Origin of the sequence: Acinetobacter sp. CWB-G5 (genome assembly GCF_019209785.1) — a bacterium.
GTDB lineage: Bacteria > Pseudomonadota > Gammaproteobacteria > Pseudomonadales > Moraxellaceae > Acinetobacter > Acinetobacter johnsonii.
In genome coordinates, this window is sequence record NZ_JAHUTF010000006.1 from 115,343 (window position 1) to 164,406 (window position 49,064).

Below are 49,064 nucleotides of genomic sequence, written 5' to 3' on the forward strand. Positions count from 1 at the left end.
ACGTGTAATTAAGTTTGATTTCATGATGAATGCCGTCTAAATCTGCTTATTGATTTACAACAAAGGATTATTTTATCCCTTATTTCTCCACAACAGAAGTTTATAAAATAAATTCCTGAATTAAATTAAATTGTTATGTTACATTTTTCAAAAAAATATTGCACAAAATTTGACACTTTTAAAATTGCTATATATTATGCGCACATCTTAAATTAGTTGCCTATTTTTTAATCTATGTAGTTTTTCTACATAATCTTCTTAATCCCATGTCATTTTGAATGACGTCATGAATGCCCAACCTCTTATTGAATTTAGACAACTTGAACTCGTTTTAAGGCATGTTTTTGCCTTTGCGTTCTAGGGCATAAATTACTTGTAGCGGAGACAACATGCACAGTAGTTCAACTTCTGGATCGAGGCTTTGCCTTAATTCATTAACTTTCTCTCTCCCGTTGAAAGCCCTTGCTTTAAGTACTTTGTTAATTCCATTTCATAGTATTAATGCAAGTAAGACCTACCAATATGATAACGTCGTCAATCATAATAAATTGACTGTCGTTTCAGTGGAAAACCCAACGACCGTTTTTAAAGATGGTCAGCATTTGCATGGTTTTGGTTATGACCTTGCACGTAACTATGCAGACAGCTTAAATGTAAAGCTAGACTTCAAAACCGTCCCCGATAATGCTACAGCACTGAAATGGGTAGCACAGGGCAAAGCAAATTTTGCAATGACGACGGCAAGTGTTCAAACGATTGAACAAAAAAGTCTCGCAACCTTTTCTGCAACTTGTGGTGATTTAAACGTTTTACGTAAAAATGGCCTCAATACTGAACTGAACTGGGTGTTTAAACATGCGAATGATCCATTGACGCAAACGGCGAGTGGATTTGTCTGCCGTGGTAAACAATCTGGTTCAATTGGTCAATTGGCCTCTTTTTACAACCGCAATGTCGTGAAACCTGAAAACTGGAATACGATTCAACGTGATTTGCGTCAGCGTATGCCAATCTATAAGGCCAGTTTTAAAAGTACAGCGCAAAAGTACGATTTAGATTGGCACTTATTAGCAGCGATTGGTTATCAAGAGTCTTATCTTAAACCGAACTCCGTTTCTCCCACTGGTGTACGTGGTTTGATGATGTTGACCAATAGCACAGCCAAAGCCATGGGTGTGAGTAACCGTACCGATCCAACGCAAAGCATCCAAGGTGGTGCCAAGTACTACGACCAAATGCTGAGTCGCTATGGGGATATCCCATTCCCTGACCGGAACTGGTATGCACTGGTTGCCTACAATATGGGACCGGGTGCGGTGAATCAGATTCAAAAACGGATTCAGGCACAAGGTAAAGACCCAAATAACTGGCTCAATTTGTATGCTTACTTACAACAGAACCAAGCAAAGAATGGCCGTTACCGTCAAGCACTACAGTATGTGACACGTATCCGTGCTTATCTTGAGCACATTAAAACCACGCCGCAGCTGGTCAATATCTAAAAGATCATCTCTATCAGCATAAAAAAAGCTTACCTATAAAGGTAAGCTTTTTTTATTTCAGAACACTTAAGCCGTTTGCTCAAGCACTTTCTTAAATAAATCTTTTTGCTCTTGGCTTGGCTTCGCTGTTTGCAATGCCATCAACTGTGACATATCACCTTGAACTTTTATTTTACCCGTCATGAACGCTTGCATTGCTGCAGCCATATCAAACTCAAGGAACACTTTACGTAGTGTTTCAGCATCCATGTTCAAGGTTGTTTTCGCGTTTGAAGACAAGCCTTTTTTAATTGCGCCGCCATCTAAAGATAATTCGGTATTACCCGCATTGTCAGCAACAACTAAGTTAATTGCAAGATTCGCAAGTGCTGGCGGCAGGTTCAAATTCCCCGCTTGAGCAGTTAATGTTTCTACAGTTGAAAACCAATCATCAGTTAAAAAAGCAGGCATGATGTTTCCTCAATTCTTTGTTCGTTGTGTGCTGCCTATCCAGACGGCATCATTGTGAAGCTAAATATGCTCGGAGATTGTTATAGCATGTATATCCTACATGTGCCTAAAGTTTTTTGTACGTACCGTTCATATTTTATATTTCTTATACAAAGTTTATCAAAATCATCCACATAAAAAAAACACCAATCATTGATTGGTGTTTTGCATTGGCCTAACTGACAAAATTAGTCTACTGCAAAGCCAAGATTAACCATGTTAATGCGTTTGTTCTCCGATTCATCTTCCGTTGAACAACTTTCACCTTTAAAGTCGAATTCACGTTCGCTATCTAACGCTTCAAAATCGAATAACTCACGATCCGCCAACTGCGATGGCGAGACATTTTGTAAAGCACCAAAAATACTGTGTAAACGTTTCGGATGCGCTTTATCCCACTCCCGCAACATGTCATTTAACATGGCACGTTGCAGATTTTCCTGTGAACCACACAAGTTACACGGAATAATCGGGAACTGACGCATTTCAGCATATTTAATGATGTCTTTTTCTTCCACATAAGCCAGTGGGCGAATCAAGATATTCTTTTTATCTGACGATAACAATTTAGGAGGCATCGCCTTTAAGCTGCCGCCATGGAATAAATTTAAGAAGAAAGTCGCCAAGATATCATCACGATGATGCCCCAATGCTACTTTGGTCGCGCCAATTTCTTGCGCAAAGCCGTATAAAGAGCCACGGCGTAAGCGTGAACAAACTGCACAGTAGGTTTTGCCTTCAGGCGTTAAACGTTTGGTGATGCTGTAGGTGTCTTTTTCTAAGATATAGTAGGGAATATTATTCTCTTCTAAATAACGTGGTAACACGTCCTCAGGGAAACCGGGTTGCTTCTGGTCCAAATTCACAGCCACCACATCAAAATTGATCGGTGCAATGCGTTTAAACTGCAACATAATATCGAGCAAGGTATAACTGTCCTTACCACCGGAAATGCAGACCATCACTTTATCGCCTTCTTCGATCATTTTAAAATCGCGAATGGCATGACCCACCTGACGGCGTAACTTTTTCAACAGACGATAATACGCAGAGCTAGTGGGTAGTTCTGGTTTAAAATTAAATCCCTGATTGGACTCAACTGGCGAGAACATAGACGAGTTAAACCTAAAAAAAAATACCGCGCAATTTTATCCGATTCACAGCCATCTCGCACCTAAAGAATGTAAATTCTCATGAATTGTCATTGCTGTCATATTCATGTATTGAAATCGGTTTAACTTTGAACGATTGCGTTCATATTTTAGCTGAACTGCTTATGTTTTGGACTTTTCCACATTTTTCCACAAAAGCTGGGGATAACTTTGTGGATTCTAATCGACTTGACAGGGTGTTCCCCCCACTCTTTAAGGCTTCTATTTAAATTGATCATTTTTTGATCAATTTATTTAATATTAAATTTCAATAACTTAACCCAGTCAAGCAATCCTCATTAAAAATAAATTAATTATTTTTTTTGATTACTTGCTCAACAATTTGACTTGATTTTTACAAAGACATGGATTTTTTGAACTTAAAATAGTTTCAGACGGTTCTTTTTTTGCTAAACTCATTTCTAGTCACTGAAATCGATTTTTTTACGATTAATAATAGATAATGAAAAATAAGCTGCTTTTGAGTCGTTTTTACGTTTTGGGGTGTATGACGATTTCGTTCATGGCACTAGATTGTCACGCGGGTCAAACCATCTACCAATTGAGAGATTCCAACGGCACGACCTTGTTAACCAATAAACAAAGTCGTTATAGCAACTTAAAAGTCGAAAAGAAAACCTATTATCCAGACAGTAATATCCACAGTTATAGTAACTGGGGGGCTTCTGAATCTTCCGTATTGCCCAGTTATAGTCGTAACAAAAATGCTTTTGACCACATTATTCGCCAAGCGGCTCAAACCCATGGCGTTTCTGAAGGCTTAATTAAAGCGGTTATGCATACCGAATCCGGCTTTAATGTCAACGCACGCTCACCTGTTGGGGCTCAGGGGCTGATGCAACTCATGCCTGCGACAGCACGGCGCTTTAATGTCTCTAATGCATATGATCCACAGCAGAACATAAATGCAGGTGCCAAGTATTTGGCATGGCTGATGAAACGCTTTAACGGCAACACCAGTCTTGCGCTTGCAGGCTACAATGCTGGCGAAGGCAATGTACAAAAGTACGGCGGTATTCCGCCCTTCCGTGAAACTCAAGACTATGTTCGCCGCGTGAGTAGCCGTTATAGCAATCTATATGCGGGCGGGATTAACATTTCTGCAGGCTCGAATAACACACCAGCCAATGCTCAAGTCATTGCGCAATCTGCACATTACGATACGGACTCTTCCCAAAGCACACAACTCAGTGTGAGTCGTAGCGCACCTTCACGCCAAATTATCCTCGCAGCCGATGGCAGTTTTACTGATGCGCCGGGTTCCTATGCCACAGCCAATGCAACCGCCTCTGCCCGCATTCAAATTTCAGAATAATTTTTATAGCAGTTTTATTATTTTTTCTTGAATTTTGAAGAGTTTCACCTCATATTGAGATCAATGATTTTCGATTTATAAATCAGATTATTTTTTTATTATAAGAGGATTTTCTCAATGATGCGGATTGGTTTGTTCTTGCTAACCAACCTCGCGGTACTGGTTGTAGCTGGCATTATCTTGTCACTCTTCGGTGTCGGTAGTTACCATGGCGCGGGTGGCTTAAATCTAGGTAACCTACTGGTTATCTGTTTTGTCTTTGGTATGGTTGGCTCAATGATTTCTCTATTCATGTCAAAATGGATGGCGAAAAAAACAACTGGTACAGAGTTAATTGACCCAAATGCCCCGCGCAACCAAGCTGAAGCATGGTTGTTACAAGAAGTCGCTCAATTGGCGCAACGTTCTGGTATTAAAATGCCAGAAGTCGGTATTTTCCCGTCTTACCAATCTAATGCTTTTGCTACAGGTTGGAACAAGAACGATGCATTAGTTGCAGTTTCTACCGGCTTACTTGAGCGTATGAATAAAGACGAGCTTCGTGCAGTTTTGGCTCACGAAATTGGTCACGTCGCCAATGGTGACATGGTGACTTTGGCGCTCGTTCAAGGTGTAGTGAACGCCTTTGTGATGTTCTTTGCACGTGTCGCAGGTGATTTTATTGACCGTAATGTCTTTGGCCGTGAAGACGGTGAAGCACCAGGTTTAGCTTATTTTGCCATTACCATCGTGCTTGATATTGTCTTTGGTATTTTAGCTTCTGCAATCGTGATGTGGTTCTCCCGCTACCGCGAATATCGTGCAGATGAAGCAGGCGCGCGTCTTGCAGGCAAACAAGCAATGATTTCAGCCTTGTTACGCTTACAAGCGGAGTCACAACTTCCAGATGCGATGCCTAAAGAAATGAAAGCATTTGCAATCGCGGCAGGTCAAGAGCAAGGCTTCAGTTTAGCCGCTTTGTTCCAAACTCACCCGACGATTGAACAACGTGTTGCTGCTTTACAACAGCTCGATTGTCCATAAACAATTCGTTCACAAGATTTTAAAAAGCCTTCACTTGGAGGCTTTTTTGTGACTCTGCATAACAGAACATTTTTATTCAATCGTCACTTGGATACAGCGTAATAAACTGCCATTTGGGTCAATGATGCAAAACTGGCGGATCTCATCAAAATCCTGAATATCGGTCATACGGGCAGTTTCCCACAAAGACCAATTCACTTTAGACCAGTATTCATAATAGGGTTGAATCTCCGCTACGCGAATACAGGCACTATGCCATGAACTATTTGGGTCTAAATGCGGATGATGGAAAAACTCCAGTGTCATCTCGCCCAAACGCATAATCATCCACTCGGGGGACTGATAAACCAGATTAAAGCCCAAGCTTTGATAAAATGAAGCAGTGCACGCCAAATCAATCGCTGGCAAATTTGCCGTAATCTGACCTTCAAATTTCATGAGTGGCTATCCTAAGTTTAGTCCCTGTAACCAATGCCACATCACACTACCACCCCACCACAATAAGCCCATAAAACACACCAAAAAGATCAGGCCAAACAAATCGGGGATGTGTAGCCAAAGCCATGCCACTACTGGGTTTCGCCAAAATGCGGACTGTTGCTGTTTCTTTTCCAATTTTTCATGGAGAAAAGGATGCGTCACATGATGCTCTGAATGAATTTGGTATTCTTCCCGAATATGGTCATGAACCACATCCAGTGCTTTACGACTCGGACGTATAAAAATATCAAACAATGTCCCTAACACTGGGATAAAACCGACCACAGCGTCAATCATAGCCAGCTTAAATACTGGACTCAATTTCTCTTGCGGCACGCCAATTTGCTTGGCTTTATAAATGGCATAACAAGTTAGGGCAAAACCTGCGATATCCCCAGCAATCGGAACAGTACTCAATGCGGCATCGGCACCGACTCCCTGCTTGGTGAACGGAATACGCACCACAGAATCCATCATATTGGCATATTTGGCCAAATCACGCTCTAAACGAATGACATCTTGCTGGCTCATTTTTTTTTGTTCTAAGGGTTCAGGCATGTTGTTACTGACCTCCATCATTTCAACCACATTAACATCATAAAACCACTGAATTATGCTGGTTTTCATGACTCTTTTCTGTGCTAACTTTGTGCTGAAACAATTGCTTATAAGCTTAAGACAATGTCAGGATTTGCGACGCAATCAGCAGATATACCACCACGCCTGACGCATCACAAATTGAGGTGACTAAAGGTGCAGATGCACTGGCGGGGTCGAGTTTCATGCGGTTTAAGATAAACGGCAGACTCATACCAATCAGACAACCCATCAACACAATGCCCATCATACTCAGTGCCAATACTACAGCGACCAAAATGTCCCCACGGAAATAGCCCAAGATAGAGACTGCCGTTGCCATGGTTCCACCCAAGCACAGCGCAACCAAACTTTCACGTCCTAGCAAATAAAACCAGTCTTTAAAATGTACATCACCGGTTGCCAGTGCACGTACCATTAAGGTTGCGGATTGAGACCCCGCATTTCCTCCACTTCCCACCAGTAAAGGAAGGAAAAATACCAAAACGATATGTGCCGCAATCAAGTCTTCAAAGTGTGCAATTCCTAGTCCCGAGAGTAAACTGCCAAAAACCAGAAACACCAACCAAAACACCCGCTTCTGATACAGTAAGAGGATTGGAGCCGTTTTAATACTCATCTGCGGACTGGCCGCAACCGCACTACTTTTTAGAATATCTTCTGTAGTTTCTTGTTGTACCACATCCATTGCATCGTCATAAGTCACAATCCCCAATAGACGCTGCTGCTCATCGACAATGGGCAAAGCCATAAAATCATAATGAGCCAGTTTCTGTGCAATACTTTCCTGATCCTCACTGACTAAACCCGTAATGACATGGCTGGTCATAACCTGTCCAATCAATTGCTCAGGCGGAGACTGAATAATTTGCCGCAGCGAAATCACACCGTGTAAATAACGCGAGGCATCGGTCACATAGATGAGATATAAAGTTTCACTTTCCGCTGCATGCTGTCGTATATGTTGAATCGCCTGTTGCATGGTCATTTCGGCATGTACCGTAATGACCTCGGTGCTCATAATTGCACCCGCAGACTCAGCTGGATAGTGCATTAAATCATTCAGCTGAGCTTGAACATGCGTATCTAACTGCGGAAAAATATGACCTTGAACGTCCTGCGCTAAGCTTTGAAATAAATCGGTGCGGTCATCCGAATGCATATGAGCCAGTAGCTTCAGCAACAAAGCCTGAGGCAATTGTGCTGCTAGCTGCTGCTGCTCGGTTAATGCTAAAAACTCAAAGACATAACTGGCTTGGGGTAATTGTTCCAATAGCCGAATTTGGTCATTTATAGGCAGGCCCATTAAAATATCAGCCAAATCCGCAGTGCTGTACTGTTTCAGACTTTGGATAAAAGCATGGTTATCGGGCTGATTTAATTGCTCTTGGAAATCTTGCTGTGAAAATGACGGATTTGGCATACACCACTCAAATATTGTTTTTCTTTATCTATGCGAGTATAGCAAAGGATCTTTAAATGTCAGGCCTTTCAGCCTGATTGGGTTAAAGGTTCGCTTTGCTTATTCATACTGCACAAGAATGTTTCGGATTCGATCTTAAACCTCGTCCTGAGGTGTTCGTCCATGAAACACACGGCGAACCAAGACATACATTAAAGGAATAAACAGCAATACCAACACCGTGCCAAAAATCACGCCACCGAGTACACTCACCCCAATTTCCTGACGACTTGCTGCCCCTGCACCAAAGGCAAAGACCAGAGGTGTGACACCCGCGCCAAAAGCCAAAGATGTCATTAAAATCGGGCGTAACCGTAAGCTTGCGCCTTCCAACGCTGCTTCAATTGCGGTTTGGCCTTTTTGCTGTGCCAATGAAGCAAATTCCACAATTAAAATCGCATTTTTACAGGACAGACCAATTGTGGTCAGCAAAGCTATTTGGAAGTAAATATCATTCGGAAAACCCGTCAGATAACTGAACAAAATATTGCCACCGATACCGAGTGGAATCGCACTCATGACTGCCGTTGGAATACTCCAACTTTCATAAAGTGCCGCAAGGCATAAAAAGATAAAGCCTATGGAGACCAAATACAGCAGCAATGCTTGGTTATTGGACTGGTTTTCCTCGAACGATAATCCGCTCCATGCCAGATCAATACCATCATGCCCTCGTACCATGTTTTGTACGTCTTGCATGGCTTGTCCCGAACTGACATTTTGTGCTGTATCCGCTTCCAATTCTAGTGCGGTATAGCCCATAAAGCGATTCACCACCTCAGGGCCTCCGCTCCAAGACACTTGGGCAAAATTTGTAAATGGAATCATTTGGTTCAGATCATTACGTACGGTCCACGCTTGAAGGTCATCAGGTTTTGAACGAAACTCGGCATCCCCTTGCATAATTACCCGCTTAATCCGACCACGGTCAATAAAGTCATTGATATAACTTCCGCCCCAAGCACTGGATAAAGTGCTATTAATGGCGGTCTGGCTGAGTCCATTGGCCAAAGCTTGCTTTTGGTTCACATCCACTTTGAGTTCGGCTTTATCTGGGCTAGAACGTTTATCTAAATTGCTAAAACTAGAATACTGCTTGGATGCTTCCTGCAAAGTTTTGAACTGTGCTTCTAAATAGGCACGACCTTCGCCATTGATATCACGTATCCAAAACTCCATGCCATCGGTTTGCCCTAAGCCACTGACTGAAGACGGCATATTTACATTAATTTGCGCATTTCGATGCGATCTAAAATGAGCAATCGCCCGTTCTCGAATCGCTTGTGCGGAGTTCTCTTTCCCCTTACGTTCATCCCAATGTTTCAGCGCAATAAAACCTTGACCTAAATTTTGTCCCGTCCCCGAGAAATTACGCCCATAGCGGATCATCACTAAATTGATATTGGCCTGTTCTTTATCTAAAAAGTATTGGCGAATTTCTTCTCCCACCACACGGCTTTGACTCAACGGTGCGCCATCGGCCAGTTTAAACTGCACACTTAAAATACCCTGATCTTCACTGGGAATAAAACTGGTCGGCAAAGCCCGATAAAACAGCGCAAAGACGGCAATTAACGCCACAAAAACCACCAACATGATTTTACTGTGCTGAATGGTCTGGCTACTCAGCTTTAAATAACGCTGTTTTAGCTGATCTAACTTCAGATTAAACCAAGTTGCCCATCGTGCCGATTTATCATTGGGTTTTAAAATTAAGGCACATAGTGCAGGCGTTAGAATTAATGCGACCAGCAGAGATAGCGCCATGGCAGCAACCAAGGTCATTGAAAACTGACGGTAGATCACTCCTGTCGAGCCACCGAAAAAGGCCATGGGAATAAACACTGCGGTTAACACCAAAGTAATCCCAATCAATGCCCCACTGATTTCCTGCATCGATGCAATCGAAGCTTGTTGAGCACTCATCTGCTGTTCATGCATCAGCCGTTCAACGTTTTCCACCACCACAATCGCATCATCCACCAAAAGCCCAATGGCTAAGACCAATGCAAATAAGGTTAAGGTGTTGATACTCATCCCGAGCACATACAGAATGGCCAGCGTGCCTAAAATTACAACAGGTACTGTGATAGTCGGAATCAGCGTTGCACGCCAATTTTGCAAAAAGACAAACATGACCACAATCACCAAAAGCACTGCTTCAAACAGTGTTTTGACCACTTCCTTAATCGACTCTTGCACAAAAGGCGTGTTATCACGTGGATAAACAATTTGATAGCCTTCAGGAAGTTTAGAGGACAAACGGCTGACTTCTTGTTTGATCAATGCCGAAGTTGCTAATGCATTAGCTCCTGAAGACAATGAAATACCCATCCCCGCTGAAGGAAAACCATTAATGGTATTAAATGACTGGTAATTTTCCGCGCCTAGTTCCACCCGTGCGACGTCTTTTAAATAAATAAAACTGCCATCGCGGGTCGATTTGACAATGATGTTTTCAAATTCTTCAACGGTTTTTAGACGTGTACCAGAGGTGACTTTTGCATTTAAATATTGGTCTGACAGGCTGGGTAACTCGCCAATTGCCCCTGCGGCCACTTGCGTGTTTTGCGCTTCAACCGCCGCACGAATATCACTCGGCATCAGTCCATATTGACGCAATTTGTGCGGATTCAGCCATAAGCGCATGGCATACTGTGCGCCAAAGACATCAACCTCACCAACCCCATCAATACGGGCTAAATCTTGCTCCAAATGCGTCATCATATAATCTGACAGTGCAATATTGCTGCTTTTGCCTGTTTGGTCATATAGGCCAATCACCATATGCGTATCGCCAAGCGACTTATAGACATTGACCCCTTGACGCTGTACATCTTCTGGTAAACGGTTAATCACCCCATTGATGGCATTTTGAACTTGAACCTGAGCGGTATCTGGGTCTGTTCCATTTTCAAAACTAATGCTGATTCGACTACGGCCATTCGAGTCACTGCTCGAACTAAAATACAGTAAATGATCAATCCCTTTAATTTGCTGCTCTAAAACCTGAGTAACGCTCTCCTCCACCGTCTCTGCCGACGCACCTGTATATGTTGCACTCACCGTAATTCGCGGAGGTGCAATATCGGGGTAGCGCTCTACAGGCAACTGAAAGGTGGCAAATAAACCAAATGCCATCACGATAATCGCCAGCACACCAGCAAAAATTGGACGATGAATAAAAAATTTAGACAGCATGGGTCTGCGGTACTCTTGGGTCTGAGGCTAGATCTAGAAACTGGTATCACTTCATGCTTGATCTTCTATGACGAATCATTAAAAAACAAGACTTAACAACATGAAATAGAACATTAGAGCTAAATATGAAGAAACTATGAAGAAAGCTTTTTGACCAATTGATGACATCCTGTAATTTTTCGCAATTTGTCATTGATCTGAGATATTAAAATTGAACACTGAGTCCGCAACACCACAATAAAATGTTGAGGAACACATGTTAAAAAGAACATTATTGAGTTTTATTTTTTTAGGCTTATTGGGCTGTCATCATGATGAGAAAGACAATGCAGCATCCCAGCCACCATCAAACAACGCCGAATACATTGAGCCTACATTACTTATTATTGGACATCGCGGCGCCAGCGCGCTACGCCCTGAACACACCTTAGCCGCTTATCAAAAAGCGATTGATGATGGTGCGGATTTTATTGAGCCTGATTTGGTGCCAACTCTAGACGGTTATTTAGTCGCTCGCCATGAAAATGAAATCGGAGGAACCACCAATGTCAGCAGCTTACTGCAGTTTGCAGAACGGAAGACCAGTAAAGTCGTTGATGGCGTGACTTACACAGGTTGGTTTACTGAAGACTTTACTTTAAACGAGCTGAAGCAACTGAAGGCACGAGAACGTATTCCAGAGATTCGTCCAGCAAATGTCCGATATAATGATCAATTTGATCTGCCCACTTTAGATGAAATTATTGAACTCGTAGATGCGCACTATAAAAAGACAGGAAAAATTGTGGGCCTGTATATCGAAACCAAACATCCCAGCTATTTCCAAGGTCTCAATTTGGCCATGGAGCAACGCTTATTAACCACGCTGGCCAAACACACCTATAGTCGTGACATTGCACCAGTCTATATCCAGTCGTTTGAAGTCAGCAACTTAAAACAGATGCGTCAACAGTTGGATCAATTAAAATCGATTCGACATGCCAAAATTATTCAACTCTATGGCGGCAAGTCCGAACAACCTGCCGATGCTGTGCTTGCCAAATCAACACTCCGCTATAGTGATATGGCAACACCTCAAGGGCTAAAAGATGTCGCAAGTTATGCGCATGGTGTTGGGCCAAGTAAAACCTATATCGTGCCGAATACTCAGCCAGCGACCCCGACCAGTTTTGTGAACGATGCACACGCAGTGGGCTTAAAAGTACATCCTTATACCCTACGCCCAGAAAATAATTTCTTACCAGACTATTTGGACTGTAGTGCGATAGCCGCTGAAAAGTGCGAAAAAGGCGCGCTGGCAGAGTTTGAAATTTTCTTTAAAGCTGGAGTGGATGGTGTCTTTACCGATGATCCTGCTTTGGGACGTCAAGCCGCCGATGCTTTTTTGAAAAAATAGAATAAGTCACACAAAGAAAACCAAACAACTGAGCATCTCGTTTACTTTCAACCAATATCTATCCTTTAACTATAGAGATTAAAAAGCAGGCTTTTTTTAATCTCTTTTCTCTTATTTTAGGTGTACATAGATTAAGCACCTTTTGAATACTATAATTAAGTGACTTTTAATATAGATCATGTATTGTGGCTGAAATTTTAAAATGGTTGATGGTATGAACCAATATTCCCCACTCAAAGGCAAGTCAGGTTTTAGACGTATTTTTAATGCAACACATTATTCTATTTCAGGTTTTAAGGCCGCATTTGCGCACGAAGCTGCTTTTCGCCAAATCCTGTTGATTAACCTGATTCTGATTCCAACAAGTTTTTTCTGTGATGTCAGTCGCTTAGAACAAGCCCTCATGGTAGCCGTCTGTTTACTTGCAATTATTGTTGAGTTATTCAACTCAGCGATTGAGGCGATTGTGGATCGTATTTCACTGGAGCGGCATGAGCTTTCAAAAAATGCCAAAGACATGGGCAGTGCTGCACAGTTTGTTTCTTTAAGTATTATTTTTATTGTTTGGCTACTGATTCTGATGCCTTAACATTTTTGTTCAATATTTCACGCGCAAGCTGTTCAACAAGCTTAAAATTAAGTCATAAAAAAACCCTGCTTTCGCAGGGTTTTCTTTTGAATCAGTTCAGTGCTTAGTGAGCAGCGAATTGGTTCATTGTGTTTTTAGCATCATCGTGCGCTTTAAGAGCGTTGTCACCAGAGAAGATTTCTTTGTGATCATCACCGATGTCAGAACCCGCCATTGCTTGGTGTTTAACACAAGCGATACCACCACGGATTTCTTTACGTTGTACGCCAGCAACATAAGCCAACATACCTTCAGAACCGAAGTAACCTTGTGCAAGCTCATGAGTAGAAAGCGCAGCAGTGTGGTAAGTCGGAAGTGTGATCAAGTGATGGAACACACCCGCTTCACGAGAAGCATCTGCTTGGAACGTACGTACTTTCTCATCAGCATCAGCAGCTAATTCAGTTGCATCGTACTCAGCGCTCATTAATTTAGCACGGTCGTAAGCAGAAACGTCTTTACCTTCAGCAACCCAACGGTCGTAAGCTTGTTGACGGAAGTTCAACGTCCAGTTGAAAGATGGAGAGTTGTTATAAACAAGCTTCGCATTTGGAACTGTTTCACGTACACGGTTAACCATGTGCGCGATTTCTTCAACGTTTGGAGTCGCAGTTTCGATCCAAAGAAGGTCAGCACCGTTTTGTAAGCTAGACACACAGTCAAGAACAACACGGTCAATTTGAGTGTCTGGACGGAATTGGTATAAACCTGAAGCCAAACGTTTTGGACGGTGAAGTTTGCCATCACGCTTGATTAGGATTTCGTCTTCTTGAGCATCAGCAATGTCAATTTCAACAGTGTCTAGGAAACCGATGTATTGAGAAGCGATGTCGCCTGGCTCTTTAACCACTGGGATTTTTTGAGTCAAGTCAGCGCCTTCAGAGTCAGTACGCGCAACAATGATACCATCGTCAAGACCCATTTCTAAGAATGCATAACGTAATGCATGGATTTTAGAGATGAAGTCTTCGTGCGGAACAGTTACTTTACCAGCTTGGTGACCACATTGTTTCGCGTCAGATACTTGGTTTTCGATTTGTAGTGCACAAGCACCCGCTTCGATCATTTTCTTAGCAAGTAAGTAAGTCGCTTCTTCGTTACCGAAACCAGCATCGATATCCGCAATAATTGGTACAACGTGAGTTTGGAAACCGTCGATTTGCGCGGTGATTTCAGCAGCTTTAGCTGTATCGCCTGCTTCGTTTGCTTTTTTAAGCGCACGGAATAAGTCGTTTAATTCTTTAGCATCAGCTTGGCGTAAGAACGTGTAGATTTCTTCGATCAACGCAGGTACTGAAGTTTTTTCATGCATAGATTGGTCAGGAAGTGGACCGAATTCTGAACGAAGCGCAGCAACCATCCAACCAGAAAGGTAGATGTAACGACGTTCAGTCGTACCGAAGTATTTTTTGTTCGCAATCATTTTTTGTTGTGCGATGAAACCGTGCCAGCAACCCAAAGACTGAGTGTATTTGCTAGAGTCAGCATCATAAGCAGCCATATCACGACGCATAATTGCAGCTGTGTATTTAGCGATATCTAAACCAGTTTTGAAACGGTTTTGGATTTGCATACGCGCAGCATCTTCAGGACTGATGTCTGCCCAAGTGCTACCGAATTTTGCTTTTAATTCGCGGATTGCATCAATCGCTGTTTGATATGTAGTCATGATATTTCCTGTAATAATATTAGGATTTTCTTCAACGAAAAGCTAAAATCAGACCCTCAAGCTTTTGCTTAGATTTAGAGCGCTTCGTTGCGATGAATACAGATTAGATTGACAGAAAAAATTAATCCAATATTCTGCATTAATTTTCAGTATTTATTTAAAAAATATACAGATAAAAGTCTAATTATATTTCGAAAAATTAAATCCAAGTATTTGTTATTATTAAATTTAAATAAAATAAGAAAACCGTAAAAAATACACACTTTGTCGAATATTTCTTCATTAGACTTAAGTCTCGGCCGTTGAAAAAAAGAGTTCAAACCGAAAATCAATACTTAATTTGACCCAAATGACAAAAGTTCAATATTCAGCAAAAAGAGTATTTATCACGCTTTTATTCAACCAACAATAAGCCATCTCAAGCCATTTTCTAGGCGATAATCTGAGCCTCAATTTACGCATATTGAGACATTGCTTAGGACTAATATGCTCTCCGTTTTTAAGCATAAAAACCCATTTTCTGAGAAAATGAAGGGGGTATTCTTTATACAACCCGATGCTTTTTTTTTCGTCAGTTTATTACACAAGCCCGATGGCTTATGGCATAATGCAAATAATTTCATGATTTTATTCTCGGTATTTATTTTATGAATCTGGAGCGGGTTGATCTAAACCTCTTAATTTACTTGGACGTACTTTTACGCGAAAAAAATGTAACCCGAGCAGCTGAACAATTGGGTGTCACCCAACCAGCAATGAGTAATATTCTACGTCGTCTTCGTAACTTATTTAATGATCCCCTGCTAATTCGTTCTTCTGAAGGTATGACACCGACCGAACGGGCTTTAGAATTACAACCCCGCATACGTGACGCTCTTTCTGATCTCTCCATGATTTTGGAACCTCGTACCGAGTTCCGTCCTTATACCTCAAATCGTGTTTTCCGTATTATGACTTCGGATTATGCCGAAGCAACCTTAGTTCCCCGCCTCGTTAAAGCATTACGTTCTGAAGCTCCCAATGTGGTTTTAGACTTCTTAACTCCAAGTGATGTGTCATATCGTGATATGGAACAAGGTAAAGTTGATCTAGCGATTAACCGATTTAACGAAATTCCACAAAGCTTCCACCAAGTTTTGGTCTGGCGTGACAGTTTTTCATGTTTGCTCAACGGTAAACACCCCGCTGCCAGCAACTTAAACCTAAAAAGTTACCTTGATGCACAGCATATTTGGGTTTCTAAAACAGGTATGGGCGTTGGTTTCGGTGTTAACCCTGAAAAACAAGCAGGCCTCGGTTGGATTGATCAAGCTTTAGAGCGTATTGGACAGAAACGTAAAATTTCGGTCTTCACTCGACATTATCAAATGCCTGCACTATTGGCTTCAAATGTAGACTTAGTCGCGACTTTACCTACCCGTATTGCACGCCTACAAGCCAAAAGTCAAAATCTCCTGATTAAAGATCCACCTTTTTATATTCCAGAATTTGAGTTGAAAATGGCATGGTGTCCACTGTTGCATCACCATCCTGCACATCGCTGGCTTAGACAGCTGATTTTGTATGTGGCACGTCAAATGATTGAGGAAGAAAATCGTGAGTTTTTAGGCAATAACTCGCAATTCTCACATTATTAAGCATTCAAGCTCTAAATAATTCATTTTCATACCAATAACTCAGGTATGATAGAAGACAGTAAGTGATTACTGTCTTTATTTTTTTGTGTTAAAAATATTCATAATAACGATGAATCACAGGTGGATTCCGTGAGCCTTTTTCAAAACATAGTTATCATTCTAGTCCTGATTGCTGGGGCGGGTTTCTTGTCTCTGACAGAAATTGCACTGGCAGGAGCACGTAAGGTCAAGCTGAAAATCTTGGCTGAGTCGGGCGATGATCGCGCACAGAAAGTTTTGAATTTACAAGAAAATTCTGCTGACTTCTTTGCCGCTTCACAAATTGGCTTAAACGCAGTGGCGATCTTGGGCGGTATTTTAGGTGAAGGGGCTTTTCGTCCTTACTTCATGAGCTTTGTTTCTCGTTTTTATACTGGCCCCTGGTCTGAAACTATTAGCTTTGCTCTATCTTTCACTTTAGTCACCTCGCTATTTATTTTGTTTGCCGACCTCATGCCAAAACGTTTGGCCATGATTGCCCCAGAGAAAATCTCTATTGCGGTGATTAACCCCATTCAGGTATTTATTAAGGTCTGCAAACCTTTGGCTTGGATTATTAATGCCCTTGCCAACTTGTTATTCCGCCTGTTTAAAGTGAATACCACACGTGATGACAACATTACCTTTGATGACATTTCTGCAGTGATGGATGCGGGTGCGCAAGCTGGGGTGCTACAAAAGCAAGAACATCATTTCATTGAAAACGTATTTGAGCTTGAAGAGCGGAACGTACCTTCAAGTATGACCACACGTGAAAATGTGGTGTATTTTACTTTAAATGAATCCGAAGCCAGTATTCGTCAAAAATTAGCGGAATATCCTTATTCAAAGTTCTTGGTGTGTAGTGAAAATATTGACGATGTGATTGGCTATGTCGATGCCAAAGACATTTTGGTCCGTATTCTGAATAATCAATCTTTACTACAACTCAATGAAAGCACTATTCGTAATGTTCTCACCATTCCAGACACATTAACCTTGTCTGAGTTATTAGACCGTTTCCGCTCCACCAAAGAAAAATTTGCAGTGGTGATTAACGAATATGCGTTGGTCGTGGGTGTCATCACCCTGTCAGACATTATGATTACGGTGATGGGCGACTGGGTCACCCCTATTGAAGCTGAACAACAGATCATTAAACGTGATAATAATTCATGGCTGATTGATGGCAGCACGCCGATTGAAGACATGAAGCATGCACTGGCAATTGATGAAATGCCGGATGAAGAAAATTATGAAACTTTGGCTGGTTTTATGATGTACCGTCTGCGCAAAATTCCTCGCCCTGCCGATACCGTAGAATACGCAGGCTTTAAATTTGAAGTGGTCGATGTCGATCATTTTAAGATTGACCAACTTTTAGTGACGCGTTTACTTGAAGAAACACTACAGCCTGAAACCAAAACAGTCGATGAATAGAAACATCGCCTTGAATCAAAACCTTGCAACTGCAAGGTTTTTTTATGGCTTCAGTTGTAAGTATATGGAGTTATACAAAATAAGTATCTTAACCATACTTTATAGATATATATTATTTATTAGAAAAATAGAACGAAAAATCACATATGTTTAAGAGCATTTAAAAATCATGCTGAATTGCATACTATCGCTGTCACTTGATGAATAAACAGACTTAACACGTTCAAAGGATTGATCCATGCTGACCATTTTAGGTTTAGGCATGATTATGTGCTTCATGTACTTAATCATGTCCAAACGACTGAGCGCTCTTGTTGCTTTAACTTTAATCCCTATCATTTTTGCATTACTTACTTATGTTTTAAGTCTCTTTGTTGACAACCTTGCTGGATTTGATATTGCTGAACTTGGCAATATGATGATGGAAGGCATTAAAAAGCTCGCTCCTACGGGCGTAATGCTCCTTTTCGCAATCCTTTATTTTGCAATTATGATCGACACGGGTTTATTCGACCCTTCAGTAAAATGGATTTTAAAGCAGGTTAAAGGCGATCCTTTAAAAGTGACCCTCGGCACCATTACACTGACTTTAATTGTTTCCTTGGATGGTGACGGTTCAACCACTTATATGATCTGTGTTGCCGCAATGCTACCGCTGTATAAGCGTATTGGTATGAGTCCTTTAATTATGGCTTGTCTGATGATGCTTGCGAGCGGCATCATGAACTTAACGCCATGGGGTGGACCAACCGCACGTGCTGCAACGGCATTGCATGTCGATCCAAACGATGTTTTTGTTCCGATGATTTTACCAATGCTGGTTGCAATTGGTTGGTTATACTTCCTCGGCTTTATGTATGGCCGTATGGAGCGTAAACGCATTGGTATTGTGGAATTAGATATTAGCCATGGTGACAGCATTCAGATTTCGCAAGAACCTGAAGCCAACCGTGCCCACTTAAGATGGTTTAATGCACTACTGACTTTGGTCTTGATGGTCTGCTTAGTGATGGGTATTTTACCTGCGGCTATTCTATTCATGGTAGCGCTGTGTATTGCCTTGGTGGTGAACTATCCTGATTTAGACATGCAAAAGCGTTTGGTTGGTAACCACTCTGCCAGTGCCTTAGCTGTAGTCGGGATTATCTTCGCGGCAGGTATTTTTACTGGTATTTTGTCCGGCACAGGTATGGTTGAAGCCATGTCTCAAGAATTGGTTGCCATTATTCCAGAAAGTATGGGGCCGTATTTAGCACCAATCACGGCTGTGATTAGTATGCCACTGACCTTCTTTATGTCGAACGATGCCTTCTACTTTGGTGTACTGCCTGTACTCTCTGAAGCCGCCGGACACTATGGTATCACTCCTGTGGAAATGGCTCGTGCATCGATTGTTGGTCAACCTGTACACTTACTGTCTCCATTGGTTCCATCAACCTACTTACTCTGTGGGTTGGCAGGAATTAACTTTGGTGAACACCAAGAATTTACCATCAAGTGGGCAGTGATTACTTGTTTAGTGATGCTGGTTACAGCGATGATCTTTGGTATTTTCCCACTTTACTCAACGCTGGGTTAATCAAATACCCACACTGAGCTATAACGAACCTTAAGCTCAACAACCGATAAATACCCGATGTGATACATCGGGTATTTTCATTTATAATGCCTTGATATAACAATACAATAGAGTCAAGTTTATGTCTTTTTCATTGCCCGCTGTTTTGGCATGTACTTTCTTTTATTCTGCGCTTTATCTGATTTATTATTATTTTGCCCAATACAGCCACACGCTGCTGATCGTAAGTGCGATTGTTTTGCTGATTTTAGCATGGAGAGTTACTCCTTATGCTTATGAACGTGGGCAACGAAGCTTTAACGAGACTCTGTCTTTTGGACAATATTTTTGGGATCCACTGATTACATGGTGGCGACTGTTTATTTGGCCCATCAGCTTATTACTGGCTTGGATTTTTCATAGTTAAATAGAAGCCCATAAAAAAGCACCCGAAGGTGCTTTGATACTGCGATCTTAACGACCATACAATTCAAGCAATTTATCTAAAGTCGCTTGATAGTGAATGCTAATATCTTCAGATAAAATTTTATATGCGCTGTCAAACTGAACCATTGGCCAGCCTTCTTTCCAAAATGGGAAGATGTTGTGCAAATCATGGGTCACTGTCGCATCTTCCCGTACAATGGCTTGTGCAACTTGTGACAAGACTTGTGCTGTTTCCGCACCATCAATCGCCATGTAATCAATCCCACGTACTTTTAAAATACGAATACGGTCTTTCTTATAGCGAATTTTTTTGGCTTGACCTTCATTTAGGCCCAATGCCAAAGCTACAGCTTCAACAAATTTACTTTCAAAAGATTGGTTCAAAGCCACAATCGCAAGTTTATGTGCTTCTTGACGACCTGCTTTACCGCCTTTACGAATCTCTTCTTTTGCCTCTGTATCAAGCTCATCGTCTTTCATAGACTGCAAGATGTCTAAAATTTCGATATCACTTAAAGATTCAGGAGAATGATCAGTCATGAACTGCCCTTAGACAAAAAAATTGAATCCGACATTTTCGCATAATTCAGAGTGAAAAAGCGAAATTGTTGTGCTTTTCTCTGTGAATATCCTGTTTCACGTATTTTTTTGAGCCATCCCCTTCCAAATCTACTATAGTAAAGGCTATTTTTCTCATACGCTCTTTTTTGACGATGCAATCCAAACAAGTTCAACTGTTACTGCAACAATTAGAGACCCGCTACCCTGCCGCATTTAAACGTAATTACTTGCTTTATAGTCAAATCAAAACACGCGGTATTTTAGATGACCAACGTGAAATTATTCCGTGGGTTTTGGCGGTGATGATTTTTATTCCAATCAGCTTAATTCTAAAAGATTTTTACTTAACTCACTTGGAGAATCTTGATCCGCTGCAAAGTCACAGTTATGCCATTATTAGTATTTTATTGGTGCTGATGTGGGTCTTACCCTTTGTCATTAAGCAAATTAAACATTCATCAAACTCCTTGTATCAACTGCAACGCCATGCGCCCATCAAACTCGCTGCAGTGATTCTTTTAAGTGGACTAAATCTGATGTTCCTTGAAAGCAGTTTGCTGATGTGGGTCTTGTTTTATTTTGGTGTGAACTTTGGTTTTGTGCGCTTCTATAAAGAAAATTTATTTCGAGACCACAGCCAGTCGGTTGAACATCATCAGTTACAACAACTTAGACGTGTCTGTTTTTGGGCCTATAAGCAAACGGTCAAATCTCGATTCCAGTTGCGCTTTAGCTCCCATCAATCTGAAGATTATCAGGCACGGAAAACCCAGCTGGGGCATGAAGCAGATTTATATGTGCAACTGCTGAAGTATGAGCATGCTTACTGTAAGCAGATTAAGCACATCGATCTCGACAGTTATATCGATGAAAAATTATAAAAAACCGAGCAATGATGCTCGGTTTTTCTAAGGTCATTTTATGCCGTTTGTTTTAATGCACTGACTGGCAATAATGTCGAGTCTAATATCACTTGATGCGAGCGAGTTTCGTCAACGATGTATTCTTTGTGCTTAATACTATCTACGAAAATCCAATCCGCTTGCACCTGCTCTGCGGTAAAACGGACTTTCAAATAACCGCGCTGATTTAAATTGCAATAACTCAGCTCATCAATCAAGGTTGTAAAAGCAAACTCAAACTCTTGGAGTTGTCGCATTGGAATAGACAAATACTTTTCCATACCTGGCGAGGAAACTGAACTTGTCGCTAACTCCACACCCACAAATTGCCCTGTTAAATCGTGTAAGTCCGATGCCCATGCATTATGTGTATCACCAGCCAAGACCACGACTTTTTTATTTAAATACTGCAGTGTGCCGTACAGCGTCTCCCTTTCAACCGCATAACCATCCCATGCATCTAAATTGTAAGGAACCACAGTTTTAATACGAGACAACTGCTCTACTGTTAAAGATGGATCATGATTTAAGTAACGAAGTTTTATTTCCACCAATTCTTTAATGAGTTGATTCACCTGCGCCAAAACATCTGGAGTCACCGCGCCGCTACTGATTGCACTGAGCACTTGTAACATCTCGGCTGGAACAAGCATTTTGCTCATCAACACCTGCTGACCCAAAACTTGCCATATGGCTTTAGAGCTCGCAAGTTGCTGTGTTAACCATGCGCGTTGATTCAACCCCAGTAACGTTCGATTTGGGTCTTGCATATCTGTAGTAAAGCGCACAGCATCCAAACCCGATGCGGTTAAATAATCTGCATAATCTAACTGTTTACTCCGCGCTAGAATACGCGTATCCAACATATTCAACTGCACTAAATTACCAAAGTTAAACTGGCGATAAATATTCAAATGATCTTTTTCAGAAAGCGGACGGATTGGCATCCACTCAAAATAGGCCGCCAGTGCCGCAAGTTTACGTTCAAGGAAATCGCCTTCAGTATCTGACTGATGATTTTCAGCACCCTTTTCCCATGTATCATTTGCGAGCTCATGGTCATCCCAAATCACAATAAAAGGATGACGTTGATGCGCGGCCTGCAAATCTGCATCTAGTCGGTATAAAGCATAACGTTTGCGATAGTCATCTAAGCGAATAATTTCTAAGCTATTATCATCCGCCAGTGCACGCCCCATCTCTACAGCCTCTTCCGTTGCATATCCGCCCATACCATATTCGTAAATGTAATCCCCCAAATGAATCACAACATCCACATCCTGTTTTGCAATTTCTTTATAAACATGGAAATAACCCGCTGGATAATTTGAACATGAGCATACGGCAAACTGTACCGACTGTACTTGCGTTGCCAAAGTTTTGGTTTGCCCTGTGATTGAATATGTCGACGCCGATTTAAAACGGTAGAAATAAACTTGCCCCGCAGCAAGTCCCGTCACATCCACTTTCACCGTAAAATCTTGTGCAGCTGTAGTCAGCACCTTTCCTGTTGCTGTAATGTGTTTAAAGTCTGCATCTTTTGCCACTTCCCACAGCACCTCTAAACGCGCACTGCTATCCGATGGTGTTACGCGTGTCCAAATGATAACTTGAGTTTGTAAAGGATCACCACTGGCAACCCCATGCAAAAACTGCACTTGCGTAGTGGGCTGTGTGTTTGAATCGGCGTCATCACCACAAGCGGTCAGTGAAATAGGTAAAGATAAAGCACCAAATCCTGCCAAAGTTTTTTGAATAAGTTCTCGGCGGTTCATTTTTTTTGTCATGTGGATTGCCTAAAGACGATATGGACTTGAAATTTATGCGAAAAAGATGACATCCATATCTCAAGTCGATGACATTTTTATGACGCCTGAACAAGTGCAGACAGATAATTTTGCTATTTTTTAAACATAAACCGCTGAATTGATTGAAAAGAAAGCAAATAATCACAAATAGACTTGCCAACTTTTATTTCGTCCTCTATTATTGCGCTCATGCCCGAGTGGTGAAATCGGTAGACACAGGGGATTTAAAATCCCCCGCCCACAAAGCGTGCCAGTTCGAGTCTGGCCTCGGGCACCATTCTTAAGCTAATTAAGATGGTGCAATAAAAAAATCCAGCGATATGCTGGTTTTTTTATGTCTATAATTTATGCATCGAAGCACATAACAATCACAATATGAAAAAGAATACCTTCATTATCATCCTGAGCCTAGTTTTTGCAAACGTCAGCCATGCAAACCCCACCTCACAGCAAACAGATAGCGATACCTTTTATGACTTGTTTGCAGGCACAATTATTGAAAAAGACCGTCAACTCTATTTACATGCGTGTAAATCAGTAGATGCTCATTTTAAATTAAGCTTTAATCATACTAAAGATGAGCAACATATTCGTGAGCTCATGAAAAAGCATCCAAAATTTTGGCTGAATCTCAGTGCAAATGCTGAAATGGTCGAAGGCGAATACGTGATGACAGTCGATGCGATTGGAGATGAACATTTGAACCAAAGTTGTCATCTCACCGATCTTTTAGATGAGTTATAACAGCAATCTCAGCTTCTAAAGCAAAACCAACAGAACTTGAAATGAGAGAGTGACTCACCACTCTCTGTTCACCACCAATTCTTCCATTTCAATATCCATAAACCCAGCATCTTGTACCACCATCATCATCGCTTCAGCAATAAAATCAGCAGCAGAGTCATCTAATGATGAATCCAGATCTTCAAAATGCGGCTTCATTTCATTAATTTCAGCCACTGTGGCATTGGCATATTGATAAATATCACCCTCAGATTTTGCTTTTACAATTTTTTTAGCAAAAGTCTCGACATGCTGCTTCACTTCAGCAACAAGAATATCGGGATAATATTCATCATCAAACATAGGGAGAAGTAAATCTGCAAACATACAGGCACTCAAAATGAGAAACTTAAAAAACGAGTCTGTATAACATAAACCAAACAAATCGCCAAATAAAAAAGCAGCATCTGAAGATGCTGACAGTCTAACAATCTGATATAGATCAAATTTTCAAATTAAATCATTAGCTCCGCATTCCGCCGCCCCATTAAGCCATATTCATCGCTTGCCAAACCTTGATCGCATCACTCATGGCTTTAACATCATGGGCGCGCACCATACACGCGCCTTGTTGAATACTCAACAAATGTCCCGCTACAGAACCCACGGCCCGTTGCCCTGCATCGGCCCCGCCTAAAGCTTCGCCAATAAAGCGTTTCCGTGACAATGCGGACAAGATAGGATACCCGAGCTGATTCAGCTGATGGAATTCTTTTAAAAGCTTAAGGTTCTGCTTTGCATTTTTAGCAAAGCCAAAACCCGGATCAATCATGATATTTTCAGCTTTGACACCAGCCTTGAGTGCATCCGCCACGCGCTGGGAAAGCTCAGTCATCACATCTAGAGTGACATTATCATATTGATCTAAACCATTCATGGTGGTCGGTTCACCACGCATATGCATGATGATCACTGGAATATTCAGTTCAGCTGCCGTCTCTAAAGCATTCGGACGTGTTAATGCTCGTACATCATTCCAGATATGCGCACCTGCTGCGACCGCTGCTTGAATCACTTCAGGTTGAGAGGTATCAATCGAAATGACTACATCAAGTTCAGCCAAAGCTTCCACCACTGGAACGACACGACGAATCTCTTCGTCAACCTCAACCAAAGATGCACCTGGACGCGTCGATTCACCACCAATATCGATGACTGTCGCTCCATCGGCAATCATTTGCTGAGCATGTGCAATCGCTTGTAGTTTGCCATTATGTTTACCGCCATCACTGAACGAGTCTGGCGTCACATTTAAAATACCCATCACATGCGGTACAGACAGATCCAGTGATAGCTCTCCACAACGTAGGATTTTCTTTGGCAAAGCCATCAATTGCATGTGATATTCTCCAGTTCAACTCGCGTTATCTTAACGCGTTCCCCACTTTTACGCGCTTATTTTTCTTCATCAGTAGTGAATAGTCGCGCAATAAAAAACCACCCGAAGGTGGTTTTTTATTTTAACTTTTAAAAATTAAGTTGCTGATGGTAATGGTGGCGGTGTGCTTGGACCATCTGTTGGAGTTACATCAATCACAGGATTTTCTGCAACATACACTTTTGGTGGTTGTGGCTCACGACCTTCCATAATGTCACGAATTTGCTCTCGATCAATCGTTTCCCATTCCATCAAAGCTTTCACCATCGCATGAGCAATATCTTTATTGTTTTCCAAGATATTGCGTGCTACATGGTATTGCTCATCGATGATACGGCGAACTTCAGCATCTACTTGCTGCTGCGTTGCTTCAGAAATCGTACGACTACCAATGCTGCCCATGAATGATTGCTGAGAATCATCTTCATACACCATTACACCAAGTTTGTCAGACATACCGTACTTAGTCACCATCGCACGTGCCATTTTAGTTGCGCGTTCAAAGTCGTTTGAAGCACCTGTCGACATTTGGTTGATAAAGATTTCTTCAGCAATACGACCACCAAACAAAATTGAAAGTTCATTCAACATTTTGTCTTTATAGTGGCTGGTTTGGTCATGTTCAGGCAACTGCCATGTTACGCCCAACGCCCAACCACGCGGCATAATGGTCACTTTGTGTACAGGGTCTGTACCCGGTAGAATTTCAGCCACAATCGCATGACCAGCTTCATGGTACGCGGTTGCACGACGCTCTTCTTCACGAATCACCATCGACTTACGTTCAGGGCCCATGTACAACTTGTCTTTTGCATCTTCAAAATCATGCATATCGACAGTGTTCTTGTTACGACGCGCAGCAAATAATGCAGCTTCGTTCACAAGATTCGCCAATTGTGCACCTGAGAAGCCCGGCGTACCACGTGCAAGCACCTGTACATCGACACCAGTCACTGAAGGTAATTTTTTCATGTGAACATTTAAAATTTGCTCACGACCTTTAATGTCTGGCAGACCAACCATTACTTGGCGGTCAAAACGACCTGGACGGAGTAAAGCTTTATCCAGTACATCGGCACGGTTTGTCGCAGCAATGACGATAATACCTTCATTACCTTCAAAGCCGTCCATTTCCACCAACATTTGGTTCAAGGTTTGCTCACGCTCATCGTGACCACCACCTGTACCTGAACCACGATGACGACCCACAGCATCAATCTCATCAATAAAGATGATACATGGTGCATGGCGTTTCGCTTGTTCAAACATGTCACGGACACGAGACGCGCCCACACCAACGAACATTTCAACAAAGTCAGAACCAGAAATACTAAAGAATGGTACTTTCGCTTCGCCTGCAATTGCTTTTGCAAGTAAAGTTTTACCTGTACCCGGTGGACCCACCATTAACACGCCTTTAGGAATCGTTGCACCTAAACGTTTAAATTTTGAAGGGTCTTTTAAGAAATCAACAATTTCTACAACTTCTTGCTTTGCTTCATCACAGCCAGCGACATCGGTAAAAGTCACTTTAATTTGGTCTTCTGCCAACATTTTTGCTTTTGACTTACCAAAACTCATTGGACCGTTTTTACCACCTGCTCCGCCACCCATGTTGCGCATAAAGAACATGAATAACAAAATGATTAAAAGTACAGGGAAGCTTGCGATCAAAAGTTGCATCAATAAACCTTGACGTGCAGGTGCAGTACCTTCAACGACAACGTTATTTTTAATCAGATTAGGCATAAGCTCTGGGTCTTGAACCGCAGGACGAATACTTTCAAACTCTGAACCGTTTGATTTTTGGCCATGAATTCGTTCGCCATCAATTGTCACTTGCTTAATTTGACCAGCATTCACCGCAGCAACAAACTCTGAATAATTCATCGCTGTCGGCTTTTCATTGCTACTGACATTACTGAAAATAAGGATCAGTACGCCCAGTATCACTAGCCACAATATGGCATTCTTGAAGAGATCGCTCAAAGCTTTATTCCCATATCAATCTAATTTGATCATGCCCTATCGGGTGACCTTAAAGTTTCTGCTGAAGATCAGCTTCGCAAAATAATAAAAAGGTACAAAATGCACAATTTTTAACGACTTGGCAAGTAAACTTTATTTGAAAGCCTTCTTACGGCCTTGCCCAACTAAGAATACTTCCTTAGATCGGGCACGTGATGCAGCAGGTTTTACTGTCTTTAACACATCAAAGTTGTCGACTACTTGCTTACGGAACTCGTCAAAGCCTGTACCTTGGAATACCTTTACAACAAATTGACCATTTGGACCGAGCACTTTCGTAGCAAAATCGATGGCCAATTCACAGAGGTAAATCTGGCGAGGTTGATCTACAGCCTTGTTACCTGAAGTATTGGGGGCCATATCTGAAATTACAACGTCTACTTTACGTCCATCTAAAATATTTAACAATTTATCGAATACTTCTTGCTCACGGAAGTCACCTTGCAAGAAGGTCACATCTGGGAGTGCATCCATTTCCAAAATGTCAGATGCAACCACCAATCCTCGATCACCGACCAGCTTTCCTGCAATTTGTGACCAACTTCCAGGTGCAGCCCCCAAGTCAACCACGGTCATGCCAGGACGAATGATGTTATATTTTTCTTGAATTTCAAGTAACTTATAAGCTGCACGTGCTCGATAACCTTCTTTTTGCGCTTTTTTCACAAAATGATCATCAAGGTGCTCTCTCATCCACGCACGGCTACTTTTGGATAACTTTTGGTTGGTAATGCGTGTTGCCATATCTCTCTAAAACATTAAAATTTCTTAAACTTAATTGTACGTTAAATTCTCTAGGCTTGCAGTATACATCTGTATCCAAATCTTGGGTTTTAGTTGTTTTTTTCTATTATCTAAATCGATTATTTCCACAGAATATAAAGCGTTTAATTTCGCAGTTTGTTATACTAAGCCGTTTTTAAAATTAGGTTATCTTTATGGCGACTTTATCCATTCAGGAACGCAAGCGTTTGCGTCAAATCGGTCATGCTTTAAACCCTGTGGTAATGCTTGGCGGTTCAGGTCTGACTGAAAATGTCGTTGAAGAAATTTTACGTGCTTTAAACGACCACGAATTGATTAAAGTCAAAGTCGCGGGTGAAGACCGTGAAGAGCGCGCTGCAATCATTGCAGAAATTGCCTCAACTACAGGTGCAGAAATTGTACAGACCATTGGTAAAATTGCGTTGCTTTACAAAAAAGCGGCGAAACAAAATGCCAAATTGTCTAATTTAGTTCGTTTCGCTCACGCAGCAAAATAATTGTAGTTTTTTATGGCAAGTTACGAACTCAGTGCATTTGATCGTCGCTTTCAAGCTATTTCGCTTGTTGGTGCGATTGAACAACAAAGCCCATATGCTCTCAATATCGGCTTTTGGTTACGCGATCCCAATTTGTACATGCACTGGCCTGAAGTCGTGAATGCAAATCCTCGTCAAGACTTTTTATGGGAAAACACCTGTTTTGAAGTCTTTATCGGGGTAAAAGGCGAAGATTATTATCGCGAGATCAATCTCTCCCCTTCGCAAGCTTGGCAGGCCTATCAGTTTGAGGAATATCGTTATCCTGAAGATATGCCGCCACAGGTCGCTTACGATATTGAACTCAATCAATTGAAGCGTACTCACTATGGTTTAAATGTCAGCATTGATCTGACTGAATTTATGCTGCAACACAAACTGAAATGGGCTGACCTATATCTGGGTTTATCCGCGGTGTTGAATACCTCACAAGGTCAACAGTTCTATGCCATGCAGCATAGTGGCCAACAAGCTGACTTTCACAATAAACGTGATTGGTTGCATCAGTTTTAATCCAGATAAACAAACCAGATCAATAAAAAAGTGAGGCTATGACCTCACTTTTTTATGCACTTAATCTTGAGCCTCGTACAGCTAGATTATTTGTTTGAAACTTTATTCCACGCATCTAAGGTGTGTTCTTTTGAACGTTTAAACGTTTCAGTCAACTGATCTTTATGTTTTACTGAAATTTCGCTGACATCACCTTTTAACTCTTTACCTAGTTTGGTCAAGTCATCTAAAACGGCCGTAAACTCAGTTTTAACAAACTCTTTTAGTTCAGTTAAGTCTTTTTGAGAGTTCGATAACTGCCCTTTAATGGTTTCTAAGCGCAGTAAAAGATCTTGTTTAAACTGGCGGAGTTGCTCTTGCACACTGGCATTCAACTGCTTCGCTTCAGCCTCAAGCTTTTCTTTACTTTCAACTACCGCTTCAGTGACCTGCTCTGTCGCTTCTTTCGCCACTTGCTCAAGCTTTTCAGTGCTTTCTGCAACGACTTCTTTCAACGCTGGCTTTGGTTTAGTCGCTTTGTCTTGTTCAGTCATGATCTTATTCCTGTTGTTATATACACAGCGACAGCTTAGCGTGATTCGATAAAATTTAGATTTTGATTTGTTAGACAATTATTTGTTGTTACATTTTTCTTTGCAAAACTTAGAAACAGCTCCTGCTACAAAATAAAAGCACTTTATCTTGTTAATTCCATCTTATTGGCATGGACTTTGTTAGTGAAGTTGCGTATAGTGCCATGTTAAGTTCAAGCGAGCAGACATAGGGAGGGTAGGTTTTTAGATAGCCTTCCTTTTTTTTCGTCTACTCGCTTTTTTACAGCCTAAATTTCAGGAGCTTTGGTTTGAGCACCCCAGCAATTTTAGCCCTTGCCGATGGTACGATCTTTAAAGGAACGTCTATTGGTGCATCGGGTAGTACGACTGGTGAAGTCGTTTTCAACACTGCCATGACTGGCTATCAAGAAATTTTGACTGACCCGAGTTATGCACAGCAACTTGTGACTTTAACTTACCCTCATATCGGTAACACAGGTTGTAATGATGAAGACGCTGAGTCAGGTCGAATTCACAAAGTATGGGCCAACGGATTAATTATTCGTGACCTACCTTTATTGCATAGCAACTTCCGATCAACGCAATCTTTAGGCGAATACTTAAAAGAACATAATGTTGTCGCAATTGCAGATATTGATACGCGTAAATTAACCCGTATTTTGCGTGACAAAGGTGCGCAAAATGGTTGCATCCTTGCTGGTGAAAATATTACTGAAGAGCAGGCTTTAGAAAAAGCACGCGCATTTGGTGGTTTAAATGGTTTAGACCTAGCTAAAGAATGCTGTGACCCAACTGGTTTCGAATGGACAGAAGGTTCTTGGGTATTAGGCAAAGGCTTCACACAACCTGAACTTAAATTCCATGTTGTTGCATACGACTACGGTGTCAAAACCAACATCTTACGTATGCTTGCAGACCGCGGTTGTAAACTCACTGTCGTGCCTGCACAAACTCCTGCTGCTGACGTGCTTGCATTGAATCCGGATGGCGTGTTCTTATCGAACGGCCCTGGCGATCCAGCTGCATGTGACTACGCAATTGAAGCTGTAAAAACAATTGTAGAAGACGCTCGCAACCTACCCGTCTTTGGTATTTGCTTGGGTCACCAAATTCTTGCACTTGCCTCAGGTGCAAAAACAGTGAAAATGCCGCATGGTCACCACGGTGCTAACCACCCTGTTCAAAACATGGAAACAGGCACAGTGATGATTACTTCTCAAAACCACGGCTTCGCAGTGGATGCAGAAACACTTCCTGCAAACTTGAAAGCTACGCACAAGTCTTTGTTCGATCAAACTCTTCAAGGGATTCATCGTACAGACAAACCAGCGTTCAGCTTCCAAGGTCACCCTGAAGCAAGCCCTGGTCCGCATGACTGCGCACCATTGTTCGATCATTTCATCGAACTTATCGAAGCATCTAAGAAGTAATTAAGGAAGCGATCATGGCTAAACGTACAGACATTAAAAGTATCTTAATTATTGGTGCAGGTCCGATTGTCATCGGACAGGCATGTGAGTTTGACTACTCAGGTGCGCAAGCGTGTAAAGCTCTTCGTGAAGAAGGCTACCGTGTTATTTTGGTGAACTCTAACCCAGCTACCATTATGACCGACCCTGCGATGGCAGACGCAACATATATCGAGCCAATCACTTGGCAGACTGTTGCTCAAATCATTGAAAAAGAGCGTCCAGATGCTGTCCTTCCAACAATGGGTGGTCAAACAGCATTGAACTGTGCGCTTGCACTGGATGCCAACGGTATTTTAGAAAAATACAATGTTGAATTGATTGGTGCAACCAAAGAAGCGATTGAAAAAGCTGAAGACCGTAAACTGTTTGATGAAGCAATGCGTAAAATTGGTCTTGAATGTCCAAAAGCTGCGATTGCTGAAAACATGGAAGAAGCTTTAGAGATTCAAGCGCGCTTCGGCTTCCCTGTGATTATCCGTCCGTCATTCACGATGGGTGGTTCAGGTGGCGGTATCGCTTATAACAAAGAAGAATTCCTTGAAATCTGTGAACGCGGTTTCGATCTTTCTCCAACCAAACAATTATTGATTGATGAATCTTTAATTGGTTGGAAAGAATACGAGATGGAAGTTGTTCGTGACAAAAACGACAACTGTATTATCGTTTGTGCGATCGAAAACTTTGACCCAATGGGCGTGCACACAGGTGACTCAATCACTGTTGCGCCTGCGCAAACATTAACAGACAAAGAATATCAATTGATGCGTAATGCATCTTTAGCAGTTCTTCGTGAAATTGGTGTAGAAACAGGTGGTTCTAACGTTCAGTTCGGTATTTGCCCAGATACTGGCCGTATGGTGATCATCGAGATGAACCCGCGTGTATCGCGCTCATCTGCCCTTGCATCAAAAGCAACAGGTTTCCCGATTGCAAAAATCGCCGCGAAATTGGCTGTCGGTTATACCCTTGATGAATTAAAAAATGACATCACGGGCGGAACGACTCCTGCTTCGTTCGAACCTGCAATTGACTACGTGGTAACAAAAATTCCACGTTTCAACTTCGAAAAATTCCCACAAGCAGATGCAACACTGACCACACAGATGAAATCTGTGGGTGAAGTAATGGCCATTGGTCGTAACTTCCAAGAGTCTGTAAACAAAGCACTTCGTGGTCTTGAAGTGAGTGCGTGTGGTTTTGATGAAAAAATCGCAGTAGGAACTGAAGGCGCGAAAGAAAAGATCTTGGTTGAACTTAAAGTTCCGGGTCCAGAGCGTATTTGGTATGTGGCTGACGCATTCCGTCATGGTTTCACCTTAGAAGACGTGTTCCAAGCGACGAAAATCGATAAATGGTTCTTGATCCAAATCGAAGACATCATCAAAACTGAAAATGAAATCAAAACTTTAGGTTTTGGTGATCTAAACGCAGACAACATCCGTTCATTCAAACGTAAAGGTTTATCTGACCTTCGCATCGCGAACTTGATGGGTATTTCACAAAAACAATTCCGTAAGCACCGTTGGAACTTGGGCGTAACGCCAGTTTACAAACGTGTGGATACCTGTGCAGCAGAGTTCGAATCTGACACTGCATACATGTATTCAACTTACGATGATGAGTGTGAATCAAACCCATCTGATAAAGATAAGATTATGGTGATCGGTGGTGGTCCGAACCGTATTGGTCAAGGTATCGAATTCGATTACTGCTGTGTGCACGCGGCACTTGCAATGCGTGAAGATGGCTACGAAACCATCATGGTGAACTGTAACCCTGAAACAGTTTCAACAGATTACGACACTTCAGATCGCTTGTACTTCGAACCAATCACTTTGGAAGATGTACTTGAAATCGTTCGTACTGAAAAGCCAAAAGGCATTATCGTTCAGTATGGTGGTCAGACTCCGCTTAAATTGGCTCGTGCTTTAGAAGAAGCAGGTGCGCCAATTATCGGTACATCACCAGATGCGATTGACCGCGCAGAAGACCGTGAACGTTTCCAACAAATGATTCAACGTCTTCAACTTCGCCAGCCAAACAACAGCATTGTAAAATCTGCTGAAGAAGGTATGGCTGAAGCATCGAAAGTAGGCTACCCACTGGTGGTGCGTCCTTCTTATGTACTCGGTGGTCGTGCGATGGAAATCGTATACAACGACGAAGAGCTTAAACGCTACTTACGTGATGCGGTACAAGCATCAAATGAAGCGCCAGTTCTTCTTGACCGTTTCTTAGATGATGCGATCGAAGTTGACGTAGACTGTGTATCTGACGGTAAAGACGTTGTGATTGGCGGTATTATGCAGCACATTGAACAAGCAGGGATTCACTCAGGTGACTCAGCATGTTCGATTCCACCATACTCACTCTCAGTTGAAATCCAAGACGAAATGCGTCGTCAAACCGTTGCTATGGCGAAAGAGCTTGGCGTTGTTGGTTTGATGAATGTACAGTTTGCTGTGAAAGGCGAAGACGTTTACATCCTAGAAGTGAACCCACGTGCGTCTCGTACTGTGCCATTCGTTTCTAAATGTATCGGTGAGTCTTTAGCGAAAGTTGCTGCGCGTTGTATGGCGGGTCAGTCTTTAGAATCTCAAGGATTCACTAAAGAAATCATCCCGACTCACTTCTCTGTAAAAGAAGCGGTGTTCCCGTTCAACAAGTTCCCGGGTGTTGACCCTATTCTTGGCCCTGAGATGAAATCTACAGGCGAAGTAATGGGTGTAGGTAAAACATTTGGTGAAGCATTCTACAAAGCTGTGTTAGGCTCGAATGAACGCGTACCGGGTCTTCCTACAGAAGGCGAAGTGAAGCATGCATTTATCTCTGTGCGTGATTCAGACAAGCCTCGTGCTGTTGGTATTGCGAAGCAACTGGTAGGCTTTGGCTTCAAAGTACTTGCGACTGGCGGTACTTATGAGTTCATTAAAGCTGCGGGTATTGAGTGTGAACGTGTAAATAAAGTCACTGAAGGCCGTCCTAATATCGTGGACCGCTTGAAAAATGGTGAAGTTCACCTCATTATCAATACAACTGAAGGCAAACAAGCTCAACAAGATTCGTTCTCGATTCGTCGTTCAGCGCTTCAAGCAAAAGTGTATAACACTACGACCTTGAACGGTGCTGATGCTGTATGCCAAGCTTTTGCGATTCAATTGCCAATGGATGTATACCGTTTGCAAGATTTACAAACTGTAGGTTAATTCGTTTACCGAGAAGTCCCGTCACCTCTCGGTGGCGGGCTTTTTTCATTTATAAACCTATATTTTTTACACTCACAGACTTGAGGGACAACAATGCAACGTTATCCTATGACTCCCCAAGGCAAATTAGCCTTAGAGAAAGAATTACATCAATTAAAAAGTATTGAACGTCCACGTATTATTGCGGCAATTGCTGAAGCACGTGAGCACGGGGATTTAAAAGAAAATGCGGAATACCATGCTGCGCGTGAGCAACAAGGTTTCTGTGAAGGTCGTGTTCAAGACATCGAAGGTAAATTGGGTGCGGCTCAAGTTATCGATGTAAAAGAACTTGAACAAAACGGTCGTGTGGTTTTTGGGGTGACAGTCACTATCGAAAACTTAGACACCGAAGAACAAAAGACCTATATGATCGTTGGTGACGACGAAGCTGATTTTAAAATCAATAAAATTTCAGTGAACTCTCCTATCGCACGTGGCCTTTTGGGCAAAAGTGAAGGCGACGAAGCAAAAATTCAAACCCCTCAGGGTGAAGTTGAATACGAAATTGTAAAAGTTGCATATATCTAATTCACTTTGTATCACTTTTTTTGATAAAATCTAGGGCTGATCATTCAGCCCTTTTTTATAAGCTATTTTATAATAATGAAAATAAAATCACTTTTTAATTCAACACTGCTTCTTTTTCTGTTATTTCCACCAGCAGTCTACTTTACGATGTTCAGAGAGGGTTTAGTCACTTTCGGGATTGGACTATTTTTGTGCTTTTGTATCTATAGTATCTTTTTTCATAGCCAAAATAAAAAAAGACCCGATGATTTGTCAGAAAGTATAATCTCTTCTTTTGCTTTTATTGCCCCCATATTATTTTTAGGATTATGGGCACAAATGTCATCATTAACTTATCGAAACTTTCAAACTTATTTAAAACAAAATCAATGTGAAAGCACCAATAAATTTTATGAATATACTGAAACCCAATGTGATGCATCTAAAAATAGCTCACGATGTAAAGAAGTAAGAAAACTAGACACCATTTATTATTGTGAACAATCACATGAAACAATGTATGAATATCGCTATACACAACTGTATGGCCCCAAATATGGTATATGGGATAATCAAGTTGATTGATTACAGTTTGTCGTTTAATAACTTGAGAGTATTCAACTCGCAAAAACTTCCATTTATATTGATTTAAATCATCATTGTTAACTTTTTTCATTGATTTAAGGTATTAGAAAAGAAAAATTGAAGTGAAAGTCACATGAAAGCTGGACGTGTCAGTCGTACCGCAGAAGCCGCAGCTGCATTAAGGGCCCATCATTATAGACATACAAATAACCCTGTGTTTTCAGATGCATTTGCGTTTGAGATGACCAATGCCCGTTGGCGCATGCTACTGTCCAATCCACTTTGTCAAAAAGTTCTCAATTCAAATGCATGCCATTACTCTTTGGGCCGCTTGACGGCACAAGTGGTTGGCCGCTCACGCTATGCTGAAGACCTTTTGCTTGAGGCTTTAAACCTTGGAGAAATACGTCAGTATGTGTTGGTTGGTGCAGGCTTAGATTCCTTTGTTTTACGTGTAGCACAAGACTACCCAGAACTCAAAATATTTGAAGTGGATCATGCCGACACACAAAAAATTAAGCGCCATAAGTTAAATAAACTCGGGATAATCCCAGCCAATGTTGAGTTTGTCAGCATTGACTTTGAAAATGAAAATTTGTCTGACGCGCTATTACGTCATGCATTTGATACGACGCAAGCCACCTTTTTTTCATGGTTAGGAACCACACATTATTTAACCCCAGAAACAACTTTGGTCACTTTGAAAAATGTTGCTTCACTGGCACATAGAAATAGTGAAGTGGTTTTTGATTATTCTATTGATTATCGTGAGTTATCAGGCATCGAACGTGTTGGCAGTTTTGCAATTGCTCAATTTACCCGTTTATTAAAAGAACCTCTTGTGGGAGCATTTTCACCCCAATATTTGCATCGGGCCCTACAAGCCTTGGGTTATGTTGTAATGGAGGATTTATCTGGAGCTGCAATCACTGCGCGTTATTTTAGCTACCCTTCTGCACAAATTCAGCATACACAGGCAACTCGCTTAATTCATTTAAAATTGCCTTAACATTCAATGCACTAAGATGGCATAGCATATACTTCTGTCTAGATGGCAAAATCAATAATTACTTGAACATCTATTCTTAATTCGGCAGGACATTTTTTTCTGTTTTAGGGTTAAATTAGACTACATAAAACCGTAGAAATTTGATTATTTATTGATCGTGGAACGTGAAAATTTACTAAAAGGCCGTTCCAGTGTACTGAACCCTAGAACGTCTTCGACTAAGATTTTGATGTTTATATAAAAATATCAAGAATTACGTATAACGTGCGTTATATTAATTTTAGAGTAGCTAATAAATTTAGTTAGTAGTGTGAATCCTGAATAAGCCTTTCGGGAATCATTTACTTCAATAAACCTAGGTTTTTATAAATTTTCTCACGCTGAGTAGCATTCGCTTTATTACGACCATCTTTAAGATAATTTTGTTCTATAAATACCGCTGCTTCTTTCTCTGAAATTGGTTTTTTCATGCTAGCAGAAGCTAATAATATACTATAAAGATTAAAGCGATCTTCAGGATATATACAAGCACCATTTACGATATCTATTACCATTGCTTGATCGGCATTAGGATACATAAGCTTAAGTTTACTTACAGTATCTTGAATGCAATATTGATACAGTCCTTGAGTCTGATCAGCACCCTTCATGATTTCAGATTCAGTTAATATTTTATCACTGAGTTGAGTTTTGAGATCTGGAGAAATTTGATTATTTTCTGGTAATGCTGACCATGCTAATGAATTAAGGCTTAAAATAATTCCAGTGATAAGTAATAATTTCATTTTGATCGTTGGTCTAGTTAAAATAATAGATTAAAAATTATATCGAATAAAAACAATAAAGTCTGTTAAAACAGCCCCATTTAACATAATAGAGCTTATACGAAATTGAGTTGTTATAGCCCATTTGAAGTGTCCAAATTAGAGACGACTCTCAGGTCAATTTTTTGTGAAATTTGGTGTTCATTAGAATAAGAATATGCACTAGATCATTTACTAAGGCTATTAAGCTTATTATTTTGTGCCGACTCAGATAGAATAATACTGACTTCTATCTTTGTCTTCGCGCTTACAATATATGTCTGATTCGATCAATTCCCCTGTCAAACACTGGTGTGAGTTTGAGTTCATTTCTAAAACCGTGAACAACCCCAACATTCACATTAAAGGGAATTATTCCTACTATTCAGCATATTGGGATCAGGGTTTTGAGCGCTGTGTTGTGCGTTATTTGCATGATAAAGCTTCGACAGTAGATAAACCAATTGATCAACTCTATATTGGGAATTTTGTTTGTTTTGGTGCGGAATGCGTGATTATGATGGGTGGTAACCAACTGCATCGTACTGACTGGATTTCGGCTTTTCCTTTTGATACACGTAGTTTTATTCCCGCAGGTGATACCATCATTGGAGATGGCTGCTGGATTGGCTCTCGTGCCATGATTATGCAGGGTGTAACACTCGGTGAAGGTGCAGTGGTGGCAACGGGTGCTGTCGTGACCAAAGATGTTCCACCCTATGCAGTTGTGGGTGGAGTACCTGCCAAGATTATTAAGTATCGCTTTCCTGAAACAGATATAGAAAAACTGCTTGCACTGAAGCTCTATGACTTAGATGAAAAGCTGTTTTTAAAGATGCGTGAGCAGTTACAGACGGATGATGTTACTCAACTCATTGAACACCTGAATTAAACGTCTGTTGTAAGATAGCATCTCATTCTTCTTGTTATACCCTCACCCGAAAAGAATCGATCATTTTAAAAGAATCTTGTTGTATTTCTTGCCAATGCGGAAGCAATTCTGCATGAAAATAGATCGTTACATAGCTCGTATTGAATCCATAATTTGGTACGTGATAACTTAATTCACAACTTGTATTTTCACTTTGAAAGTAATGGCAATTAATGATGGCACCCACTCCTTTCCCCTCAATTTCTTGCCAAAAAACCCTTTGAGAAACCCGCCCAATTCCTCTAACATCTATTTGGTAAAGCCCAAGATTTAGGTTAAATACTTTTTTTTCATTGATCTCTTTTGCGCTCATCTCTTCATGTGTTGCTATATCTCTTAGGTAGAGTTTTAAACTAGCAATTGAATCAAAAAAGCCTTTGTTCTCTTGTTCTTCTAGCCATATAGTCCGCTGATTGAGTGCTACTGTGATGTTATTTACATTTTTTGAATCCCACTGAAATCCATCTGATGGCTCCATTTCAGGCCATTTGACGTCAAAACTAGCATTTTGAATCTGATCATCGCATCCTTTGATATTATGCTGTTCTCTAACATTCTTGCCCCAATAGTTCACATCTTGGTATTCAACTCTTGCAAAAAATAGATAATTTCGATCGATCTTCATTTGTTGATCACCAAATCTCCCACACTCGTAAGGCTGATCTTTTATACTTGGAATATCACTAGGTTCTAAAATTATGGCAATAAAGATCACAATACTAATAATTACTGGTGACAATAATAGTAAGACTAAAAAATCTACGACTGTAAGTGGTTTTCTGAGAAAATCTAAAATCATGAGTTGCCTTAGTTGGTAAATATTTAGCTACCTAATGCTTAACATCTAATAAGTTACTAAAATATATTGTTGTATTTTCTATCATTATCATTAAAATTCAACCACTTATTATTCTTGAAATATAACCATTCGAAAAATTTAAAATAGCTTAACAAACATTTCAACATTGTCTAAATTTGTCCGTTGCCAATTCAGTTGATTCGTATCTGTCATCGTATTTATAAAGTAGTAAGCTATTCATAAATATAAGCTATTTTTTAGGCAAAGCCTATGTTTCTTAAACGCTACATTTACATTCAACTTTAGTGTTAAATTGATTATTATTCACACGCTTTTGTGCTAATTTAGAAGTGAGAAATTAGCATTTCATATGCAAATATCCATATGAATTTACTAGGTTTTATTCTTTAAAAAATACAGCTATTATCAAGATATAAGCTGTATTTAATCCGTGATACATTAGAACAGAAATCTGCACGTATAATCAGTTGATAATAAGGAGAAACAACCATGGCATACCAAAACATTTTAGTCCCTGTAGACGGTTCCGAAACTTCATATGCAGCAGTTGCGCAAGCCGCTGAACTTGCAAAAGCATTTGGCGGCAAAATTACAGTCGTTCAAGTACTTGCACTTGACCCTTACATTGCAGCTGAATACATTTCTGCAACTCAAACCAATGACTTAATTGAACGTGCGCGTACTTCAGTTTTGAAAACACTTGAGGAAGCAGCAGCTAAATTTAGCGATCTGGGTATTCCTGTTGAAGCAAAACTACTGGAAGGTCAGGTGGTGCACCGTGAAATTATCAGAGAAGCTGAAACATCTAAAGCAGACCTGATTGTCATAGGCTCTCATGGTCGTACAGGTTTAAAACGTTTATTCCTAGGCAGTGTTGCACAAAGTGTTTTAGGTGAAGCGCACATTCCTGTTTTAGTTGTTCGTCAGTAATACATTGAGTGCTCTACTTCCACGGAGGTAGAGCATTTCTATTTTAAATATTCCACTGGAACTCTTTCATTTTCACTTTGTTCCCAATCACTAAAATACCTTCCGCCAGAAGTAACTGTGCTTGAATGTTCTGTCCCTGATCATTCAGCTTACTTAGGCTAATTTTTCCTTGTGAGTTGATTACCCGATACCAAGGCAAACTACTGTCTACATCCATATGTTTTAGTACATAGCCCACTAAACGCGAATGTTTGGGAATGCCTGCTAAACGTGCAATTTGTCCATAACTGGCTACCCGCCCATAAGGAATCTGAGCGATCACCTGAAAAATCATCGGGGCTAGTTCTTTGACTATCGATTCTGCCATTTCAAATGTGCCCTATTCTAAGTATTCCATAATGACATCGTTATATGATTCAAATAAACCAGCTCATTCATTCTAAAAAGCCCCAATACAGGGGCTTCTTGATTGAGCAAATCACTAAAAATTATCAGGACTTTCCAGACGTTTCACTTCCTGAACTCGCTCAGGGTTATGCACCGCAGCAATGCCGTCATCTGCTTTAACATCAATCAATGCTTCAGGCTGATAGACAGTAATCGTCTCAAAACCCTGTGCATCTTCACCAATAATATACTTAAAGCCTTTACGGTTCATTTTATTACACAGACGTTGATACCAGCCTTTAAAACCTGTCTTTTCCTCATTCGGATTGTAGTAAAACGCATTCATCACAGCAGGTAATCCTAGGCCACAGACCATGCCTGAAAGCAACACGGCGATAAAAGTATAACCAATCAAAATACTGCTATATTCACTTAACTCAGGCACGTTGGCTACCGCTAAGATCAGTGCTAAGGAGATCCCTCCACGCACTCCACCCCATGACAAAATCGCCAAACTTCCGTTATAGCTTTTCTTACGGAAAGAGGGAAAAAAGGCAAAAGATAAATAGTTCGCTGCAAAACGTGAAGCATGCAGAATAATAAACGCGACGATGCCGCCAAAAATCAGACCAAAGCTGAGATCTAAAATAAACAGTTCCAAGCCAATTAAGGTGAATAAGAACGAGTTAATAATCCCTTCAACCGTATGCCAAAAATGGTTTACTTCCCGTATCTCGCGCTCTTGTAAAATTTCTTTCCACTTGTTCCCCACAATTAAACCACCGATGACGCAAGCAATCGGTGCTGAAGCATGTGCAAACAGTGCAACCAAGTACGAACCGCAGGCCAAGAGTGCGGTGGTCAAAATGAGAGACTCCATTTCGTGCTTACCACGTAGTAGTCGCAATATCCCTAAACCAAAGGCCCAACCAATAATGACGGCGACAAAAATTTCATAGAGTAAGGTCTGCAACACGCCCATGACGGTAAAGTTTTCACCTTGTAAGACGTTTAAGAGCGTCATGAATAAGGCAATACACATGGCATCATTAAACAGTGATTCGCCTTCGAGCTTGACCATTAAGTGATGCGGTGCGCGTACAGAACTGAGCACGCCTTTGATCCCAATCGGGTCCGTTGCACCCAATGCAGCCCCCAACAGCAAAAGCACCAATAAATCGACATGCTGCCCAATAATGAACTGATAACCGTAGAGCACCACCCCAAAGAACACGGCGCACAGTACCAACGCAATACTGGCTAAAATGCTGATCGGCTTCCAATAACTACGTAAATCTGAGACTTTGAACTTCAGTGCAGAAGAGGTCAAAATGAAGCAAATCACGCCATTGATTAAAAAGTCATAAAAATCAATGTGACGAACCGCTTCTTCAATGTTATGAATATTGATGGTAATAAACTGATTACCACTCAACAGGCTCGCGCCCCACTGTAAAATAAAGACAAAAATGGCAGAAACGATGGGGACGCCAATGGCTTGGGGAAAACCTAAAATACGTTTATTGAAAATAGTCGTTGCAATGGATAATGCAAAAATAACGGTAAAAACTTGTAGAAAAAAATAATTTCCCATTGAACTTCCAAATTGGGCGGTTGGGGAGATGGCGGCTTTCAGTGCTTATCTATGGAATAAAAATTCATTTCATACACATTGATGCTCGAAATATTTTAATCATTTTTCACATCAACGCCCGAAAAAAATAATTTTTTTAACATTTCTCCTGATGATGAATTAACATAGCGCATATGCATGTTTTTTATGCGTGAACTTTCCCTTTGGCCAAGTTTGATCTCCTATGCAATTCACTTTTAAAACCATCTTTCGGATGTTCTTCGCACTGATTATTTTCCTAACCACCTTTGCGTTGTTTCTGACCTGCTTTGCAAAAACCAAAGAAATTTTACAAGCCGAGCAAACTTTTGCCTCAGCACAAAGTTTTAAAATGAACTCTCGTCCCGATCAAACTCTGGTTCTACTTTCAAACAATAAAGCACCCGATGATCATATTTATTTGCATGTGGCCAATCAGGGTTATATCGCCAAACTCAGCTGTAATCATTATTTAACCGACATTTGTGTAGATGACTACAACGAACAACATACCCGCCAAATTCAGTCAATTGAACTACTCAAAGCAGGGCAATTTAATTACATTCAGCAAGTCAGTTATCTCGATACACGTACACAAGATGTTAAAACATTGCGTTATACGCCTGAGCAAATTCAGCAGTTTTACCGTGCGGATATGAGCAACTTAAAGTATGTGGTGTTTGGGGTGTTGTTATTTGCCTGTATTGCGTTATATGTGAGCGTCCGTATTGCTCGAAACTTTAAGCAGTTCTTAAACCGATAGAAAGAATTGATTGAAATAAAAAAGAGGCGATCAATCGCCTCTTTTTATGGCTTAAATGGCTTGATTAAAGGTATCGCAACTTTCAACTTGCCCCGACTTAAAGCCCGTGCCAAACCAAGTCATACGCTGTTGACTGGTTCCATGGGTAAAACTATCAGGGACCACTTGCCCTGTTGCCCGCTTTTGTAGGTAATCATCACCAATCTTATGTGCCGCATCCATCGCTTCTTCAACATCGCCTTGCTCTAAGAACTGAGTCCGTTGATTGTTATGATGCGCCCATACTCCTGCTAAACAGTCAGCCTGTAACTCTTGGCGTACCGATAAAGCATTGCCTTGCGCTTTTGAGCCCTGCGCACGAGCCTTTTGCACTTGTTCAGAAATACCTAAAATGGTCTGAATATGATGTCCAACCTCATGTGCCACTACATAAGCCTGAGCAAAGTCGCCCGCTTGATCTTGGCGCGCCAACTCCGTTTGGTTTTGCTCACCGCCAATACCCATTTGAGTCCGCATGTCTTTAAAGAAAGCGGTGTCGATATACACCTTCTGATCTGCTGGACAGTAAAACGGCCCCATTGCAGACTGTGCAGTACCACAACCCGAATTGATCATCCCTGAAAACATCACCAACTTCGGTGGAACATATTGTTGTCCCAATTGCTGTTGGAAAATTTGACTCCATGTGTCTTCAGTATCAGCCAGTACTGTACCGACAAAGTCCATCGCTTCCTGCTGATCAGGCGTTGGGTTATCCAAACCTTGAGTTTCTGCCGCTCCAGTTTGTGCGGTCACTTGTTTAGTGGCTTGGTAGGCTTGCTGCGGATCGACTCCTAGAAATTTCCATGCCACAAAGGCCACGATCAGCCCTAAAATACTGATGCCACCCGCCTTGACACCGCCACCACCGCGACGATCCTCGACATTGCTACTGACACGACGTCCCTTCCAACGCATAGCACTCTTCCTTCTTCTAATTCATGCTGACCCGATCCAGTTTATGCCTTTTTTGAACTCGGCCAAACTTTTCTAATCAAGCTCACAATAGCCAATACAATCAAACCAGCCACAAAACCAATCACTAAGTTAATCAGTGTTGGGGTTAATGCCCCCACAATGCTTCCCACAGTTGGAATATGTTCAGCATAATCCACTGAACCTTCAGTGAAATGATGCAATAAAGGCACGCCGTGGGAAATAATGCCACCACCCACTAAAAACATCGCGATAGTGCCCACGATGGTTAAGGTCTTCATTAGTTTTGGTGCAAAAGCCAATAAACCACGGCCAATAGTTTGCTTAAATGAAGAGGCTTGCTGAGTTAGATACAGCCCTAAATCATCAATTTTGACAATCATCGCAACAAAACCATACACACCGACGGTCATTAAAATGGCAATTACAGATAACACCATAACTTTGGTTGAAAAAGTTGCAGCAGCCACAGTCCCCAGTGAAATCACTACAATTTCTGCCGACAAAATAAAGTCGGTACGAATCGCGCCTTTGACCTTATCTTTTTCAAAAGTCGCCATATCCATTTCAATCGCAGTTAATTCTTGGCTCGCTTCTTCTTCGGTTTTGGCTTTTTTGTGATGCAAACTATGCAGAACTTTTTCTACCCCTTCATAACATAGAAATAAACCACCAATCATCAACAGTGGCGTGATCAGCCACGGCGCAACCACACTAATCAACAACGCCGCAGGGACTAAAATCAATTTATTAACAAAAGAGCCTTTAGCCACAGCCCAAACCACAGGCAGCTCACGGTCAGTACGAACCCCACTCACCTGTTGTGCATTGAGTGCTAAATCATCCCCCAAAACACCCGCCGTTTTTTTTGCCGCCATTTTGCTCATGACCGCAACGTCATCTAATATCGTGGCAATATCATCTAGTAATATTAATAAGCTACTCGCCATTTATTTTTATCCATCTTGAGAATTTTGACATTTTAATCTGTGATCTAAGCTTTTGAATATTTGTTTTTTGAAATTTAACTGATTTTATAATTTTTTCACTGCAGTTTTTTTAAGACTGACATTGAAAAAGATTATGCCGTACAATGTCTGCATTCTTTGAAAATAGCATGTCGCTACGACGACTTTGGAAATAGATAATGAGTAATCAAGACAACCGTCCTGTTATTTTGACAGGCGACCGTCCAACGGGACAACTTCATTTAGGGCACTTTGTCGGATCTTTACGTTCACGTGTGGGTTTGCAGGATTCACACCATCAGCATTTATTATTGGCCGATGCGCAAGCCTTTACTGACAATGCAGATAACTTTGAAAAAGTTCGCCGCAATATTCTTGAAGTTGCCACAGATTACTTAGCAGTCGGGATCGACCCAACCAAAACCACCATTTGCGTGCAGTCGAGCTTACCAGCGCTGAATGAACTCACCATGTTGTATCTCAACTTTGTGACCGTGTCTCGTTTAGAACGTAACCCAACCATCAAGTCTGAAATTCAGATGCGTGGTTTCGAACGAGATATTCCAGCTGGTTTCTTATGCTACCCAGTTGCACAAGCAGCAGATATCACCGCATTTAAAGCAACGGTTGTACCTGTGGGTGAAGACCAGATTCCAATGATCGAACAGACCAATGAAATCGTACGTCGCTTAAATCGTCAGATTGGTCAGGAATTACTACCTGAATGTAAGGCTCTGCTTTCCAATATGAGCCGTTTACCCGGCTTTGATGGTAAAGCCAAAATGTCGAAATCTTTAGGCAATACCATTGTGTTGGATGCAACCGATAAAGACATTAAAAAAGCTGTTAATGCGATGTACACCGACCCGAACCACCTGCGTGTTGAAGACCCAGGTCAGGTTGAAGGTAATATCGTATTTACGTATTTAGATGCGTTTGATCCAAACAAAGAAGAAGTTGAAGAACTGAAAGCACATTACCGCCGTGGCGGTTTGGGCGATGGTACGGTGAAAAAACGTCTTGAAGGCGTATTGAAAGAGCTGATCACGCCAATTCGTGAACGTCGTATGGAACTTGCGAAAGATCCTGATTACATCATGGATATTTTGAAGACTGGTACAGACAAATGTCGTGATATCACTCAACAGACTCTAGATGAAGTTAAATCGGGTTTAGGGGTGTTTCATTTCTAAATCCACCTTAAACTAAAGCGCATATTTAAGCCTTTCTCACTGAGAAAGGCTTTTTTGATCACTAAACAAACAAAAATAAGCCACATGCATCTCAAAAACTGACATTTAGTGTCGTTTGTTAACCTAAATTTACAGTAATTAACGTGAATACTCATGAAATAAGAATGCACAGCCCTTATGATGAGTCCATAGCTTAGATTAACCCTGAGATATAACGTTTCTCCTTTTTACCGAAACTGTGTAACAACAGATTCGTAGTTCTACGCAATGAATACCCCAATCATTGCGTATTTTTTTGCCTAAAATTTGTCAAATCACAATTAAACCGCTCTCTCTTTACGTGCCAACAAACTTAGACATTCTGTTTTTTGAATGCTATGCTAAAGCCCAATTTCAATACAATTCTTTTTAAAAATTTACACTTAACTGATAACAGCATAAAAATAGAGAACCTTTAGAATGTGGGAATTATTTACTCACCCATCCAATTTAATTTTTAGTATTGGCCTCAGTCTGATGTTTTTATTGGGACTGCTCGAATTGATTTTATTGGTGTTAGGCGGCGGCTCACAAGGCCTACTTGACCAATTTCTACCTGATGACCTAGGCAGTACTAAAGACGTCAACATTGCACTAGATGCCGATCAAGGTTGGCTCAATGCCCTGCTGGATTGGTTGTTTATCGGCCGTGTCCCTCTCTTAGTTTGGTTGATTATCTTCTTCACCCTGTATAGCTTAAGCGGCTTTATTCTACAGTCCATTCTTCAAACTTGGACCGGAAGCTATTGGAGTGCATGGATCATGACACCTCTTTGCCTCGTACTTTCGATGCCTATGATCCGTTACAGCGCCATGCTGATTGCTAAAATTTTGCCACAAGATGAAACCACAGCAATTTACAGTGAAGAACTGATTGGACGAACAGCACTGATTATTTTAGGTGAGGCTAAAGTCAACTCACCGGCTCAAGCACGAGTTCAAGATCAGTTCGGGCAAACGCATTATGTACTGGTTGAACCTGAAACAGACCTTCATTTTTCTCAAGGTCAAGAAGTCATTTTGACTCAAAAAACCAAGATTGGCTTTAAAGCCATTTCACTTTAATTCTTTCATTTTGTACTTATAACTTTAAATAAAATCGGGACCCTTATGCTCAGCAACAATTTCTATAACATTCTTATTCTTGCAGGGATTATCTTTGCAGCTCTGGTCATTATCGGCATTATTATTGCTCGTCTGTACCGTCGTTCCAGCAAAGAAATCTCTTTCGTACGTACCGGTTTTGGCGGCGAAAAAGTTATTTTAGGTGGCGGTGCAATTGTACTGCCTGTATTACATGAAATTATCCCTGTTAACATGAACACGCTACGTTTAGAGGTTCGCCGTGCTGATGACCAAGCGCTCATTACCCGTGACCGTATGCGTGTCGATGTCATGGCTGAGTTCTATGTGCGTGTAAAGCCTTTGGCTGAATCAATTGCAGTTGCCGCACAGACTTTGGGACAAAAAACCATGTCTCCAAATGAGTTGAAGAACCTTGTAGAAGGTAAATTTGTCGATTCCTTGCGTGCTGTAGCAGCTGAAATGGCGATGGAAGAGTTACATGAAAAGCGCGTGGACTTCGTACAAAAAGTACAACAAGTGGTGTCTGAAGACTTACATAAAAATGGTCTAGAGCTTGAAACTGTATCTTTAACAGGTTTAGACCAAACAGGTTTCAAATACTTTAATCCTCAAAATGCATTCGATGCCGAAGGTTTAACCAAGCTGACCGAAACAATTGAAGACCGTCGTCGTAAACGTAATCACATTGAGCAAGACGCTGACCTTGCCATTAAGACCAAAAACTTAGAAGCAGAACAAGCTCGCCTACAAATCATTCGCGAAGAAGAATACGCCAAACTTCAACAAGAGCGTGAAATTGCAATTCGCCGTGCAGAACAATTGGCTGAAATTGCCTCTCAAGAAGCAGAGAAAAAACGTGAAGCAGAAGAAGCACGTATTGCAGCTGAGCGTGAAGTCGAGTTAAAGCGTATTGGTGCAGCACGTGATGTGGAAAGCCAAAACATTCAAAAATCACAAATTATTGAACAAGCACAGGTTGAACAAAAGAAAACCATCGAGCTGGCGGAACAGTCACGTGCCATTGCAATTGCTGAAAAGTCGCGCGAAGAGTCTGAAGCCAAAGCTTCTGCTGACCGTGCACGTGCTGAGGCGGTTAAAGCCGAAGAAGAAGTGATTACCGTACGTGAAACACAGCGTGCTGAGCGTCAAAAAGCTGTTGAATTGGTTGCAGCGAAGCAAGCTGCAGAAAAAGATGCAATTGCGATTACGGTTGCAGCAGAAGCAGGCAAACAAGCCGCTGCCGATGATGCCGAAGCCGTTCGTATTGCAGCGGAAGCTCAAGCCGAACAAGCTCGCTTAAAAGCCAAAGGTGAAGCGGATGCCAAAATACTGTTGGCTCAAGCAATGGAAAAACAATACCAAGTCGACGCAGATGGTACACGTGCTGTCAATGAAGCCAACAACGTCTTATCTCCTGAGCAAGTTGAAATGCAAATTCGCCTAGCATTGTTAAAATACTTACCTGAAATCATTCGTGAAAGTGTTAAGCCGATGGAAAACATTGATGACATCAAAATTCTACAGGTTAACGGTTTAGGCAATGTCGGTTCAGCAACAACTGGAGGTGATAGTGCGGAATCTTCACAAGTTGCTTTGTCTGATCAAGTGGTGAATAGTGCGCTACGCTATCGTACCCAAGCACCACTAATCGACAGTTTGATGAATGAACTGGGGATTCAAGGCGGTGACATCAATGGTTTAACCCAAAGCTTAAAACCGCAAAGCAAAGCTCAATAGTAGTTATACTTACATGTATTAGTTCCGACTTAATCTGACACAGAGCTTGAAAAAGAAGAAGTTACCGATTTTGATTAAAGGTGTCGAATCTCAATCAATAAAGGTAACTTCTCATGTTGCATACTAACAATCAAATC

The 49,064-nt window shown here is 41.3% G+C and carries 44 protein-coding genes and 1 tRNA gene (1 of these 45 cut by a window edge); 24 read left to right on the forward strand and 21 right to left on the reverse strand.

What is annotated here, in order from left to right; all coding sequences use genetic code 11:
- A protein-coding gene (greB, locus tag KVY11_RS11435; protein WP_004695648.1) for a transcription elongation factor GreB crosses the window boundary here: on the reverse strand, positions 1 to 24 show its 5' portion. Its footprint begins 471 nt before the window's first position; the window shows 24 of its 495 coding nt (coding positions 1-24); its start codon is at positions 22 to 24; its stop codon lies beyond the left edge, outside the window.
- A gap of 365 nt (positions 25 to 389) precedes the next feature.
- Between greB and KVY11_RS11440 the strand changes: the two genes are divergently transcribed.
- A complete protein-coding gene (locus tag KVY11_RS11440; protein WP_218289002.1) occupies positions 390 to 1,502 on the forward strand; it encodes a transglycosylase SLT domain-containing protein in 1,113 nt (370 codons plus the stop codon).
- A 66-nt stretch (positions 1,503 to 1,568) separates the two neighbouring features.
- Here the strand turns inward: KVY11_RS11440 and KVY11_RS11445 are convergent, their stop codons facing one another.
- The gene (locus KVY11_RS11445) at positions 1,569 to 1,952 is read right to left on the reverse strand and encodes an SCP2 sterol-binding domain-containing protein (protein ID WP_004695646.1); all 384 of its coding nucleotides are present in this window, start codon (positions 1,950 to 1,952) and stop codon (positions 1,569 to 1,571) included.
- Between the two features lie 227 nt (positions 1,953 to 2,179).
- Positions 2,180 to 3,103, reverse strand: coding sequence for a tRNA 2-thiocytidine(32) synthetase TtcA (gene ttcA, locus KVY11_RS11450; protein ID WP_218289003.1), 924 nt, complete (start codon positions 3,101 to 3,103; stop codon positions 2,180 to 2,182).
- 502 nt (positions 3,104 to 3,605) lie between these two features.
- Here ttcA and KVY11_RS11455 point away from each other — a divergent pair.
- Entirely contained in the window at positions 3,606 to 4,478 is an 873-nt protein-coding gene (locus tag KVY11_RS11455; protein WP_218289004.1) for a lytic transglycosylase domain-containing protein, read from the forward strand.
- Between the two features lie 117 nt (positions 4,479 to 4,595).
- Positions 4,596 to 5,501, forward strand: a complete 906-nt coding sequence (gene htpX / locus KVY11_RS11460; protein WP_004695643.1) for a protease HtpX — start codon at positions 4,596 to 4,598, stop codon at positions 5,499 to 5,501.
- Between the two features lie 72 nt (positions 5,502 to 5,573).
- Here htpX and KVY11_RS11465 read toward each other — a convergent pair whose 3' ends face one another.
- The 4 genes from KVY11_RS11465 to KVY11_RS11480 form a co-directional block, all read right to left on the reverse strand.
- Complete coding sequence (locus KVY11_RS11465) at positions 5,574 to 5,939, reverse strand: bleomycin resistance protein (protein WP_218289005.1); 366 nt, start codon at positions 5,937 to 5,939, stop codon at positions 5,574 to 5,576.
- Between the two features lie 6 nt (positions 5,940 to 5,945).
- Positions 5,946 to 6,539: a DUF4112 domain-containing protein gene (locus KVY11_RS11470; RefSeq protein WP_218289030.1), complete on the reverse strand. Its 594-nt coding sequence runs from the start codon at positions 6,537 to 6,539 to the stop codon at positions 5,946 to 5,948.
- 115 nt (positions 6,540 to 6,654) lie between these two features.
- Positions 6,655 to 8,001 (reverse strand): magnesium transporter, encoded by a 1,347-nt coding sequence (gene mgtE / locus KVY11_RS11475; protein WP_218289006.1) that lies wholly within the window; start codon positions 7,999 to 8,001, stop codon positions 6,655 to 6,657.
- 135 nt (positions 8,002 to 8,136) lie between these two features.
- Entirely contained in the window at positions 8,137 to 11,241 is a 3,105-nt protein-coding gene (locus tag KVY11_RS11480) for a multidrug efflux RND transporter permease subunit (protein ID WP_218289007.1), read from the reverse strand.
- A 256-nt stretch (positions 11,242 to 11,497) separates the two neighbouring features.
- On the opposite strand from KVY11_RS11480, the gene KVY11_RS11485 reads away from it, so the two are divergent.
- Both KVY11_RS11485 and KVY11_RS11490 read left to right on the forward strand, forming a co-directional pair.
- Positions 11,498 to 12,637, forward strand: coding sequence for a glycerophosphodiester phosphodiesterase (locus KVY11_RS11485; protein ID WP_218289008.1), 1,140 nt, complete (start codon positions 11,498 to 11,500; stop codon positions 12,635 to 12,637).
- A gap of 214 nt (positions 12,638 to 12,851) precedes the next feature.
- Positions 12,852 to 13,226, forward strand: a complete 375-nt coding sequence (locus tag KVY11_RS11490; RefSeq protein ID WP_218289009.1) for a diacylglycerol kinase — start codon at positions 12,852 to 12,854, stop codon at positions 13,224 to 13,226.
- Between the two features lie 103 nt (positions 13,227 to 13,329).
- Here KVY11_RS11490 and KVY11_RS11495 read toward each other — a convergent pair whose 3' ends face one another.
- Positions 13,330 to 14,934: an isocitrate lyase gene (locus KVY11_RS11495; protein WP_218289010.1), complete on the reverse strand. Its 1,605-nt coding sequence runs from the start codon at positions 14,932 to 14,934 to the stop codon at positions 13,330 to 13,332.
- A gap of 647 nt (positions 14,935 to 15,581) precedes the next feature.
- Here KVY11_RS11495 and KVY11_RS11500 point away from each other — a divergent pair.
- The 4 genes from KVY11_RS11500 to KVY11_RS11515 all read left to right on the forward strand — a co-directional run bounded on the left by KVY11_RS11500 (position 15,582) and on the right by KVY11_RS11515 (position 20,014).
- Entirely contained in the window at positions 15,582 to 16,571 is a 990-nt protein-coding gene (locus KVY11_RS11500) for a LysR family transcriptional regulator (protein ID WP_005400438.1), read from the forward strand.
- A gap of 129 nt (positions 16,572 to 16,700) precedes the next feature.
- A complete protein-coding gene (locus KVY11_RS11505) occupies positions 16,701 to 18,029 on the forward strand; it encodes a hemolysin family protein (RefSeq protein WP_087013174.1) in 1,329 nt (442 codons plus the stop codon).
- Positions 18,030 to 18,267: 238 nt separating this feature from the next.
- Positions 18,268 to 19,608: a CitMHS family transporter gene (locus KVY11_RS11510; RefSeq protein WP_125279981.1), complete on the forward strand. Its 1,341-nt coding sequence runs from the start codon at positions 18,268 to 18,270 to the stop codon at positions 19,606 to 19,608.
- Between the two features lie 121 nt (positions 19,609 to 19,729).
- A complete protein-coding gene (locus KVY11_RS11515) occupies positions 19,730 to 20,014 on the forward strand; it encodes a hypothetical protein (protein ID WP_218289011.1) in 285 nt (94 codons plus the stop codon).
- 47 nt (positions 20,015 to 20,061) lie between these two features.
- Here KVY11_RS11515 and KVY11_RS11520 read toward each other — a convergent pair whose 3' ends face one another.
- Entirely contained in the window at positions 20,062 to 20,574 is a 513-nt protein-coding gene (locus KVY11_RS11520) for a hypothetical protein (RefSeq protein ID WP_004982687.1), read from the reverse strand.
- A 173-nt stretch (positions 20,575 to 20,747) separates the two neighbouring features.
- Here KVY11_RS11520 and KVY11_RS11525 point away from each other — a divergent pair, with 173 nt between their 5' ends.
- Positions 20,748 to 21,476 (forward strand): hypothetical protein, encoded by a 729-nt coding sequence (locus KVY11_RS11525; RefSeq protein ID WP_218289012.1) that lies wholly within the window; start codon positions 20,748 to 20,750, stop codon positions 21,474 to 21,476.
- A 38-nt stretch (positions 21,477 to 21,514) separates the two neighbouring features.
- Here KVY11_RS11525 and KVY11_RS11530 read toward each other — a convergent pair whose 3' ends face one another.
- Entirely contained in the window at positions 21,515 to 23,284 is a 1,770-nt protein-coding gene (locus KVY11_RS11530) for an alkaline phosphatase (RefSeq protein WP_218289013.1), read from the reverse strand.
- Between the two features lie 212 nt (positions 23,285 to 23,496).
- On the opposite strand from KVY11_RS11530, the gene KVY11_RS11535 reads away from it, so the two are divergent.
- Both KVY11_RS11535 and KVY11_RS11540 read left to right on the forward strand, forming a co-directional pair.
- Positions 23,497 to 23,582, forward strand: a tRNA-Leu gene (locus tag KVY11_RS11535).
- 98 nt (positions 23,583 to 23,680) lie between these two features.
- Complete coding sequence (locus KVY11_RS11540) at positions 23,681 to 24,049, forward strand: hypothetical protein (RefSeq protein WP_218289014.1); 369 nt, start codon at positions 23,681 to 23,683, stop codon at positions 24,047 to 24,049.
- 54 nt (positions 24,050 to 24,103) lie between these two features.
- Here the strand turns inward: KVY11_RS11540 and KVY11_RS11545 are convergent, their stop codons facing one another.
- From KVY11_RS11545 to rlmE, 4 genes are all read right to left on the reverse strand, one after another.
- Positions 24,104 to 24,415: a DUF5713 family protein gene (locus tag KVY11_RS11545; protein ID WP_004982696.1), complete on the reverse strand. Its 312-nt coding sequence runs from the start codon at positions 24,413 to 24,415 to the stop codon at positions 24,104 to 24,106.
- A gap of 160 nt (positions 24,416 to 24,575) precedes the next feature.
- Positions 24,576 to 25,427 (reverse strand): dihydropteroate synthase, encoded by an 852-nt coding sequence (gene folP / locus KVY11_RS11550; protein ID WP_218289015.1) that lies wholly within the window; start codon positions 25,425 to 25,427, stop codon positions 24,576 to 24,578.
- Positions 25,428 to 25,562: 135 nt separating this feature from the next.
- Positions 25,563 to 27,455: an ATP-dependent zinc metalloprotease FtsH gene (ftsH, locus tag KVY11_RS11555; RefSeq protein ID WP_005400430.1), complete on the reverse strand. Its 1,893-nt coding sequence runs from the start codon at positions 27,453 to 27,455 to the stop codon at positions 25,563 to 25,565.
- Positions 27,456 to 27,587: 132 nt separating this feature from the next.
- Positions 27,588 to 28,238, reverse strand: coding sequence for a 23S rRNA (uridine(2552)-2'-O)-methyltransferase RlmE (gene rlmE / locus KVY11_RS11560; RefSeq protein WP_004695608.1), 651 nt, complete (start codon positions 28,236 to 28,238; stop codon positions 27,588 to 27,590).
- A 194-nt stretch (positions 28,239 to 28,432) separates the two neighbouring features.
- Here rlmE and yhbY point away from each other — a divergent pair, with 194 nt between their 5' ends.
- Together yhbY and KVY11_RS11570 are read left to right on the forward strand one after the other, a co-directional pair.
- Positions 28,433 to 28,756: a ribosome assembly RNA-binding protein YhbY gene (yhbY, locus tag KVY11_RS11565; protein WP_004695606.1), complete on the forward strand. Its 324-nt coding sequence runs from the start codon at positions 28,433 to 28,435 to the stop codon at positions 28,754 to 28,756.
- 12 nt (positions 28,757 to 28,768) lie between these two features.
- The gene (locus tag KVY11_RS11570) at positions 28,769 to 29,308 is read left to right on the forward strand and encodes a DOMON-like domain-containing protein (RefSeq protein WP_004695605.1); all 540 of its coding nucleotides are present in this window, start codon (positions 28,769 to 28,771) and stop codon (positions 29,306 to 29,308) included.
- Positions 29,309 to 29,394: 86 nt separating this feature from the next.
- Here the strand turns inward: KVY11_RS11570 and KVY11_RS11575 are convergent, their stop codons facing one another.
- Entirely contained in the window at positions 29,395 to 29,841 is a 447-nt protein-coding gene (locus KVY11_RS11575) for a hypothetical protein (RefSeq protein ID WP_218289016.1), read from the reverse strand.
- A 308-nt stretch (positions 29,842 to 30,149) separates the two neighbouring features.
- Here KVY11_RS11575 and carA point away from each other — a divergent pair, with 308 nt between their 5' ends.
- The 4 genes from carA (at position 30,150) to KVY11_RS11595 (ending at position 36,683) form a co-directional block, all read left to right on the forward strand.
- Positions 30,150 to 31,292, forward strand: coding sequence for a glutamine-hydrolyzing carbamoyl-phosphate synthase small subunit (carA, locus tag KVY11_RS11580; protein ID WP_004695603.1), 1,143 nt, complete (start codon positions 30,150 to 30,152; stop codon positions 31,290 to 31,292).
- Positions 31,293 to 31,306: 14 nt separating this feature from the next.
- Positions 31,307 to 34,540: a carbamoyl-phosphate synthase large subunit gene (carB, locus tag KVY11_RS11585; RefSeq protein WP_218289017.1), complete on the forward strand. Its 3,234-nt coding sequence runs from the start codon at positions 31,307 to 31,309 to the stop codon at positions 34,538 to 34,540.
- Positions 34,541 to 34,633: 93 nt separating this feature from the next.
- A complete protein-coding gene (gene greA, locus KVY11_RS11590) occupies positions 34,634 to 35,110 on the forward strand; it encodes a transcription elongation factor GreA (RefSeq protein WP_005400425.1) in 477 nt (158 codons plus the stop codon).
- A gap of 697 nt (positions 35,111 to 35,807) precedes the next feature.
- Positions 35,808 to 36,683, forward strand: a complete 876-nt coding sequence (locus tag KVY11_RS11595) for a class I SAM-dependent methyltransferase (RefSeq protein WP_218289018.1) — start codon at positions 35,808 to 35,810, stop codon at positions 36,681 to 36,683.
- Between the two features lie 341 nt (positions 36,684 to 37,024).
- Here KVY11_RS11595 and KVY11_RS11600 read toward each other — a convergent pair whose 3' ends face one another.
- Positions 37,025 to 37,468 (reverse strand): hypothetical protein, encoded by a 444-nt coding sequence (locus KVY11_RS11600; protein WP_218289019.1) that lies wholly within the window; start codon positions 37,466 to 37,468, stop codon positions 37,025 to 37,027.
- Positions 37,469 to 37,763: 295 nt separating this feature from the next.
- Here KVY11_RS11600 and KVY11_RS11605 point away from each other — a divergent pair, with 295 nt between their 5' ends.
- A complete protein-coding gene (locus KVY11_RS11605; RefSeq protein ID WP_218289020.1) occupies positions 37,764 to 38,378 on the forward strand; it encodes a CatB-related O-acetyltransferase in 615 nt (204 codons plus the stop codon).
- Between the two features lie 34 nt (positions 38,379 to 38,412).
- Here KVY11_RS11605 and KVY11_RS11610 read toward each other — a convergent pair whose 3' ends face one another.
- Positions 38,413 to 39,216 carry a hypothetical protein gene (locus KVY11_RS11610; protein WP_218289021.1) on the reverse strand — a complete coding sequence of 268 codons (804 nt, stop codon included), beginning with the start codon at positions 39,214 to 39,216 and terminating at the stop codon, positions 38,413 to 38,415.
- A 510-nt stretch (positions 39,217 to 39,726) separates the two neighbouring features.
- On the opposite strand from KVY11_RS11610, the gene KVY11_RS11615 reads away from it, so the two are divergent.
- Positions 39,727 to 40,167: a universal stress protein gene (locus tag KVY11_RS11615; RefSeq protein WP_004982711.1), complete on the forward strand. Its 441-nt coding sequence runs from the start codon at positions 39,727 to 39,729 to the stop codon at positions 40,165 to 40,167.
- A 43-nt stretch (positions 40,168 to 40,210) separates the two neighbouring features.
- Here KVY11_RS11615 and KVY11_RS11620 read toward each other — a convergent pair whose 3' ends face one another.
- The gene (locus tag KVY11_RS11620; RefSeq protein WP_218289022.1) at positions 40,211 to 40,534 is read right to left on the reverse strand and encodes an MGMT family protein; all 324 of its coding nucleotides are present in this window, start codon (positions 40,532 to 40,534) and stop codon (positions 40,211 to 40,213) included.
- Positions 40,535 to 40,648: 114 nt separating this feature from the next.
- The gene (locus KVY11_RS11625) at positions 40,649 to 42,148 is read right to left on the reverse strand and encodes a sodium:proton antiporter (RefSeq protein ID WP_218289023.1); all 1,500 of its coding nucleotides are present in this window, start codon (positions 42,146 to 42,148) and stop codon (positions 40,649 to 40,651) included.
- Positions 42,149 to 42,371: 223 nt separating this feature from the next.
- Here KVY11_RS11625 and KVY11_RS11630 point away from each other — a divergent pair, with 223 nt between their 5' ends.
- The gene (locus KVY11_RS11630; RefSeq protein WP_114836763.1) at positions 42,372 to 42,929 is read left to right on the forward strand and encodes a hypothetical protein; all 558 of its coding nucleotides are present in this window, start codon (positions 42,372 to 42,374) and stop codon (positions 42,927 to 42,929) included.
- Between the two features lie 51 nt (positions 42,930 to 42,980).
- Here KVY11_RS11630 and KVY11_RS11635 read toward each other — a convergent pair whose 3' ends face one another.
- A complete protein-coding gene (locus KVY11_RS11635) occupies positions 42,981 to 43,886 on the reverse strand; it encodes a neutral zinc metallopeptidase (protein ID WP_218289024.1) in 906 nt (301 codons plus the stop codon).
- 41 nt (positions 43,887 to 43,927) lie between these two features.
- Positions 43,928 to 44,854, reverse strand: coding sequence for a DUF808 domain-containing protein (locus tag KVY11_RS11640; protein WP_218289025.1), 927 nt, complete (start codon positions 44,852 to 44,854; stop codon positions 43,928 to 43,930).
- 197 nt (positions 44,855 to 45,051) lie between these two features.
- Between KVY11_RS11640 and trpS the strand changes: the two genes are divergently transcribed.
- The 3 genes from trpS to KVY11_RS11655 all read left to right on the forward strand — a co-directional run bounded on the left by trpS (position 45,052) and on the right by KVY11_RS11655 (position 48,927).
- Entirely contained in the window at positions 45,052 to 46,065 is a 1,014-nt protein-coding gene (trpS, locus tag KVY11_RS11645) for a tryptophan--tRNA ligase (RefSeq protein WP_004695576.1), read from the forward strand.
- 459 nt (positions 46,066 to 46,524) lie between these two features.
- Complete coding sequence (locus KVY11_RS11650; RefSeq protein ID WP_218289026.1) at positions 46,525 to 47,169, forward strand: YqiJ family protein; 645 nt, start codon at positions 46,525 to 46,527, stop codon at positions 47,167 to 47,169.
- 45 nt (positions 47,170 to 47,214) lie between these two features.
- Complete coding sequence (locus tag KVY11_RS11655) at positions 47,215 to 48,927, forward strand: flotillin family protein (RefSeq protein ID WP_168158157.1); 1,713 nt, start codon at positions 47,215 to 47,217, stop codon at positions 48,925 to 48,927.
- Positions 48,928 to 49,064 lie beyond the last annotated feature (137 nt).

Bases quoted from the DNA above. Each gene is read 5' to 3' on its own strand.
- KVY11_RS11440 (WP_218289002.1), top strand. From the start codon at position 390: ATGCACAGTAGTTCAACTTCTGGATCGAGGCTTTGCCTTAATTCATTA.
- KVY11_RS11445 (WP_004695646.1), bottom strand. From the start codon at position 1,952: ATGCCTGCTTTTTTAACTGATGATTGGTTTTCAACTGTAGAAACATTA.
- ttcA (WP_218289003.1), bottom strand. From the start codon at position 3,103: ATGTTCTCGCCAGTTGAGTCCAATCAGGGATTTAATTTTAAACCAGAA.
- KVY11_RS11455 (WP_218289004.1), top strand. From the start codon at position 3,606: ATGAAAAATAAGCTGCTTTTGAGTCGTTTTTACGTTTTGGGGTGTATG.
- htpX (WP_004695643.1), top strand. From the start codon at position 4,596: ATGATGCGGATTGGTTTGTTCTTGCTAACCAACCTCGCGGTACTGGTT.
- KVY11_RS11465 (WP_218289005.1), bottom strand. From the start codon at position 5,939: ATGAAATTTGAAGGTCAGATTACGGCAAATTTGCCAGCGATTGATTTG.
- KVY11_RS11470 (WP_218289030.1), bottom strand. From the start codon at position 6,539: ATGCCTGAACCCTTAGAACAAAAAAAAATGAGCCAGCAAGATGTCATT.
- mgtE (WP_218289006.1), bottom strand. From the start codon at position 8,001: ATGCCAAATCCGTCATTTTCACAGCAAGATTTCCAAGAGCAATTAAAT.
- KVY11_RS11480 (WP_218289007.1), bottom strand. From the start codon at position 11,241: ATGCTGTCTAAATTTTTTATTCATCGTCCAATTTTTGCTGGTGTGCTG.
- KVY11_RS11485 (WP_218289008.1), top strand. From the start codon at position 11,498: ATGTTAAAAAGAACATTATTGAGTTTTATTTTTTTAGGCTTATTGGGC.
- KVY11_RS11490 (WP_218289009.1), top strand. From the start codon at position 12,852: ATGAACCAATATTCCCCACTCAAAGGCAAGTCAGGTTTTAGACGTATT.
- KVY11_RS11495 (WP_218289010.1), bottom strand. From the start codon at position 14,934: ATGACTACATATCAAACAGCGATTGATGCAATCCGCGAATTAAAAGCA.
- KVY11_RS11500 (WP_005400438.1), top strand. From the start codon at position 15,582: ATGAATCTGGAGCGGGTTGATCTAAACCTCTTAATTTACTTGGACGTA.
- KVY11_RS11510 (WP_125279981.1), top strand. From the start codon at position 18,268: ATGCTGACCATTTTAGGTTTAGGCATGATTATGTGCTTCATGTACTTA.
- KVY11_RS11515 (WP_218289011.1), top strand. From the start codon at position 19,730: ATGTCTTTTTCATTGCCCGCTGTTTTGGCATGTACTTTCTTTTATTCT.
- KVY11_RS11520 (WP_004982687.1), bottom strand. From the start codon at position 20,574: ATGACTGATCATTCTCCTGAATCTTTAAGTGATATCGAAATTTTAGAC.
- KVY11_RS11525 (WP_218289012.1), top strand. From the start codon at position 20,748: ATGCAATCCAAACAAGTTCAACTGTTACTGCAACAATTAGAGACCCGC.
- KVY11_RS11530 (WP_218289013.1), bottom strand. From the start codon at position 23,284: ATGACAAAAAAAATGAACCGCCGAGAACTTATTCAAAAAACTTTGGCA.
- KVY11_RS11540 (WP_218289014.1), top strand. From the start codon at position 23,681: ATGAAAAAGAATACCTTCATTATCATCCTGAGCCTAGTTTTTGCAAAC.
- KVY11_RS11545 (WP_004982696.1), bottom strand. From the start codon at position 24,415: ATGTTTGCAGATTTACTTCTCCCTATGTTTGATGATGAATATTATCCC.
- folP (WP_218289015.1), bottom strand. From the start codon at position 25,427: ATGCAATTGATGGCTTTGCCAAAGAAAATCCTACGTTGTGGAGAGCTA.
- rlmE (WP_004695608.1), bottom strand. From the start codon at position 28,238: ATGGCAACACGCATTACCAACCAAAAGTTATCCAAAAGTAGCCGTGCG.
- yhbY (WP_004695606.1), top strand. From the start codon at position 28,433: ATGGCGACTTTATCCATTCAGGAACGCAAGCGTTTGCGTCAAATCGGT.
- KVY11_RS11570 (WP_004695605.1), top strand. From the start codon at position 28,769: ATGGCAAGTTACGAACTCAGTGCATTTGATCGTCGCTTTCAAGCTATT.
- KVY11_RS11575 (WP_218289016.1), bottom strand. From the start codon at position 29,841: ATGACTGAACAAGACAAAGCGACTAAACCAAAGCCAGCGTTGAAAGAA.
- carB (WP_218289017.1), top strand. From the start codon at position 31,307: ATGGCTAAACGTACAGACATTAAAAGTATCTTAATTATTGGTGCAGGT.
- greA (WP_005400425.1), top strand. From the start codon at position 34,634: ATGCAACGTTATCCTATGACTCCCCAAGGCAAATTAGCCTTAGAGAAA.
- KVY11_RS11595 (WP_218289018.1), top strand. From the start codon at position 35,808: ATGAAAGCTGGACGTGTCAGTCGTACCGCAGAAGCCGCAGCTGCATTA.
- KVY11_RS11600 (WP_218289019.1), bottom strand. From the start codon at position 37,468: ATGAAATTATTACTTATCACTGGAATTATTTTAAGCCTTAATTCATTA.
- KVY11_RS11605 (WP_218289020.1), top strand. From the start codon at position 37,764: ATGTCTGATTCGATCAATTCCCCTGTCAAACACTGGTGTGAGTTTGAG.
- KVY11_RS11610 (WP_218289021.1), bottom strand. From the start codon at position 39,216: ATGATTTTAGATTTTCTCAGAAAACCACTTACAGTCGTAGATTTTTTA.
- KVY11_RS11615 (WP_004982711.1), top strand. From the start codon at position 39,727: ATGGCATACCAAAACATTTTAGTCCCTGTAGACGGTTCCGAAACTTCA.
- KVY11_RS11620 (WP_218289022.1), bottom strand. From the start codon at position 40,534: ATGGCAGAATCGATAGTCAAAGAACTAGCCCCGATGATTTTTCAGGTG.
- KVY11_RS11625 (WP_218289023.1), bottom strand. From the start codon at position 42,148: ATGGGAAATTATTTTTTTCTACAAGTTTTTACCGTTATTTTTGCATTA.
- KVY11_RS11630 (WP_114836763.1), top strand. From the start codon at position 42,372: ATGCAATTCACTTTTAAAACCATCTTTCGGATGTTCTTCGCACTGATT.
- KVY11_RS11635 (WP_218289024.1), bottom strand. From the start codon at position 43,886: ATGCGTTGGAAGGGACGTCGTGTCAGTAGCAATGTCGAGGATCGTCGC.
- KVY11_RS11640 (WP_218289025.1), bottom strand. From the start codon at position 44,854: ATGGCGAGTAGCTTATTAATATTACTAGATGATATTGCCACGATATTA.
- trpS (WP_004695576.1), top strand. From the start codon at position 45,052: ATGAGTAATCAAGACAACCGTCCTGTTATTTTGACAGGCGACCGTCCA.
- KVY11_RS11650 (WP_218289026.1), top strand. From the start codon at position 46,525: ATGTGGGAATTATTTACTCACCCATCCAATTTAATTTTTAGTATTGGC.
- KVY11_RS11655 (WP_168158157.1), top strand. From the start codon at position 47,215: ATGCTCAGCAACAATTTCTATAACATTCTTATTCTTGCAGGGATTATC.